At 43.4% G+C, this 41,909-nt stretch carries 31 protein-coding genes and 2 tRNA genes; 14 read left to right on the forward strand and 19 right to left on the reverse strand.

Going from position 1 to position 41,909, the window contains the following annotated elements; genetic code table 11:
- The coding region (locus tag WHS63_RS09625; RefSeq protein WP_445204927.1) for a T9SS type A sorting domain-containing protein at positions 1-205 on the forward strand (205 nt) is incomplete at its 5' end.
- Positions 206-405: 200 nt separating this feature from the next.
- Here the strand turns inward: WHS63_RS09625 and WHS63_RS09630 are convergent.
- On the reverse strand, positions 406-1,509 hold the full coding sequence (locus WHS63_RS09630; protein ID WP_445204928.1) for an Ldh family oxidoreductase: 1,104 nt from the start codon (positions 1,507-1,509) through the stop codon (positions 406-408).
- Positions 1,510-2,112: 603 nt separating this feature from the next.
- Here WHS63_RS09630 and WHS63_RS09635 point away from each other — a divergent pair.
- Positions 2,113-2,295 carry a hypothetical protein gene (locus WHS63_RS09635; RefSeq protein ID WP_445204929.1) on the forward strand — a complete coding sequence of 61 codons (183 nt, stop codon included), beginning with the start codon at positions 2,113-2,115 and terminating at the stop codon, positions 2,293-2,295.
- A gap of 248 nt (positions 2,296-2,543) precedes the next feature.
- Here the strand turns inward: WHS63_RS09635 and WHS63_RS09640 are convergent.
- Positions 2,544-2,630: transfer RNA gene (locus tag WHS63_RS09640), tRNA-Leu, on the reverse strand.
- A 66-nt stretch (positions 2,631-2,696) separates the two neighbouring features.
- A complete protein-coding gene (gene dxs / locus WHS63_RS09645; protein ID WP_445204930.1) occupies positions 2,697-4,616 on the reverse strand; it encodes a 1-deoxy-D-xylulose-5-phosphate synthase in 1,920 nt (639 codons plus the stop codon).
- Positions 4,617-4,780: 164 nt separating this feature from the next.
- Here dxs and WHS63_RS09650 point away from each other — a divergent pair, with 164 nt between their 5' ends.
- Both WHS63_RS09650 and ychF read left to right on the forward strand, forming a co-directional pair.
- A complete protein-coding gene (locus WHS63_RS09650) occupies positions 4,781-5,812 on the forward strand; it encodes an OmpA family protein (RefSeq protein WP_445204931.1) in 1,032 nt (343 codons plus the stop codon).
- A gap of 79 nt (positions 5,813-5,891) precedes the next feature.
- Complete coding sequence (ychF, locus tag WHS63_RS09655; RefSeq protein WP_445204932.1) at positions 5,892-6,983, forward strand: redox-regulated ATPase YchF; 1,092 nt, start codon at positions 5,892-5,894, stop codon at positions 6,981-6,983.
- A gap of 49 nt (positions 6,984-7,032) precedes the next feature.
- Here the strand turns inward: ychF and WHS63_RS09660 are convergent, their stop codons facing one another.
- Both WHS63_RS09660 and WHS63_RS09665 read right to left on the reverse strand, forming a co-directional pair.
- A complete protein-coding gene (locus WHS63_RS09660; protein WP_445204933.1) occupies positions 7,033-9,498 on the reverse strand; it encodes an ATP-binding response regulator in 2,466 nt (821 codons plus the stop codon).
- A 458-nt stretch (positions 9,499-9,956) separates the two neighbouring features.
- Positions 9,957-12,248, reverse strand: coding sequence for a tetratricopeptide repeat protein (locus WHS63_RS09665; protein WP_445204934.1), 2,292 nt, complete (start codon positions 12,246-12,248; stop codon positions 9,957-9,959).
- A gap of 185 nt (positions 12,249-12,433) precedes the next feature.
- Between WHS63_RS09665 and WHS63_RS09670 the strand changes: the two genes are divergently transcribed.
- The 3 genes from WHS63_RS09670 to WHS63_RS09680 all read left to right on the forward strand — a co-directional run bounded on the left by WHS63_RS09670 (position 12,434) and on the right by WHS63_RS09680 (position 17,265).
- A complete protein-coding gene (locus WHS63_RS09670; protein ID WP_445204935.1) occupies positions 12,434-14,791 on the forward strand; it encodes a GAF domain-containing protein in 2,358 nt (785 codons plus the stop codon).
- Positions 14,792-15,522: 731 nt separating this feature from the next.
- Complete coding sequence (locus tag WHS63_RS09675; RefSeq protein WP_445204936.1) at positions 15,523-16,728, forward strand: hypothetical protein; 1,206 nt, start codon at positions 15,523-15,525, stop codon at positions 16,726-16,728.
- Between the two features lie 9 nt (positions 16,729-16,737).
- The gene (locus tag WHS63_RS09680) at positions 16,738-17,265 is read left to right on the forward strand and encodes an FMN-binding protein (RefSeq protein WP_445204937.1); all 528 of its coding nucleotides are present in this window, start codon (positions 16,738-16,740) and stop codon (positions 17,263-17,265) included.
- Positions 17,266-17,333: 68 nt separating this feature from the next.
- On the opposite strand, the gene WHS63_RS09685 is transcribed toward WHS63_RS09680, so the two are convergent.
- The 5 genes from WHS63_RS09685 to typA form a co-directional block, all read right to left on the reverse strand.
- Positions 17,334-18,344, reverse strand: coding sequence for a beta-ketoacyl-ACP synthase III (locus WHS63_RS09685; RefSeq protein WP_445204938.1), 1,011 nt, complete (start codon positions 18,342-18,344; stop codon positions 17,334-17,336).
- Positions 18,345-18,346: 2 nt separating this feature from the next.
- Complete coding sequence (locus WHS63_RS09690) at positions 18,347-19,291, reverse strand: phosphate acyltransferase (RefSeq protein WP_445204939.1); 945 nt, start codon at positions 19,289-19,291, stop codon at positions 18,347-18,349.
- Positions 19,292-19,318: 27 nt separating this feature from the next.
- Complete coding sequence (gene rpmF / locus WHS63_RS09695; protein WP_369489376.1) at positions 19,319-19,504, reverse strand: 50S ribosomal protein L32; 186 nt, start codon at positions 19,502-19,504, stop codon at positions 19,319-19,321.
- Between the two features lie 25 nt (positions 19,505-19,529).
- Entirely contained in the window at positions 19,530-20,060 is a 531-nt protein-coding gene (locus WHS63_RS09700; RefSeq protein WP_445204940.1) for a YceD family protein, read from the reverse strand.
- An 87-nt stretch (positions 20,061-20,147) separates the two neighbouring features.
- Entirely contained in the window at positions 20,148-21,947 is a 1,800-nt protein-coding gene (gene typA / locus WHS63_RS09705; protein ID WP_445204941.1) for a translational GTPase TypA, read from the reverse strand.
- A 97-nt stretch (positions 21,948-22,044) separates the two neighbouring features.
- On the opposite strand from typA, the gene WHS63_RS09710 reads away from it, so the two are divergent.
- The 3 genes from WHS63_RS09710 to WHS63_RS09720 all read left to right on the forward strand — a co-directional run bounded on the left by WHS63_RS09710 (position 22,045) and on the right by WHS63_RS09720 (position 25,325).
- The gene (locus tag WHS63_RS09710) at positions 22,045-22,989 is read left to right on the forward strand and encodes a DUF3078 domain-containing protein (protein WP_445204942.1); all 945 of its coding nucleotides are present in this window, start codon (positions 22,045-22,047) and stop codon (positions 22,987-22,989) included.
- Between the two features lie 54 nt (positions 22,990-23,043).
- Complete coding sequence (locus tag WHS63_RS09715) at positions 23,044-24,570, forward strand: GH3 auxin-responsive promoter family protein (protein WP_445204943.1); 1,527 nt, start codon at positions 23,044-23,046, stop codon at positions 24,568-24,570.
- A 140-nt stretch (positions 24,571-24,710) separates the two neighbouring features.
- On the forward strand, positions 24,711-25,325 hold the full coding sequence (locus WHS63_RS09720) for a deoxynucleoside kinase (RefSeq protein WP_445204944.1): 615 nt from the start codon (positions 24,711-24,713) through the stop codon (positions 25,323-25,325).
- Positions 25,326-25,421: 96 nt separating this feature from the next.
- Here the strand turns inward: WHS63_RS09720 and kbl are convergent, their stop codons facing one another.
- The 5 genes from kbl to WHS63_RS09745 all read right to left on the reverse strand — a co-directional run bounded on the left by kbl (position 25,422) and on the right by WHS63_RS09745 (position 30,472).
- Positions 25,422-26,618, reverse strand: a complete 1,197-nt coding sequence (kbl, locus tag WHS63_RS09725; RefSeq protein ID WP_445204945.1) for a glycine C-acetyltransferase — start codon at positions 26,616-26,618, stop codon at positions 25,422-25,424.
- A gap of 164 nt (positions 26,619-26,782) precedes the next feature.
- Positions 26,783-27,337: a DUF3267 domain-containing protein gene (locus WHS63_RS09730; protein ID WP_445204946.1), complete on the reverse strand. Its 555-nt coding sequence runs from the start codon at positions 27,335-27,337 to the stop codon at positions 26,783-26,785.
- 227 nt (positions 27,338-27,564) lie between these two features.
- A complete protein-coding gene (locus tag WHS63_RS09735; protein WP_445204947.1) occupies positions 27,565-29,211 on the reverse strand; it encodes a S41 family peptidase in 1,647 nt (548 codons plus the stop codon).
- Entirely contained in the window at positions 29,211-29,669 is a 459-nt protein-coding gene (locus WHS63_RS09740) for a deoxycytidylate deaminase (RefSeq protein ID WP_445204948.1), read from the reverse strand. The genes WHS63_RS09735 and WHS63_RS09740 overlap by 1 nt, the downstream gene beginning before the upstream one ends.
- Positions 29,670-29,683: 14 nt before the next feature.
- Complete coding sequence (locus WHS63_RS09745; protein ID WP_445204949.1) at positions 29,684-30,472, reverse strand: alpha/beta fold hydrolase; 789 nt, start codon at positions 30,470-30,472, stop codon at positions 29,684-29,686.
- 91 nt (positions 30,473-30,563) lie between these two features.
- Here WHS63_RS09745 and WHS63_RS09750 point away from each other — a divergent pair, with 91 nt between their 5' ends.
- Both WHS63_RS09750 and WHS63_RS09755 read left to right on the forward strand, forming a co-directional pair.
- Positions 30,564-31,553 (forward strand): DNA adenine methylase, encoded by a 990-nt coding sequence (locus tag WHS63_RS09750; RefSeq protein WP_445204950.1) that lies wholly within the window; start codon positions 30,564-30,566, stop codon positions 31,551-31,553.
- Positions 31,550-32,041: a PD-(D/E)XK nuclease superfamily protein gene (locus WHS63_RS09755; protein WP_445204951.1), complete on the forward strand. Its 492-nt coding sequence runs from the start codon at positions 31,550-31,552 to the stop codon at positions 32,039-32,041. The genes WHS63_RS09750 and WHS63_RS09755 overlap by 4 nt, the downstream gene beginning before the upstream one ends.
- Before the next feature lie 3 nt (positions 32,042-32,044).
- Here the strand turns inward: WHS63_RS09755 and WHS63_RS09760 are convergent, their stop codons facing one another.
- A complete protein-coding gene (locus WHS63_RS09760) occupies positions 32,045-37,672 on the reverse strand; it encodes a lamin tail domain-containing protein (protein WP_445204952.1) in 5,628 nt (1,875 codons plus the stop codon).
- A 72-nt stretch (positions 37,673-37,744) separates the two neighbouring features.
- On the opposite strand from WHS63_RS09760, the gene WHS63_RS09765 reads away from it, so the two are divergent.
- The gene (locus WHS63_RS09765; protein ID WP_445204953.1) at positions 37,745-38,737 is read left to right on the forward strand and encodes an aspartate-semialdehyde dehydrogenase; all 993 of its coding nucleotides are present in this window, start codon (positions 37,745-37,747) and stop codon (positions 38,735-38,737) included.
- Here WHS63_RS09765 and hflX read toward each other — a convergent pair.
- The 3 genes from hflX to WHS63_RS09780 form a co-directional block, all read right to left on the reverse strand.
- Positions 38,718-39,935 (reverse strand): GTPase HflX, encoded by a 1,218-nt coding sequence (hflX, locus tag WHS63_RS09770; protein ID WP_445204954.1) that lies wholly within the window; start codon positions 39,933-39,935, stop codon positions 38,718-38,720. The two genes, WHS63_RS09765 and hflX, sit on opposite strands and share 20 nt — an antisense overlap.
- A gap of 67 nt (positions 39,936-40,002) precedes the next feature.
- Positions 40,003-40,683 carry an energy transducer TonB gene (locus WHS63_RS09775; protein ID WP_445204955.1) on the reverse strand — a complete coding sequence of 227 codons (681 nt, stop codon included), beginning with the start codon at positions 40,681-40,683 and terminating at the stop codon, positions 40,003-40,005.
- Positions 40,684-40,804: 121 nt separating this feature from the next.
- Positions 40,805-41,491: an energy transducer TonB gene (locus tag WHS63_RS09780; RefSeq protein ID WP_445204956.1), complete on the reverse strand. Its 687-nt coding sequence runs from the start codon at positions 41,489-41,491 to the stop codon at positions 40,805-40,807.
- Positions 41,492-41,672: 181 nt separating this feature from the next.
- Here WHS63_RS09780 and WHS63_RS09785 point away from each other — a divergent pair.
- A tRNA-Ala gene (locus WHS63_RS09785) sits at positions 41,673-41,746 on the forward strand.
- The last annotated feature ends 163 nt before the right edge of the window (positions 41,747-41,909 follow it).

The following is a 41,909-nucleotide window of genomic DNA, read 5'->3' on the forward strand; positions in this document are numbered from 1 at the left end:
CCCGTTCACTGATCGTATCTACTTTACCGGAGCTGAGGTTACCCGTGTAACCATTACCTCCGTAATTGGTCAGGTAGTAATGGATCGTCAGGTTGAGAATACTGAATCGGTTGATGTTAGTTCACTTGACCGCGGTATTTACCTGGTACGCTTCTACAACAGCAAGGGCGAATCGGTACTACGCAAGCTTGTAAAAGAGGAATAACATTCCCATTGCAATAAAACGAAAGAACCCCGCTAATGCGGGGTTTCTTTTTGGATGTTAGTTTATAGTTGATGGTTGATGGTTGACGGTTGATAGTTGATGGTTGACGGCTTAAGAAACCACCTTCTATCATGAATCTGAAATCTGAAATCTGAAATTTTAAATTTTTATCCTTTAACCTTTATCCTTTAACCTTTTCTTTACTCAAAGCTTGGCAAAAACTCGTTCAACCCATACTCCTTGCAAATTCCCTGAAACTCCTTAAGGAGTTCGTCGCCAAACGGAACCCCTTTATCCTTACGGGTTTTCCAAACCTCATACTCTTTTTCGCCAGCGGTATAAATACGGGGTTGTCCCGGCATCTTTTTCGATGCCCTTAGCTCACGTAGGATATTCCCGGTAGTCCGCTTAAAATCATCAACCTCAGTAAACGCACTAATATCAATAGCAATAAAGAAATGACCCAGGTTGTATGGAACCTTTTTGCCATCCTTAAAGCCGGTGAGCATTTTCAGGTAAGCTCCCTGCTGTAGAGCTGCAGAAAGAATTTCCACAACAGTGGCATAACCATATCCCTTGTAACCTGCGGTTTCCTCGCCTATACCTCCAAGTGGCGTTAATGCAGCTTTACCGCTAGTTAAATCGACGAGTACTTCCTTGGGATCGGTTTTGCTTTCGCCATTCTCGTCAATCACCCAACCCTTTGGCAATATTTTACCTTCCCTTTCGTAGAGTTCAATTTTTCCACGTTGGGTAATTGATGTGGCGCAATCCAGAAGGAATGGGAAAGGCTCATCGGTAGGCATTCCGAATGTTAAAGGGTTTGTACCTAACATATTTTCCACCCCAAAGGTAGGTGCAATTGATGGGCGAGCATTGGTTCCGGTAATACCAATCAGGTTCTCCTTTACTGCCATTAAAGCGTAATAGCCCGCAAAACCGTAGTGAGTTGAGTTACGTACGGCAACCATTCCCATTCCAAACTTTTTGGCTTTCTCAATTGCCATTTTCATGGCATTGTAGCCAATTACATGCCCCATGCCATTCTGGCCATCAATTACGGCAGTGGTTGGGCCCTCCTTTACAATTTGATAGTTGGTAATGGGGTTCAGAATACCGTCCTTTATTCGATCGAGGTAAATGGGTTTTAGCCTGTTTACCCCGTGTGAATCGAACCCAAGCTTATCGGCCTGAATTAAAACATCGGTTACAATTTTTGCATCGTTTTCAGGTATTCCGGCTTTAACCAGTACACTAACCATGAAGTTTTCAATAACTTCAAAGGGAATAAATTTTTGCGCCATAGGTTTTATTTTTTTGCTTTTCAGAACCCAAAATTACGGATTTTAAATTCCTGCCACAAAACAAAAATTTCCTTATGTCATCCTTAGCCTCGTGTATCAGGATAAACTACGTCAAGGAATCACTTTAAAAAAGAGATGAAGGTACAAAGAGATGCTTCGGCGAGCTCAGCATGACAAAGGGCGTAAGGATACTAGGAGTATTGTCATTCCGGGCTAGTCGAGGAATCTCATTAAAGGATAAAGGTTAAAAATTTCAGATTCATGATAGAAGGTGGTTTCTTAAACCATCAACCATCAACCATCAACCATCAACTAACATGTTATCACAGGGTTACACAGTGTAACATGGTGTTACACAGAATTGCATTCACGAACAACGATACACGAACAACGAACAAATTTTCAAGCCCCGTAGGGGCAAAACATTTGTAATCACGTGGCCACACTCACATATATTGCGATGCACGCAATACTTAAGCCAAAGAGCAATGGTGAAACTTTGCATCGCAAAGGAAAAATCATTACAAAGAGCGATTTACACGTTCTTTCTTGTCTTGATACAAGAAAGAACCAAAGAAAATCAAGGCTGAAAAGCCCGACCCGATGGGTACCCCGCGGGTGGAACTGCCACGCGATACTATTCGCCACGCCTACGGCGTGACTCATGTGGTATCGCTTACTATACCCACCGCCACGTTCCACCCCCGACCCATTGTCGGGTCTGGCTTTTATGCCAATGCCTGCTTTTTCCGTTCCTTACTCGCTCAGGTAAAAGGGCTGTGGTGAAGCCGTTACCAACATTCAACCTAGATGACCCCTCTAAATCTCCCCTGAGAGGGGAGACTTTAGCCCTGTAAAAAACTTTCTAATTGCTTCACCCCTCTCATATCAGGAGAGGGGCTGGGGGTGAGGTTGTTTTCCACGAAAAAAGAACAACTTCACATATCATCCTGAACCCTACGAAAAACCTTCCTAACTGTTCGGCATTGAACCCGATACTGGAAATGAAAAAAGCCTCGAATGATTCGAGGCTTTGGTACCCGGGGCCGGGGTCGAACCGGCATGGTATTGCTACCACTGGTGTTTGAGACCAGCGCGTCTACCAATTCCGCCACCCGGGCGTTGTAGAAAATCGGTGCGAAGATAATAAGTTTATTTAATTTGTCAAAACAGTTTTGGGCAATATCTTAGCCTGCCCTCAGCTTCACCTTTTTGGTAATATAACGTTTGGCAGTTTTGTAGATATTCTCAATATCGTAGCCACATTCGGCGTAGAGTTCTTGCTGGGTTCCCTGTTCAATAAATGTATCGGGAATACCCAGGCGTACTACCTTAATGCTGTAGCCATTATCGTTGAACCACTCCAGTACGGCACTACCAAAACCGCCGGGCAGGCAACCGTCCTCAACCGTAATAACTGTTTTAAACTCCTTGCCAACAGCTTCAAGTATTTCAACATCGAGTGGTTTAACAAAGCGCATGTCGGCATGAAAAACTGCGTGGCCATCGGCCTCGAGCATGTCGGCCGCCTTAGCCGCAAGGTTACCAATGTGTCCAATGGACAGAATTGCTATATCGGTTCCAGTTCTAAGAACTCTACCATTGCCCAATTCAACACGTTTGAAGGGTTTACGCCAATCCACCATAACGCCATTGCCTCTTGGGTAGCGGATTGAGATAGGCCCCTTGGGCTCAAGCTGTGCAGTATACATTAAGTTACGCAACTCCTCCTCGTTCATTGGTGCGGCAACGGTCATGTTAGGAACGCTGCGCATGTATGCCAGGTCGTAAGCGCCATGGTGTGTAGCGCCATCGTCGCCAACTAAACCGCCGCGGTCAAGGCAGAAAACTACCGGTAGGTTTTGTAGTGCAACATCGTGTATTACCTGGTCGTATGCCCGCTGCATGAAGGTAGAGTAGATGTTGCAGAACGGGATCAGCCCCTCAGCTGCCAGACCTGCCGAGAAGGTTACAGCATGCTGCTCAGCAATGCCCACATCAAAAGCTCTATCGGGCATCTTTTGCATCATGATATTGAGGGAGCATCCGCTTGCCATGGCCGGGGTAACCCCAACTATTTTCGGGTTTTGCTCAGCAAGCTCAACCAGGGTTTCGCCAAAAACATCCTGGTAGCGGGGTGGGGTAGGCTTATTGGCATCCACCTTAATCCTCTCGCCGGTCTCCTTATCAAACAATCCCGGTGCATGGAATGCTGTTTGATTATTCTCAGCGGGCGCATACCCTTTGCCCTTAACGGTAACAATGTGCAGCAACTTTGGCCCGGGTATATCCTTCAAATCCTGGAGTACGCGTGTAAGGTAAATCACGTCGTGGCCATCAATTGGTCCAAAATACCTGAAACCCATGGATTCAAACAGGTTGCTTTGCTTGAGTAAGGCTGCTTTAATGGCGTTCTCAACTTTCTGGATAAGGCTTCGTGTCTTGGGGCCAACCCTATCGAATCGTCCCAGAATATCCCACACCTCATCCTTTAGCTTGTTGTAGGTTTTTGATGTGGTGATATCGAGCAGGTACTCTTTCAGAGCCCCAACACTAGGATCTATTGAGATATTGTTGTCGTTAAGGATAACTAGCATGTTTGGGTTGATGCCACCCCCGTGGTTAAGGGCTTCAAAGGCCATTCCGCCGGTAAGCGCACCATCGCCAATTACAGCCACTACTTTTCGGTTTTCAAGCTTCAACTTCGATGCTACCGACATGCCAAGAGCTGCGGAAATGGATGTGGATGAATGGCCAACGCCAAAGGCATCGTACGGACTCTCGGAACGCTTTGGAAATCCGCTAATCCCCTTGTACTTACGGTTTGTGTGAAAAACATCGCGACGGCCGGTAAGTATTTTGTGGCCATAGGCCTGATGGCCAACATCCCAAATAATACGGTCAAAAGGAGTGTTATAAACGTAGTGGAGGGCAATGGTTAGCTCAACCACCCCTAAACTCGATGCAAAATGGCCCGGATTCTCCGAAACAATATCAATGATAAACTGCCTGAGCTCAGCGCTTAAATCAACCAGCTGCTCAGGTTTTAACCTTTTAATATCCTCGGACGAATCGATATTGCTTAGCAATGCGTACTTGTTCTCCATAAACACCATTCCCCTCACTATACCTTAACAGCTAAAATAGCACTTTGTTACATATTTTTCCAAATCTTTTCTGTCTAAATAGTAGTTTTATGTTGATATTTTAAGAATGTTTCAAAATGCGAGGGTGCAATTAAATTTTTATATTTGTTCAAAATAATTGCAACATGAAGCAATGTTCAAAATACTCTAAAGCCCTGATACTTGGGTTGGCAATTCTAACTGCATGCGTGCCTGCCAAGGAATTCCAAGCGCTACAGGACAAAAACGCAAAGTGCGAGGAGGAGCGTGAAAAGCTAACGGTGGAAAACGAGGCCCTTACAACTAAAAACTCGGAACTCGACAGTAAAACACGTATTCTTCAGGCAAAGGTTGATGCCCTCACAAGCGACAGCATAAACCGTGCAGTTACTTTCAACCGCATTAATGAGGAGCTAACAACGCTTAAGGAGCGTTACTCAGAGCTTCAAAGCCTACAGGATGGGGTAATTTCGGGTAGCAAGGATGAAACCAAAAAGCTTTTACTTCAAATACAGAAAACCCAGGAAGAGCTGCAGGAGAAGGAAGATGCCCTTAAAGAACTTGAGCGGAGGCTATACCAGCGTAAACTTGGGCTCGATAAGGTGCAGGCAAACCTCGATAGCATGAAACGTGAGCTTGATGCACGCAATGCCCGGTTGGTTGAGCTGGAGCGAATGCTAAATGCCAAGGATTCAGTTATGAGAGCCCTACGGAAAAAGGTTGCCGATGCGCTTTTTGGGTTCGAGGGCAAGGGCCTCACAGTCTCAATTCAGAATGGCAAGGTTTACGTATCGCTGGAGGAAAAGCTGATGTTCAAATCGGGTAGTTACGAGATTGACTCAAAGGGTGCCGCTGCAATAAAGCAGTTAATCCCAGTTCTTGAACAGAACCCCGATATTAACATAATGGTTGAGGGTCACACCGACGATGTCCCATACCGAGGAACAGGAGGGCTACAGGATAACTGGGATTTAAGCGTAAAACGTGCCACTACCATTGTACGCCTACTGATTTCAGGTTCAAGGATTGACCCTGTGCGTGTAACTGCAGCAGGGCGGAGCCAGTACCTTCCCATCGATAGGGCTAAAACACCCGAAGCCCGACAAAAAAATAGGCGCACTGAGATTATTCTTACCCCCAAAATGGACGAAATACTCCAGCTGCTGGAAAGCAACTAAACTCAAAAGCGGCATTAGCCGCTTTTTTTGTTATCTGACCTATTTGCTGTAATTTTGTGCTCAAATAATTTGAATAGCAATGGGTCTAAAATGTGGCATAATTGGTCTTGCCAACGTGGGCAAAACTACTATTTTCAACTGCATGTCGAGCACTAAAGCCTTAACTAGCAATGTGGCTACCGGCACAGGAAAATCGAACATCAGTACAATAAACGTCCCCGATAACCGGCTTTACGAACTTGAAAAGCTTCAACCCACTGAGCGTATTGTTCACACCACCGTTGAGATTGTTGATATTCCCGGTTTATCAAAAACAACTGGTAAGGGCGAGGGCAATAAGTTCCTGGCCGATGTTCGTAACTGCGATGCGTTAATCCACGTGCTACGCTGTTTCGACGATCCCTCGCTACCCCATATCGACGGTTCCATTGATCCCGTTCGCGATATTGAAACGGTTAACTTTGAGTTGCAGGTTCGCGACCTGGAATCGGTTGAGAAAAAGTTACAAAAGGTTGAAAAAGCTGCAAAGGTAGGCGATAAGGAGGCAAAAAAAGCTTTTGAGGTTCTATTGGTGTACAAGAACCACCTTGAGTCGTTCAAAAACGCTTCAACTGTTCCAGTTGATGAGCACGATAAAAAGTATGTTGACGATCTTTTCCTGCTTACCACAAAACCGGTTATTTACGTATGCAATGTCGACGAAAAATCGGCTGTAAACGGTAACCAGTATTCCAATAGGGTAAAGGAGTTCCTAAAGGATGAAAAAACGGAAATACTGATTATAGCCGGTAAGGTTGAGGCAGAAATATCGGAACTTGAGAGTGAGGATGACCGCAAAGCCTTTTTGGCCGATGTTGGGCTTACTGAGCCCGGCGTTAACAAGCTTATTAGAGCGGCATACTCCCTGCTAAACCTCGAAACCTTTTTTACCGTTGGGCCCAAGGAAATTAGGGCATGGACAATCAAAAAAGGGATGACAGCGCCACAGGCTGCTGGAGTTATCCATTCCGACCTAGAACGCGGCTTTATTAGGGCCGAGGTTATGAAGTATAACGATTTTATTACCCTTGGTTCAGAGCACGCTTGCCGCGAAAAGGGAAAACTATTTGTTGAAGGTAAAAACTATGTTGTTGAGGATGGCGATATTCTGCATATCCGTTTCAACGTATAAAGAACTGATAAATTAACCGTAAGCCCCAACTCAAGTTGGGGTTTTGTTTTTATAGGAAACGTTTAATGAGGTTTAGTAGTTCATCGGGGTCAATTGGTTTTGTAACAAATGCGTTACAACCAGCATCCCTGCAGGCGCTCACATATTCGGAATCGGTAGCAGTTTGGGCAATGATAGGGATTTGCTTATTTATCTTTCGTATCTCAATGGCAGCCTCTATTCCGCTCTTAAAAGGTAACTGAATGTCAAGTAGAATTAAATCGGCTGCCCTTTCAATGGTTGCTGCCTCAATGGCATCTTCGCCGTTTTTAACATGAATAACAGTAGCGCCCGTTTTGCTAAGCAAAGCGTGTAGGTACTGGTAGTTTATCAGATCATCCTCTACCACCAGAATTCTTTTACCAGTAAAGTTGAATGCCTCCTTATTTGCGTTGGAGTTGGGCACTGTTATAGGTAGCACAAGAGTAAAGGTTGATCCTTGGCCAGGTGAGGATTGAAGCTTTATGCTACCCCCTAATGCAATGGCATACCCCATGGCTATGGTTAATCCAATTCCCAGACCATCGTAAAAAATTGGGCTGGAATCATCTAGGTGCTTATAAAAACGCTCAAAAACTTTCTTCTGGATATCGTTAGGTATACCAACCCCTGTATCCTTTACGTATAGGTATAACAACGAGTTCTCGTTTATGGAGTAACCCATTTCAACCCCACCCTGGTGGGTAAACTTGAAGGCATTCTCTAAAAGATGAATAATAATGCTACGCAAACGGTAGTAATCGCATATTACTATTGCCCTATCGTCGGGCAACGATTTATTTACCCTAAAAAAGAGATTTTTATCATCTATTTCAGCAATGGCGTCAAACTCCTTGTAAACATCATCGAGCAGCTGATTAAGGTTGACCTCGGACAGCAGTAGGTTTACCTGGTTGGTTTCAATTTTGGAAAGTTCAAGGATATCGTCAACTATTCTTACAAGTTTATTGCCCAAACGCTTAACCTGTTCGCCTATCTGCGAACGCTCTTCAGCAGTGCATTCTGGTGCCGAAAGGTAGTAGGAGAGTCCTAGTATTCCGTTCAGTGGTGTCCGGATTTCATGGCTTATATTTGCCATGAAAGCGGATTTAATTCTTTCAAGCTCCCTTATTTTATCAATAGCATTATTCAACTCCCTGGTTCTATGTTTTACCAGGGAATCGAGTTCATTATTGAACTTGAAAAGCTGAGAATTTGTATGCTCTAAAAGCTTTTTCTTTTGGGAGAGCTGTATGGCAAAGTAAACAATTACGCTGAGGGTTAGGAGCAAAAGAATTGAAAAGATTGTGTACAAAGTAATTATCTTTTTATCCTTGTGTTCATTTAACGATTTCAGCTCCAGCTGCATTTGTAGCTGCTGGTTTTCCCTTTCCTGCTTCTCAATCTGCAACATTGAGTGTAGCTGTGCAACCTGAGTTATAAGCTTCTTGGTGAATGTTTTATCGGTATATTCCAAAAATTCCTTTAAACATTTTTGGGAATTCTTAAAATCGCCGGTTGCCTCGTAGCAGGTTGATAGCTGCCTGTTAGCTTGAGCTGAAATATCTTCCTCGCCATTGAGTTTGGCTAGGCGTTTAGCCTCAAGTAAATATTTAATTGCAAGCCCAAATTGCGCTAAACCAGTATAACACCGGCCAATTGCCAAATTGCTTAGAGCAATTCCGCGAGTGGAGCTGAGCGTTTTGCTTATGGTTAATGATTGATTATGGTAGTATAATGCGGAATCAACCTTGCCCAAGTTCTCATAAAAAAAACCAATGTTATCGTAAAACGAGGCAAGCATTAGCGAATCCATATACTTGCCATAGCTGTTAAGTGTGGAAAAAAAGATTTGTCTTGCACTTTCCCAGTTCCCAATTTTGGTTAAGCTTAAACCTACATTTCCCTTAACCCTTACATAGTTTTTGTAGCTGTGAGCTTTTTCGTAGTAGTTTGCTGCTTTCTCAAAGAAATCGATCGATGCCAGTAAGTTCTCAAGGGTGTAGTAAATAATTCCAAGTGAGTTATAGCAATTTGCTAGCAAGGCACTATCGTTAATCGATGTAGCAAGTTTTACACTTTCCTCAATTAACTGAATTGCCTTTACATAGTTCGATTTCCGAACATAGCAAGAACCCAGGGTATAGTAAGTTTTTGCCGTTCCTGCACTATCGCCAACAATATTGTAAAGAACCAATGCCCTTTGTAGGCTATCGATGGCGGCATCGTAACTGTTTAGCCTAAAAAGAGCGTTACCCATTTCGTGAGTAGCATCAGCAAGCAAGTGCTTGCTATTTGTAGCTTTTGCCTTATGGTATGCCTCGCGAGCAAACGCTATTCTTACCCGTGGCGATTTTGCATTAACCGCTGAATCGATTAAGGTCTTTACTGCAATACTATCGGATTTTGGCTGGGAAAATACTGATAATGGATATTGCAAAAGCAAAGCTGCAGAACAAAGTATTAAAACTCTATGTAAAAAATTTGAGCTTTGCATAGTTGGACTTTATCATGCAAACATAAAACACTTTACGATAAATTGAAAGAAAAGTTAAAAACGATTTACTACTAGTGCTATATGACGGATTCAGCAGTTATAGACACCCAAAAGTGCCATGAATTAGCAAATTCAACCAGACTAATTTTAGAGGAATGAGTCGGAATGAGTCGGAATAAGCAGAATATGATGGAGTTAGAGGAAGTTAGAGGAATTGTAAAAAGTGAACGGCTAAACCAAATGACCAGGAATTAACAAATTCAACCGGGCTAATTTTAAAGGAATGAGTCGGAATAAGCAGAATTTGATAAGTCGGGATTACCTCGATAAGTCAATAGAAACAAGATGTGTAAATATTTTATTTTGTTTCTATTGACTAAACTCGGTTTATAAGAAGAGGGTATCAGGAAACCCTTGTATTAGGTTGATAATTTTATGAAATGAGAGAAGTTTGGCTGTCAAACCCTAAATCCCATTATAAGTATATCATCAACCTGTTTCTCGTTACCCTTAAACTCATCGAATTTTTCCTGTAGAATACTTTGCTGGGTGTTTAATGGCAGGTGATGAATATCGAGCAGAAGCTTTTTAAGGTTCACCATCATAAATTTTGAGTTTTTGGGGCCTCCAAACTGGTCGGAGTATCCGTCGGAAAGCAGGTAGAACAGGTCGTTTTCAAAGATAGTAAAGGTGTGGTTAGTAAACATTCGTTCCTCAATAATGTGATGCCCAATTGGCCTTTTATCGCCTTTAATTTCGTAAAGAGTACTTCCGTCAGCTATAACAGGGTTTGAGTGCGTTGGAGGGGCCTGCACGGAGGAATCCCTTATGAGTAACAAAGGGAAATAAGCGCCTGCGTAATGGGCCTCCATCCTTTTTCGGTCAACTATGAGCATACCCATATCCATACCGTCGTGTGAATCGTTATCGGTTTCGGCCGGGTTGAGCGAGGCAATAACAAGGCGGCGGAGGCGGAAAAGGATATCGGCGGCATTCTCAAAACGTTGTGTTGCGGTTAGTTCCTTTAACAGGGTAATGCCAAGCATACTCATAAAAGCTCCGGGAACCCCGTGGCCAGTGCAATCGGCTGCTGCTATCGCAATTCTACCATCGGTTAGCTGTGTTACCCAAAAGAAATCGCCACTAACAATGTTTTTGGGTTGGTAGAGCACAAAGTGATCGCGCAGCAGTGTGGAGATTTGCTGGCTGCGCGGAAGAACAGCAGCCTGAATACGGCTCGCATACTTAATACTATCGGTTATTTGCTTTTGTTGTTCGGCTATTTGGTCACGTTGCCTTTCGGCCAAATCGCGCTGGGCCTCAATCTCCTGTTTCTGGTTTTCAATTTCGTTCTTTTGCCTTAATATCTCAGCGTTCTGCAGGATGAGAATTTGGTTGGTTCTCTTTTTTTCGCGGTAGAATCTGAATACTACAGCTGCCAGAGCAAGGCTCAAAACTAAAGCTATTGAAATAAGCAGGGTTGCCATTCGCTGCCGTTCAAGCCTGGCTTGCTGCATGGCATCGCGCTGGCGCGAGATTAACTCCTGTTCCTTTTCCCTTTTCTCAAAATCGTACTGCATCTCCAGCTTGGCTATTTGGCTGGCGTTAACGCTATCCTTAAGTGCCGAATAGCTGGTAAAGTACTCGTATGCCTTTTTGTAATTACCTTTCCTGCGTTCGGCGTCCGATAGGCTATAGTATATATCGCGTAAATCGGTAGTAATCTTTTGCTTTTGGGCATCGTTTAACGCTTTATTCAGAAGGGTAATCCCTTTGGCAAAGTTTCCCCTTTGCAGCTCAAGTTCACCCATGTATCGGTTAAGCTTTGCCATATCAATACTATCGTTTACCTGCTGTTTCAGCAATAGCGATAGGTTAAGGTAGTATTCGGACTGCTGGTACTGTTTTTTATCAAAGTAGATAATTCCCATCAGCAGGTAGTTAGCTGCCTGTGCGTGTATGTTTCGGGTGCGTGAATTCTCATCAATTACCTTACCCAGTAAATCGAGTGCCTTGTCGTGCATACCGGTATGGTAGTAAATATTGGCCAACTCGGTTTGTGCCAGGGTTATGCCGGTTTGATTGTTAAGCCTGCGGTAATGGTTCAAGGCATTTTCGGCATACTGCAAAGCCCTTTCGTTAATCTCCAATCGGCTAAAAAGACGCGAAATGCTTAACGATGTCCAGGCCATACCCTCGGTTTCGCCCGATTGCTCAAAAATTTCAAGGGCATCGAGCATGTACTGCAAGGCAATTGAGAAATTACCCGTAATTGCAAACACCGTTCCAATATTAACCAATGTGCGGGCAATTTCTACCTTGCTTCCTATCTTGTAGTTGTAGTCCAGCGCTTTTTTATACTCATCAATGGCTTGACTGTAGTAGCTTTTTAACTGATAAACGTTACCAATACGGTTGTGTAGTAACGCTTTAAGTTGAATATTATCCGATTGCTCTGCAAGCATCAACGATTTATTGAAATGTTCAAGAGCAAGCTCAAAGTCGTTGCGGTTGTAGTAGGCATAACCTAAACTAAAGTAAACCCGGGCCGCAATATCGGGTTGATTTACTGCATCGACCTTTGCCAAAGCTTGCCTAGCAACGCTAACGGCCGAATCGGGGTTAACTGTCCGGTAATGCTCTGATAGCCTTAAAAGGCTATCGATTTCCTGTGCATGTAAACCCGCAAAAATACTAACTGCTAAAAACACCAAAAAAGTGATGCACTTTTTAATATTCAGTATTCTCATAGTGCTGTCCTGTTCTACCAGGAGCAATTTACCAAAAAAAATTTGATGGGCTAATTTTTACTGATGAACTATTACGAAATTTTGAAAAAATTGTATAGTGCTAAAACATTTTCGTATTTTTAACCATTGCAAACGATTGTGCGGTTTTAGCATTAAAATTGTAATCGTAAAACATACTAGGCAACATGAGAATTGGAAAATTGAACATTAGTGCCGACAAAATAAAGATGCGAATAGGTGCCAAGCTTTTGCTTTGGGTTTTAACCACCTCGGCAGCAATAATGATTGTAATAGGCTCATTCATAAGCATAAGGGTGAACAGTATTGCTCGCGATAATGCCATTAAGATTGCACAGGCCGAAGCCCAAAAATCGGCTTTCCGATTAAAATCGGAACTCGATTTGGATATGGGTTTTTCAAGAGCCCTGGCTCATGCCCTTTACATCTACCCTAAATTCGATACTGTTACCCTCGATTCTATCTTTTTCAATATTCTGCGAAATCAGGTTTCAAACAATCCCCGATACCTTACGGTATGGTATTCAATTGAATACTCTGCGTTCCGTCCAGGTTATACAAAAGATTACGGCCGACGCTCAGTAACAGCGTACCTTAGCAACGGACAGGTAGGCATTGATATTGAGCATAAAAATATTACAGGTGATATTGTTACCAGCAACTACTACGCATCAAAAACCTGCAACTGTGAGATGTTGCTCGACCCATACACCTTTGTGTATGGTGGTAAAGAAGTGCTAGCAACCAGCCTTAGTGTACCGGTTAGGGTAAAAGGTAAATTTGCTGGCCTTGGCGGCGTTGATATCTCGCTGGAGAAGTTCCAAACCGATATTGAAAAAATTAAACCCTATCCAGGCACAAATGTTAGCCTGATTGCTGGAGATGGTCGTATTATTGCCGATTCAAACCCTGAAAACGCTAAGGAATACTTTGCTAATATTTACCCTGAGCTTGAGTCGAAGTTTGCGCTTACCCAAAAGGTAAAGGATAAGCAAAACCATTTCTTTTTCTCCTACAATTCCGGAATGGAATACCTCAACATACTTAGCATATTGCAGCCGGGTGAATCGCCCAACTCATGGGGGCTAATACTTTCCATTCCCATGTCGGAAATTGTTAAAGACGCTCGCCGGTCAGTGTTCTCCACTATTCTTGTTTTTATTCTCGGCATTATCCTACAAGCTTTTGCCATTTGGTATATCTCAGCTCGAATTTCAAAGCCTATAAAGCGCACCACTGAGTTACTTAACAGTATAGCCCAAGGCGATATTGATGTGAATAAAAAAATATACCTGCATACTGGCGATGAGCTTGAGGAGATGTCGCGTTCGGCTAACAAGCTAATTGACGGATTAAACTATACCGAGCAATTTGCCCGCGAAATTGGTGAGGGAAAACTCGATACCGAGTTTAAGTTGCTCAGTGAGAAGGACAAGCTAGGAAAAGCATTAACCGAGATGCAGCGGAGCTTAATTAAAGCCCGTGAGCAGGAGGAAAAACGCAAGGAAGAAGAGCAGCAACAGATATGGGCTACACAAGGAATGGCGCTTTTCGGTGAAGTACTCCGCCAGCATAACGATAATATCACGGAACTGTCCTACCTGATAATTAAGAATCTGGTAAGTTACACAGGTTCAATTCAGGGGGGTATGTTTATTGTTAACGAGAACGACCCCAACAATACAGTTCTTGAAATGACTGCATGCTACGCATATAACCGTCGTAAGCTGATGGAAAAAACAGTGCTGCCGAACGAGGGGCTCGTTGGACGATGCTACGTTGAGAAGAAAACCATTTTAATGGTTGATGTGCCGCGCGACTATATCAAAATAACTTCAGGGCTGGGCGAGGAAAATCCGCGTTGCGTGCTTATAGTACCCCTTATAGCAAACGATATTGTTCAGGGAGTAGTTGAGCTAGCCACTTTCACACCATACCAGAAATATCAGATTGATTTTATTGAGAAGCTAGCTGCTAGCATTGCCGCAACCCTTGCAAGCGTTAAAATAAATATGCGTACGGCTCAACTCTTAACCCAAACCCAACAGCAAGCTGAGGAAATGCGGGCGCAGGAAGAGGAGATGCGCCAGAACATGGAAGAGTTACATGCTACCCAGGAGGAGATGGAGCGCAAGCGTCACGAGCAGGAAACAATCCAAGCCCAACTTCGCGAGGATAAAACTATTCTTGAAAGCTTACTCCTGAATTCAAGCGACCTCATCTTCCAGAAGGATGCCGACGGTCGCTACCGCCGGATAAGCAATTCATTAGTTCCCCTACTTGGCCTATCATCCGTTGAGGAGGCAATTGGTTTAAGCGAGTTTGACCTCTTGCCTGAGGATACTGCCCGTAAACTTTGGGATTTAACCGAGGATGTTGCTCGCAAGAAAAGCCCGGTAGTTGACCGCAAGATTTCACTCACCTTTGCCAACGGTCAGGAGATGAAAGGCTCAGTAAGCTTATACCCATTAACCTCTGACGCTGGAAGTATTATTGGGGTACTCGGTATTTTTAGACAGAAATAGACTTTTTATTTCATCGTTCATTTAAGGGGTAATAGCCAAGGCTTTACCCCTTTAATTGTCAAATAAAGCATAATTCCCAAAACAAAAACTAGAATTAATGACTAATTGTTAGGAATATTTATTTTGTAATATACTCATTTTTCTTTTTAAAATCCGCCACAAAATATCTCTGTCATGCTGAGCTCGCCGAAGCATCTGAATACTCCTTCATTCCCTTTTTATTGATTCTAAGGGAACCGCTCTTTGGTATGCTCTTCTGTTGCGATGCAACGATTTACCCTTACTCTTTGGTATACCATTGCGTGCATCGCTATACGGGTGGGAGTAGTTATGGAGTTACAAATGTTTAGCCCCTACGGGGCTGGAGGCGTTGATTGTTGCTCGTTGCTCAATGTCGTGATTGCCATTCTGTATAACACCGTGTTACACTTTGTAACCCTGTGATACCAATTTTGTTGATAGTTGATGGTTGATAATTGATGGCATAAGAGAGATTACCTAACATCTTGAATCTGAAATCTGAAATTTTAAATTTTTACCCTTTATCCTTTAACCTTAAAATTCAAACACCACCCTCTGCACACCTAGAATATTATTTTTTAGCAAGTTCAGGATGTTGTTGGAGTCACTATTCTAAATAGTGTTGATTGATAAACATCAATACTATTTTTACATAAAATAGAATTAGTCTAAATAAATTTGCTGCGAAAACAATTAACAATAATGCCGTTATGAAAAGAGTTTTGTATGTATTTGGTTTACTTGTGATTTCGTTTGGTCTTAAGGCCCAAATCGATACCATTCCCAATCAGCAGCAAAATACTGCTCAAGCATTAATGAACAGTAAACCGGGTCTTCAAATTGGGGGATACGGTGAGGTTCACTACAATCAACCGTTAAAGAGCAACACCCACAACCTAGGTACGCTTGATGCCCACCGTATGGTGCTGTTCTTTGGTTACAATTTTTCCAGTAAAACGCAGTTTGTAACCGAAGTTGAAATTGAGTATGCCAGGGAGGTTTGGGTTGAGCAAATGTTTATTCAGTATAAGTTAAACAGGTATGCAAACTTTAGAGCTGGAGTACTGCTAGTGCCAATGGGTATTATTAATGAGTACCATGAACCAACCGCTTTCAATGGTGTTGAACGCCCGATTATCGACAACAAAATTGCGCCCACAACCTGGCGCGAGGTAGGGCTAGGCTTCCAAGGGAATGTTTATCAGGCTAAAACCCGGTATCAGCTCTATGTAGTAAACGGATTAAATGGTTACGATGGAACCAATGCTATGTTTTCCGGTAGTAAGGGGCTTAGGGAGGGCCGTCAAAAAGCATCAAAGGCTTACATGAACCAACCTGCATTTACTGGTAAATTGGAGTTTTATGGGGTTAGAAATCTTAATGTTGGATTATCGGGCTATTTTGGTAAATCGAATAGTAAACTTTACTCGAACCTCAGTAAGGATAGCCTCGCAAAAATCCAAAGGGCCGACTCATCGGTTGTTGGAATATCAATGGTTGGTTTAGATACTCGTTACAATTTCAAAGGCGTTAAGCTTACAGGCCAACTTTACTACATTTCACTTTCTAATACCAATGAGTATAATGTATTTACCAAGACTGGTACCAAACTTAACGATTTAGGAAGTGCTATGCTCGGTTACTACGTTGAGGTTGGTTATGATATATTTCACTTATTGGCTGACACTAAGCAAAGCCTAATGCCCTTTATTCGTTATGAGGCCTACAACACTCACCATTCAGTTGAGGAGCCAGTTGTAACAAATAAAAGCTATAGTAATACTATCATCACCACAGGCTTGACCTACGCCTTAGAAAAAGGAGTAGTACTTAAGGCTGATTTACAGTTCTATAAATCCAAAGCCGAAAACTCCTTTAGCAAGACATTTAATGCGGGCATAGGAGTGAATTTTTAATCTTTTGTTATGAAACTATTTATGGGTATTATTGGGGTCTTACTTAGCCTACAGGTTGGCTCTGAAATCAACTTTGAGCCCAAACAGCTTAATAGGGAGATCAAAAAAATTAGCGGGAGTCAAACGCCCATTGCCAAGGAGATAATGACCTATAAAACAGGTAAATTCTTCACTTATACCAATGCTAACCCGGTTTCATTTTCCTATGTAGGAAGGGTATTTACATGCAGAACCGAAGGTTGCAAGGCTTCCGATGATAATGTTAATGCCAATGGGTCGGAGTACTTTGATTACTTTATCCTTTTCGACAGGTCGGGTAAAATTCTTTCGCTTCAGATTTATAGTTTTGAGGCCACTCATGGCCAGGAAATCACCCTAAAGAGTTGGTTAAATCAATTTGTTGGCTACAACGGAAAAAATACGCTGACGGTAGGCAAAGAAATTGATGCAATATCAGGCGCTACCACTTCGGTTCATCGCTTAACAGATGATGTAATTGATAAAACCCGAAAACTTCAGGAAATACTGCATAAGTAATGTTAGACTCAAACACCAAATAATAAAAAAGCCGGGTTTAGCCCGGCTTTTTTGTTGAAAACAATATTTTACTTTGCTACTTTATCACCATCGTACGCCCACTTTACATAGGCTGCGCCCCAGGTAAACCCAGCACCAAAGGTTGCAATAATTATATTATCGCCCTTGCGAAGTTTCGATTCCCATTCCCAAAGGCATAGAGGGATTGTGGCACTGGTTGTATTGCCGTAGCGCTGTATGTTAATCATCACCTTATCCTTGTCAATTCCCATGCGATTTGCGGTTGCTTCAATTATTCGCATGTTTGCCTGGTGTGGAACAAGCCAAGCCAAATCCTCAGGCTTGATATTGTTGCGCTCCATCATCTCAACCGACACATCGGCCATGTTTGAAACAGCAGCTTTGAACACGGGTTGGCCCTCCTGGTAAATGAAGTGCTGGCGCTTGGCTACAGTTTCGAACGAAGCAGGGTAGCATGAACCACCGGCTACCTGGTGAAGGTGTTTGCGTCCTGAACCATCAACCTGCATCTTAGCGTCAATAACGCCAAAGCCATCATGGTTAGGTTCTAGGAGCACAGCTGCTGCTCCGTCGCCAAAAATGGGACAGGTGGTGCGGTCAGTGTAATCGGTTATGGACGACATCTTGTCGGCGCCAACCACTACAACCTTTTTATGTGAACCCGACTCCACAAACTTTGATGCTGTAACCAAAGCATATAGGAAACTTGAACAGCCTGCATTCATATCGTAACCAAAAGCATTCTTAATCCCGCACTTATCGCTTATAATGTTAGCGGTAGCTGGGAACTGCATGTCGGGGGTTACTATGCCGCAAATTAGCATGTCCACCTCATCGGGGTGGGTGTTGGTTTTACGGAGCAGCTCGTTAACGGCATGAACTGCCATATCGGAAGTTCCAAGCCCTTCGCCCTTTAGTATTCGGCGCTCCTTAATACCTATACGGGTCATTATCCACTCATCGGTGGTATCGACCATTCTACTTAACTCCTCGTTGGTGAGGATATACTCTGGCACATATCCTCCAACGCCAGTAATTGCGGCAGTAATTTTTCCCATAGCTACATAAATGCTTGTTTAATTTTTTCGCAAAGGTCCGATACTATAACCTCGCGGGTTTGTTTAATCATATTCATTATAGCCACGGGGCTCGATGCTCCATGGGCAATTATAACGGGTTTATTAACCCCAAGAACTGGCGTACCACCGTAGTTCTCGGAGTTAAAACGCTCAATGAACTTATTTTCAGGGCTAAATTTCTTAAGCAGGTGGTAGAACGCCTCAGCCTCCTTGAGTACTACGTTACCCACAAACCCATCGCAAACTACCACATCGGCCTTTTTATCGTGGAATAGGTGATGGCCCTCAACGTTTCCAACAAAGGTATAATCGGTTGAGTCCTTCATCATCTCAAAGGCGCTTTTGGTTACCAGGTTGCCTTTCTCCTCCTCCTCGCCAATATTCAGTAGGGCAACCCTTGGGTTTTCAATACCAAGCACTTGCTGGGCGTAAATTGAACCCAGTTTACCATACTGGTAAAGTACATCGGGACGGCAATCGGGGTTTAAACCCACATCGAGAATAACATTAAGCTTACTTTCGGAAACAGGGATAAAACCGGCAATTCCGGGACGTATAACACCGGGTATTTGCTTTATTACCATGAAAGCGCCAACCATCATGGCTCCAGTGCTGCCAGCACTTGCAAAACCATCAATTTTGCCAGCAGCCAAAGCCATAAAGCCTTTAACTATACTGGAATCGGTTTTCTTGGCAAACGCTTTCGATGGGTGATCGCCCATTTCAATCACCTCAGAGGTGTGAACTATATCAAAATCGGTAGGATTTGCATTTTCACGGGCAAGGATTTCAAGAATCCTTTGCTGGTCACCGAAAAGCACAATGCGCTCATCGGCATTAAGATGCTTGAGGGCTAAAACTGCACCCGATACAACAGCATCGGGTGCAAAATCGCCGCCCATTGCATCAACGCCAATTCTAATCATCAATGCAGGGGTTTATGAAATTCATTTTTAGGCGTTAACTGCCTTCTCGATTGCTAACTTACCACGGTAATAGCCGCACTCAGGGCAAACCCTGTGATATTCAACTGCTGCTCCGCAGTTTGAACATGTTGAAAGGGTTGGAGCTTCGGCTTTGTAGTGAGTTCTACGCTTGTTCCTTCTCTGTTTAGAGATTCGTGATTTCGGATGTGCCATTTTTCAACAAATTATATAGTCCAACTTAGTTATTATTGTTCAACAAATCCTTTAAAGCCTGCCAGCGAGGGTCAACCTCAGCCTGGTCATCGTCTTCAAACTTGATGTACTTTAGCATTTCCTGATCGCAATCCTCAATACTGGATCCTTTTAACCCATGGTACCGCTTTAGCGGTAGACTCAGGTGAATGCTCTCGTACAGGTACTGGGCAAGGTTTACCTCATGGTCATCCTCGGTTAGGAAGATTATATCGGCTTGATCCTCAATCTCCTCGTTTCCAATTTTTGCCACAAGAAAACCCTTGTACTCAATTGGCAGGAAGAATTGTTCCAAGCACCTATCGCAGGTAACCTTTACCTTTCCTTTTATCACTATGTCAAATTCAAGCAGGTTATTCTGCTTGTTCATCATAACTTTTGCTGTGAGCGTGCCTTCCTTAACCTCACCCTCAGGGAACTCAGCAAAAAAATCGTTGTTTATTTCAAAATCAAACGAGTGTTTGCCAAGCTTAAGTCCCTTGTAGCTAATTGAATATGCGCCTAAAATACTTGCCACTTTCTCACAAAATCAACGTGCAAAGTTATAAAAAATCAATTCAACCCAAAAAAAGTTAAAAATATTCATCAAAAAAGTACCGTTCCGCTATGCTTTAGCCCTACGTTTACGCTCGTTTTCGTCGAGGTAGATTTTTCGTAGGCGTATGGCTTTAGGGGTAATCTCAACGTATTCGTCCTCCTGGATGTACTCAAGTGCTTCCTCAAGGCTAAACTTGATGGGGGGAGCAAGGAAAATCTTTTCGTCGGAACCTGAGGCGCGCATGTTGGTAAGTTTTTTGGATTTTGTAACGTTAACAACAATATCGCCTGAGCGGTTATTCTCGCCAACCACTTGGCCTGCGTAAACCTCCTCATGCTCATCGATAAAGAACCTACCCCTATCCTGTAGCTTGCCCAGGGCGTAAGCATACGCAGTACCGCTCTCCATGGCAATTAGTGAACCATTGGTGCGGGTTTCAATCTCGCCCCGGTAGGGCTCAAATGCCTTAAAGCGGTGCGCCATGATGGCTTCGCCGGCAGTAGCCGTTAGAATGATGTTACGGAGCCCAATAATACCGCGCGAGGGTATCTCGAACTCAAGATGAACACGGTCGTGGCGGCGATCCATTGAGATTAGTGTACCCTTGCGGCGGGTAACCTGCTCAATAGCCTTTCCTGACACATCCTCAGGAACATCAATGGTTAGGTACTCAATGGGTTCGTGCTTTACTCCATCTATCTCCTTAATAATTACCTTGGGCTGACCAACCTGAAGCTCATACCCTTCGCGACGCATGGTTTCAATAAGCACGGAAAGGTGGAGTACTCCACGACCGTAAACGGTAAAGGCATCGGCAGAATCGGTTTCCTCAACCCGAAGGGCTAGGTTTTTTTCTAGCTCCTGCATTAGCCTATCCTTTAGGTGACGCGAGGTAACGTATTTCCCATCGCGACCAAAGAACGGTGAGTTATTAATGGTAAAGAGCATGCTCATGGTAGGCTCATCCACGGCAATGGTAGGAAGTGGCTCGGGGTTTTCGTAATCGGCTATGGTATCGCCAATGTCAAACCCTTCAATGCCAACAAGGGCACAGATATCGCCTGAACTTACCTCGTCAACCTTTTTGCGTTCAAGGCCTTCAAAAACGAGTAGCTCCTTGATCTTTGTTCGTACTACCTGACCGTTTCGCTTTGCCAACGATACGTTTTGGCCTGCCCTTAGGGTTCCCCTGTGCAGCTTGCCTATGGCAATCCGGCCAACATAGTTTGAGTAGTCGAGTGATGTAATAAGAAGTTGGGGCGTGCCTTTTAGCTGTTTTGGGGCTGGCACATAGTCAATAATACAATCAAGCAGAGGGGTTATATCGTTTGATGGCTTCCGCCAGTCGCTGCTCATCCATCCCTGTTTGGCACTTCCGTATATGGTAGGGAACTCGAGCTGTTCCTCTGAGGCATCGAGGCTGAACATTAGTTCGTAAACCTGCTCCTGAACCTCCTCAGGGCGACAGTTTGGCTTATCAACCTTGTTTATCACCAAAATGGGTTTTAAGCCTATGGCTAAGGCTTTTTGAAGAACAAAACGGGTTTGGGGCATAGTCCCCTCAAAGGCATCAACCAGAAGCAGCACACCGTCGGCCATGTTTAGAACGCGTTCAACCTCGCCTCCAAAATCGCTGTGGCCTGGGGTGTCAATTATGTTGATTTTGTAACCCTTGTAGTTTACCGATACGTTTTTAGCCAGAATGGTTATGCCACGCTCACGCTCCAGGTCGTTGCTATCCAAAATCAGCTCACCCGGGTTCTCGTGATCTTTAAAAAGTTTACCCTGAATGATCATTTTATCCACCAGCGTGGTTTTCCCATGATCCACATGCGCAATAATTGCAATGTTTCTGATGCCCTTCATCCCCAAAAAATTAGCCCGCAAAGTTACAGCTTTGAAATGAATATTTTTCCATAATAATTAGTATTTTAGCGTAAATTAATGAATAATTCAAACAGCCATGACTAAATTACTTACCACTATCCTGTCAGTAGTACTTACCATTACTGTAAACGCTCAGGTAACCGACGCTGAAAATCAGCTTAAAGAGATTAAAACCGATTCGCTTTCCGGATGGAAGCAAGGGCTGGCCCTGGGAATTAATGCCAACCAGACCTCGTTAACCAATTGGGCGGCTGGCGGACAAAGCTCATTTGCACTAAATACCGTTTTTACAGGGTTTGTTAGCTACAAAAGTCCCAAAACTGCATGGGATAACACTATTGACTTGGGTTACGGGTTTTTGAGCCAGGAGGGTGTTAAGTACACAAAAAAAACCGACGATAAAATTGACTTAATGTCAAAATTTGGACGTGAAGCCTTCAAAAACTTTTACTATGCTGTTTTACTGAACTTTAAAACCCAATTCACTACCGGCTATAAATACCCAACCGATAGTACCCGTCTGAAAATTTCGAACTTTTTTGCTCCGGCATACCTGGTTGGGGCATTGGGTATGGATTATAAACCTAACACCCACCTGAGTGTTTTTGCAGCGCCGTTAACCGGAAAGCTAACCTTTGTTACGGACACCATGCTATCGAATGCAGGAGCATTTGGCGTAAAAAAAGGGGAAACACTCAGAGAGGAAATTGGCGGTTACGTGAGAGTGGTTTACACCAAGAATGACTTTAAGGCCGAATGGCTAAAAAATCTCACCTTTACCACTAAGCTCGACCTATTCTCCAACTACCTTGATAACCCACAAAACGTTGTTGTTAACTGGGAAACGCTTGTAATTATGAAGGTTAACAAGTACATCAATGTTAACCTGGCAACCCAGCTAATCTACGATGACAAGGTGAAGATTAGTAAGGATACCAACAACGATGGCGTGATTGATAGCAGCGGGCCTCGTGTTCAGTTTAAGGAGATTTTTGGCGTGGGTATTACCTTCAAGCTTTAGCCCTTTTGATTTTTGGGCAAAATGACTTAGTTTTGAGTTGATAATTTTTTGATTATGCCTTTACTCAACTCTATCCTGAACTGGGTAAACACTAAGCGCTTATACAGCATCGACCTTTTCCGGAAATACCCTTTTGAGGTGCAACGCGATGTGCTTTTTGAGCTTTTAAAACAAGGCTCAAAAACGGAGTACGGAGCACGATATGGCTTTGATGGCATCAGGACCATTGATGAATTTCAGAAGCGAGTACCCCTTGTTGACTACGAAACCATTAAACCATACATTGAACGGTTGAGGCAGGGCGAGGAAAAGTTGCTTTGGCCAACCGATATTAAGTGGTTTGCCAAGTCATCGGGAACTACCCAAAGCAAGAGTAAGTTTATTCCAGTTAGCAACGAGGCGTTGGAAGATTGCCATTTCAGGGGGGCTCGCGATGTGCTTGCCATTTACATGAACCTTTATCCTGAAAACAATTTGTTAAGCGGAAAAGGACTTACCCTGGGCGGTAGCCACCAGGTTGATAACTTTAACATGAATTCCTTTTACGGCGATTTATCGGCTATTCTGATTGAAAATCAACCCTGGTGGGCTGAGTTTATCAGAACCCCAAGCCAAAAAGTGGCATTAATACCCGATTGGGAAGAGAAACTGGAGAAACTCACTCACGAGACCCTTAACGAGAATGTTACCAGCCTGGCAGGTGTCCCTTCATGGAATCTGGTAATGATTAAGCACCTGTTAAACTACACTGGCAAAAGAAACTTGCTTGAGATATGGCCAAACCTTGAGCTTTTCATGCATGGCGGAGTAAGTTTTGCCCCATACAGGGAACAATTTCAAAAAGTTATCCCATCGCCTAACATGCACTACATGGAAACTTATAATGCTAGCGAGGGTTTCTTTGCCATTCAGGACGACCCTGTGTCGGATAGCATGTTGCTTATGCTCGACTACGGTATTTTTTATGAGTTTGTTCCTCTCGATGAGCTTACCAAACCTAATCCAACAGCCCTTACCATTGCCGATGTTGAGGTTGGAAGGAATTATGCCATGGTCATTTCCACCAATTCAGGCCTTTGGCGTTACCTAATTGGCGATACGGTTACATTTACCTCAAAACATCCTCATAAAATCAGGATTACTGGCAGAACCCGTCACTTCATCAATGTTTTTGGCGAAGAGGTTATTGTTGAAAACGCTGAGCGTGCACTTGAAAAAGCCTGTAAGGCTACCGGAGCATTGGTTGCTGAGTACACGGCTGCTCCCGTTTACATGGGAACTGACCGTAAGGGATGCCATGAATGGTTCATTGAGTTTGTAAAACAGCCAAGCAGCATCGAGGAGTTTGCACAAGTTCTTGACTCAACGCTTTGTGAGGTCAATTCCGACTATGAGGCAAAACGCGCCAAAAATGTAACGCTCGATTTTCCAGTGGTTACGCAGGCCGCTCAGGGGACATTCTTTGAATGGATGCGCCAGCGCGGTAAATTGGGTGGGCAGAATAAAGTTCCTCGGCTTTCGAATACTCGCGAGTATATCGATGAGCTGCTTGCCATTCATAACCAGCTAAAAAGTAAGTAGTCATCAAAATAGATAGGATTTATTTACATTTTTGACACATTCATCAATCTACAAGCTGTTTTACCTTGCCGATTGAAATCCAATTTGTATCTTTAGAAACGAAAACGCGAATTACCAACCTTAAGTAATTATTTTAAGTTATGCATATAGCCATTGCGGGTAATATTGGTTCTGGCAAAACTACCCTTACGGGTTTACTGGCCAAGCACTACAAGTGGAAACCTCAGTACGAGGATGTTGATGAAAACCCATACCTTAACGACTTTTACGAGGATATGCAGCGCTGGAGCTTCAACCTCCAGATTTACTTCCTAAACAGCAGGTTTAGTCAAATAGTGGAGATTCACCGTAGCGGCCAAGATGTTATTCAGGATAGAACCATTTACGAGGATGCTCATATTTTTGCTCCAAACCTCCACGACATGGGATTGATGAGCACCCGCGATTTTAACAACTACCTTTCCCTGTTCAACCTTATGACCTCACTGGTTAAGCCGCCCGATTTGCTAATTTACCTTCGTGCCACTGTACCAACGCTGGTAAGGCAAATCCAGAAACGCGGACGCGATTACGAAAAAAATATCCGCCTCGATTATCTCCAGCGCCTTAATGAACGCTACGAGGCATGGATTGAAGGCTACAAGTTAGGTAAGCTGCTAATTATTGACGTTGACAATCTGAATTTTCCCGATAAACCCGAAGACCTCAGGTTTATCATCAATAAGATCGATGCGCAAATACATGGTTTGTTTTAGATAAGAAAAGGGAGTCAAAAAATGACTCCCTTCAATTTTTATCTATGAGATTGACAGGTTGATAAAGGTGCCAATCTTTCTGATAGGATGATTTCTTTAAATCACACCCAATTTCTTGCCCACCTTTGTGAACTTTTCAATGGCAAACTGGATATGTTCGCGGGTGTGAGCTGCACTTATTTGAACCCTTATGCGGGCTTTACCTTTAGGTACAACGGGATAGTAGAAACCTATCACATAAATACCCTCTTCAAGCAAGGCTGCAGCAAAGTCCTGCGATAGCTTAGCATCGTTGGGTAGGTGGCCAAACATTATTGGGGTAATGGGGTGAACACCCTCAACTATACGGAAACCGGCTTCGGTCATTCCTTTACGGAATAGCTGAGTGTTTTCCCAAAGCCTATCGCGTAGTTCGGTAGTTTCGGTAAGCATGTTAAGAACCTTAAGTGTTGCTCCGGCAATGGAAGGCATGAGCGAGTTTGAAAAAAGATAGGGGCGCGAACGCTGACGGAGCATGTCGATAATCTCCCTTCGACCCGAGATGCAACCACCCGATGCACCTCCAAGTGCTTTTCCAAACGTGGTTGAAATAACATCGACCCTGCCCAGTGCATTGCAGTACTCAGCAGTACCACGACCGGTTTTGCCCACAAAACCTGTAGCATGTGAATCGTCCACCATTACCATGGCGTCGTACTTATCTGCTAGGTCGCAAATCTTGTCAACCTGAGCAATAATCCCATCCATTGAGAATACACCATCGGTAACAATCATTTTGTAACGGCAGTTGGCGGCCTCTTGAAGTTTGGCCTCCAGGTCGGCCATATCGTTATTTTTGTAGCGGAATCGTTGAGCTTTGCAAAGCCTAACACCATCAATGATTGATGCATGGTTAAGTTCGTCGGAAATAATTGCGTCCTCCTCGCCTAGTATGGGCTCAAAAATACCACCGTTTGCATCGAATGCCGATGAGTAAAGAATTGTATCCTCGGTCCCAAGAAACTCGCTTAGCTTACGCTCAAGCTGCTTGTGTAGGTCCTGCGTTCCGCAAATAAAGCGCACCGACGACATGCCAAAGCCCCACTCGTCGGTAGCCTTTTTGCCTGCCTCAATAACTGCAGGATGCGACGAGAGGCCAAGGTAGTTATTGGCGCAGAAGTTCAGAACCTTTTTGCCGTTGGCAACTATTTCAACTCCTTGCGGGGTAGTGATAATGCGTTCAGTTTTATAAAGCCCTTCGGCCTTGATATTCTCAAGCTGTTGCTGTAAATCGTTTTTGATTTTTCCGTACATAGCTGTGATTTTTTTAATTATGCACAAAGTTAGCAGAAAAAGTTTACGGTGATTCTCACGTAATGAAATCAAAACCATTCCTGTTGCGGAGGGTGAATGTAGGCAATGGTTAAATACATTACCCCAAAACTAAAATGGGACGATGGTTAATTGTTTATTCCGTTTCAGCGTTTAAATACTATAAACCCAATCTCCTTAGGATGGTCCATAAATATGAGGTTTGATGGGTATTTTAGCACCCGTATCAGAACTAGGATATCGCCGCCGGCTGCTGCGGTAAGGAAAATACCTGAAATTAGTAACCAGCCGTTAGCTGTTACCAAGGCGATTATTATTGGGATTACGCCGGTAATAAGCCCTGGCATTATACCTCCTAGCATGTAGTGTTTGCGTTTCATTGGTTCGTTGCAATGGCAGTAGGGGGTAAGGTATGACCACTTAATCCCAAAATGTATCGACTTGAATCCGTTTTTTGCAAAAAAAGCCCACGTTACACCATGTAATCCCTCGTGTATGAATATAAGCAGAACGAATGCAACCAAAATTTGCAGCTGGTGATTTTTCAAAAAAATCATACCGTTGGCAAGTGGCTCATAACCATAAATAAGCACAAAGGGGATAATTGCAATTGCTGCAATTGGGAAGAGCATTAATAGGGCAAGCCGGTTAGCCTTGCCAACCTCTATAACCTCTTCTGTTTGATTGGTGTTGATTTCCATTTAAAATGTTTACACCTAATGAGGTGAAAAATTTTTATTCAGCTAACTTAAATCGATATAATAATTCCTGAATCTGGGAATTTATTATTATTCTCTTTAGAATCCTTTTTACTTGCTTCAACCAACAACTACATTGCAGTTACAGTTTTACACAAAGTTACACGGTGTTTCTCAGTTTAATTCAGTAAAATCTGCTTTATCTGTGTTCCGTTCCATTACACCATCAACTAATTCCTATTTAAGGGCAAAATGCAGTTGCCTTTCTCGCAAAGGTCTATGGCTTTAATCAGGGTTTCGTCAATATATCGAATGTAGGGGTAAAAGCCCTCGTTGTCGATGATATTTCGGGCTATGGTTGCCTTCAACTGGGTTTCAATAATCAGCTTTGATTTGGCTAAATCATTTGAGTCGGGATCAACCCCATTTTGTTTAGCAAAAGCAACAAAATCGGCCATAATATTAAACTTTTTGAGGTAACGGTCAACCTCGTCGAAACTCTTCATGCCACGGGTTTGCTTCCTGTGCTCATCGGCAAACTTAAAGGCGTAGCGGTAAATAAGGTTTCGACGCGAAACCTGTTGATAGTAGGGGGTGATTCCAGCCGTATCGAGCGGAACAAATAAATCGGGCATGATTCCGCCTCCGCCGTAAACCGTTCTGCCTCCAACGGTGTAATACTTGAGCGAATCGGCAAACTGAATGCTATCGGCATTCTGAAACTCTCCATGCAGGTAACGGTTGCCAATTTCGTAAAAGTATTCCTCGTCGCCAGGTTTGTATGGTTTTTGGATGCTACGCCCCGAAGGGGTGTAATAACGGGCAATGGTTAACCTAAGCGCAGAACCATCGGAAAAGTAAACCTGCTCCTGCACCAATCCTTTTCCAAAGGAACGGCGACCAATAATAGCACCACGATCGTTATCCTGAATGGCACCGGCAAGAATTTCGCTGGCCGATGCTGAAAACTCATCGATCAGAATTGCAAGGGGTAGATCTTGGAAGAAACCTTTCCCATTCGACTTAGCATCCTGTCGCGGACGGTTTTTCCCTTGGGTATAAACAATCAACCTATTGGCAGGTAAGAATTCATTGGCAATATTAATGGCTGCATCCATATAGCCACCGCTATTGCTCCGCAGGTCGAGGATTAGTTTGGTCATACCTTTTTCGGTAAGCTTAACCATGGCCTCCAGGAACTCCTTGTAAGTTGTTTTGGCAAAGGTGTTGATCTTGATGTAACCAATATCCTGTGTGGGCATGTAGGCAACATCTACGCTGTAAATTGGAATTTTATCACGAACTATATCAAAATCGATAAGATCGGGGACATCGGCACGTTTGATGCTAACCTTTACCCTTGTTCCAGTTGGTCCTTTCAGCAATTTGGGAACACTATCCATAGGGAATTTAACGCCAGCAATGTTCCTTCCGTTTACTTTTACAATTCTATCACCAGCCAAAATCCCTAATTTTTCCGAAGGGCCACCAGGTATAGTGTTAATCACAACAACCGTATCGTTGTTCATGTTAAACTGAATACCTATGCCATCGAAACCGCCCTCCAACGGTTCATTTACCGATTGTAAATCCTTGGCAGGAATATAAACCGAATGAGGATCGAGGTTTTTCAGCACGGCAGGTATGGTATTCTCTACAAGGGTTTCAACCGATATGGTATCGACATACTCATCGGCAATGTAACGAATAACATTACTAAGCTTATCGGTGCGGGGGTAAACAAGTAGGTTAGGTTTCTCTACCCTTCCGCCTAAAATCAGCCCAATAACAACACCAATAATAAGCACAATGGCAAAAACTATTGGGTAAATAATGTCTTTCTTAGAGTTTCGGTAATTCATACTATTCCTGGTCATTAAAAATCTTCAACATCCTCAATCTCAATTTTTACCACTTCAATTCCGGCGCGTTTTAACAGGTCGATACCATCGAGGTTGTGGTATTCATCGCAGTAAACCACTCTCCGGATTCCGGCCTGAATAATCAGCTTAGAGCATTCCATGCAAGGCGAAGAGGTAACGTAAAGGGTAGCACCCTCGGAGCTGTTGCTCGATTTGGCCACTTTGGTTATGGCATTAGCTTCGGCATGCAAAACGTAGGGTTTAGTTTTACCACTCTCATCCTCGCAGATATTTTCGAAACCCGAGGGTGTGCCGTTGTATCCATCGGAAATAATCATTCGTTCCTTAACAATAAGTGCACCAACCTGCCTGCGTTTGCAGTATGAGTTTTTTGCCCAAATTTTAGCCATTTGCAGGTAACGCCTGTCAAACTGAGGTTGCTTAACTCCGTAAGGATACTTGCTTTTTTCCATGGGGTAAAGATAACTTATTTTAATACCGATTTAATAGCCAAAGCCGTTCTTTCGGGTTCCTCCATAAAGCCCATGTGACCGGAATTTTCAAGGTAGATGGTTTTTGCTTTTTTATGTCGCTCCTGCAACGCTTGGGCTACCTCCATTGAAATTAAATTATCGTATTTCCCAAATATCATGGTAACCGGAAAAAGTGCCTGTTCAATTACGTGGTTGCGATCGGGGCGTTGAGCCATTCCGTTTAGCGCACCAATGATGCCGGCATCGCTTGTGTTTCGGGCAATTGATTTCATGTGCTCAATTTCGCCCGACAGTCTATGGTGATTTTGGTTGGCAAACAATCGCGGGATACTGGTTTGCACAATTTGTTCTTTTTTCCCGTCCCTAACCAGTTTAATGTCGGCCATGCGGGCTGCAAGTTTCTCATGGGAATCGGCATTGGGGGTGGAATGGAACAGGCATAGCCCCGTGAGCCAGTTAGGGTAACGTTCAGCAAAGGCCAAGCTTGCATATCCGCCCATTGAGTGTCCAATAAGATGTACCTTATTGATTGATACCGAACGCATAACCGCGCTTACGCAGTCGGCCATGAAATCCATGCCAATTACCTCCTCCTTGCAAATTGATTTGCCATGTCCGGGCAGGTCAACCGTGAGTATGGTATAATCGGTTTCGAGCTCCACGGTTAGCTCATCCCAAATGGTAAGATTTTCCAAATATCCATGCAGCAGCACCACTGCCGGACCGCTTCCAGTAATACGGTATCGTAATGTGCACTTGGGTAGTTCAATGTAGCCTTCCATATCAAATTGCTTTTGTCAAAAGTATAAAATATCAACATTATGCCTAAAAAAATCTAAAGAAAACTCTAAATTTGTATGAAGATTATATCCTATGACCAAGAAAAGGGATTATAAAACCGATATAGAAAATGATTCAAGGGTTGAAGATCTTTTCAACCCAAGACAATTTGAAGCAAAACCCTTTCTGAAATGGGCAGGGGGTAAAACACAGTTATTGCCTTTATTTAAAAATTTATATCCCAGCGATTTGAAACAAAAAAAGATAAAAAACTATTACGAACCGTTTCTGGGAAGTGGTGCTGTGTTCTTTGATATAGCACAAAACTATGATATTGAAAGTGCATTTCTATACGACATAAACGAAGAACTTGTTTTGACTTATAGAGTAATTCAAAAAGATGTATCTAAATTGCTAGACTTTCTCTATAGGTATCAAAAAACATATCGCAGTCTTGACAAAAAAAACAGAGAAGAATACTTTTATGAACAGAGAACCAATTATAATCTTCAAAAATTTAATGTTGACTATGATAAGTATTCTGATAATTGGGTTCCACGTGCCGCTCAGTTAATTTTTTTAAATCGAACCTGTTTTAACGGTTTATTTAGGGTTAACTCTAAGGGTGAATTTAATTCCCCCATGGGTGATTATGAAAATCCGACAATTTGCGATGAGCAAAATTTGCTGGCTGTTCATAAGGTGCTTCAAATAGCCGAAATTAGAAAAGCAGATTTTTATTCAGTTATTCAGGATCTTAAATCGAACGCATTCATATACTTTGATCCTCCTTATCGGCCTATAAGCAAAACCGCTAATTTCAAACATTATAGTAAAAATGATTTTTCCGATTCTGAACAAATCAGGCTTTCAAAACTATTTAACACATTGAATGAACGGGGCGTACTGCAGATGTTAAGCAATTCCGATCCTAAAAATGTAGATCCTAATGATGATTTTTTTGATACCATTTATCAGAAGTTTAACATTATTAGAGTTCCTGCCAAAAGAATGATTAATTCCAATGCTCAAAAGCGTGGTTTAATCAACGAAATAGTTGTAACCAATTACTCTATAGCATGATGGAAAAAGGAAGTAAAAGTAATGAAACAGGAAATCAACTAGAAAGAGCCGTAGTATCTGTTTTTAGGGGAAAGCGGTTTGAGATAGTAAAATATAGGGACTGGGAAAAAAACAAAGAAAAATACGGAAATGAGTTGTTACTTGTGAATGTTCCATTTACAACAATATACAAACATAGTGGTAATACCGAATTCTTATTGCTATCGGAAAGATATAATATTTGTGCACGAATAGAGTGTAAATGGCAACAAGTGTCAGGTTCTGTTGATGAGAAACTACCCTACTTGTATCTTAATGCAATTGAAGCAATGCCTGAAAATACAATTATCATTCTAATTGATGGACAGGGTTGGAAACAAGGTGCGATTCAATGGCTAAAAGATGCTGTTGCCTCAAAAAAATATTCTAACGAATCTAATAGTTCAAAGCAAATCTTTGTCTTCAACTTAACTGAATTTTTTACCTGGGCTAACAATACGTTTCAATAAATCCTACCTGTACCCAACCACACAGGTTTTCTTTTCCCGGTTAACCTTTCCCGAGAGGTTGAAGTATTCGATGTAAACAATGTAAATACCCGAATTAACCCGTCGGTTTTGGGTGTCGGTTCCATCCCACCTCAACTGCCCCGATGTTCCTAGGGTTAAGTTGTTGGCAAGTCGATAGATTTCAACGCCGTTAGCATTGAAAATCCTGATATTGGCCACATAACCGGGTTCGGGTAACGCGTAGTTTATAAGCAGGTAATCATCGCGGCCATCGCCATCGGGCGAGAAGGTCTCCGGGGCTAAGGTAAAACTGCTATTACTTGCAGTTAAATCGGTATATTGGGAGTTCCGGTATGTTGGGGTTGCAAACCCGGCTGCCTGTGCAGCCGATTGCCATGTGCTTGATTGGTTGGTTGGCATGTTGGGATTGATTCGTTCAAGCGACACCCCTTTAACATCGTTAAGCAGCCGGTTATGCATCTTTTCGGTATAGCGCAATTCATCAACTATGTCGTTGTTGGAGTTTAGTAATACCACATAGCCCTTGTCGATATTAAAAGCTGCCATTTTTGAAACCTTGACAAAAGCAGCGGCATTAAGGCAGGAATAGAACTGTTCAACCTGATTAGGGTTTAGAGTAATTACTGCAAACTCGTTGGGGAACAAAAGTTTTGGCAGTGGCGAAGTGGGATTAACATCTTTTAGGGTATGGTCGGTCTCGTTCCGATTTGCAAGTTTTAGTTGCGAAAGGTCGAAGCATTTGCCAGTTGGATTGAAAAGTTCCACAAAATCGGTTCCACCCACATAGGGGTTGAAAAGAACCTCGTTTATTACAATATCACCCTGATTGGCAATTTGGGGCAGGCCTACCCGGATAACCGTATCGGGCATGATGTTTCCTGCAAAATCGCATAAACCCGAAATGGCAATCTCATATATATTCTGGGGCTCAAGGGGTTCCGATAGCTGAATGGTAACCTGTGTAAAAAGTTGGCTAACACTTATCTCATCAATTTTTAGGCTGGTTTTATAGTTTTCGCGAAGGGTCACGGAAAGACTATCCATAGCTTCATTAAAAACTAGCCGAATGGTTAGGGCATTGGGAACCTCAATGTAGCTTAGTGTTGGTGATGTGATATCGGGATTTGATGCCGATACGGAATTGACTGCACAGGGTGTCCCACCCTCGGGCGCTATACATGCCCGCCAATTGTTTTTACCCTCGGCAAGATTGGTGTAATCGATACATTCCAACGAGTAACCACCTCCAGTTCGCGTAGAATCGTTATACCATTCGGTTGAGTAGTTAGCAAAGCTAATAAGATTTCCTTGCGGGTCGTAGAGTTTGAGCAACATGCCATCGTTTAGTAACGAGGGGAACGATGTTACCGCAATGGCCTTTCCGTAGGGTTTAAAATTGCTTATGGCAGTAGTGCCTCCAATAAGCGCAAACGACTTTGGCAAAATGGTATCGGCAGGAAGTGTAACGGTTTTATTGTTCAGCGTAAGCTGCCAGCCCGATGTAAACACTGTATCGGTACCCGGATTGAAAAGTTCAATGTACTCGTATTCAGGCAAACCATTCGATGGTATGGGGTTGGCCATTATTTCGTTAATAATCAGATGCCCAAAATTACCTTGGGTGCTCAATCCAAACTCAATACTATCGGGCAAACTGTAACCGTTACCATCGGCAATATTCTTAATGCTTAAAATCAATTTATCAAAGGGTAATTTTGGGGTAACAAGCGTAACAGCATTAGTTTCGCTAATTTTTATTTCATTAATATCGATAATTTGCCCGCTGCTCGATTTTAAACGGTAATTATCAATGTTTATAGCCGATTGTGCGGTCACTGGCTTTGAGAAAATGACCCTTATGGTATTCAGGTTTACTATTTTGGCACTGCTTATAACCGGTGGGTAATCGGTAGCGCAAAATTTAAGGTCATCAATCCAGAGTTGTCCTGCACGGCTCGATGTATATGCAAAAACAAACGCCAAATAACCTCCAATCGGATTTGCAACTATAGTTTCGCCACCATAGGTTTTCAAACCATTGGATTTCGGGGTAAACCATAGCTTAAGTATTCCTTTTGGCGAAAGGGTAACAGTGATTTTGACTTCGTCGTTCTCGTTCCAGTCGAAGCCCGATTGAATAATATTACTTCGTTTGCCTGCACCAAATCGCCAAACCGAGATATAATCGTTTCCGCTCGATGGATTTATGCCTACGGCAAAGCCTTGGGCCGCAGAATCCATTGGATTTTCCTGAGTAGATGAAAATGCCAGGTAAAAGTAGTTTTCCGACGATGGATCCCAATTGCCGTTTCTAATGGTTATGCTCCACTCCAAGGCTTTCCCGTTAAGAGTGTTTTCGATGGGTATGCTTATAACCGATTGCTTTGCTCCCGGGTCGCCAGCATGGGCAAGTGAAAGTTCTCCGCCAATTGGCTCTACCCTTGATGCTATCCAATTGTCTATCCCGTTCCAACCTGGTAGCTGGCCCTCAAAGTTCTCATTTATTTGGCAAACATGGTTATATCCGCAGTAAATATTATCCGATACGGCATCGGCTAACCAGCCAAAATAAGATTTAAGCCGATACGTTCCGGTTGATGAAAACTTTACACCACTCCATGTGGCAATGCCTTTGTCGAGCGGTTGAAGTATTGGGTCAACAGTGAGATTACCAGTGCCATTTTGTAATTCAAGCGCTGCATACGCTTGAAATTCGCGGTCAACATTTCCACGGGCATCGCATGCCATTACACTCACGCTGAATGGTTCATTGGGGTTTACTGCAAAGGGTTGGTTCAAAAATCTTAGCCTGTCGGCTTGGATTTCAACTCGGCAGGGTCGGCCAAATATGGTTGATGGAAATGCACTGCTAAAAGCAGTGCTGTTATCAAAGGTACTCCATCCATGGTTGCTTGCAGGTATGTAGAACTGAAACCGGAAAGCATCCACAAGGTTTCTGTCCTTTAAAAAGACTTTGAGAATAAAGTTGGCCGAATCGGCATCGTTTACCAAAAAGTCATCCTCGTTAAAACTGATTTGAAGGGCATTCCCACTAAACGAGAAACCTTTAGGTGTAACAACCGATGTCCCATTGTCCAATACAAAACCTTGAACCATTCGTGCCAGCAATGGTAAGTCGCTTGGATTAAAGGCAAGTAGTTTAATTTGGCTAACGTTCAGCGGTAAATCATCGGTACTGCCGGGGTCTTTCAGTTTAAACCGAATAATTTCGAGGGCTGCCGATGCGTAACTGTTGTTAGGTGTAAAAACAACCGTATCGGACGGCTGGATTAGCGGTGTTGCTATACCGTCGGCATCGCCGCATGTGATGTTACCCGACACGGCATCGTTAAGGTTCGGGTTGCGTGCTATAAGCGTGAACACGCCTGGCGCTGAATAGGTGGCATCAAACTGCGCCTCGCCATTTACAATTGGCGCAGGATTTTCCGATTGCAAAGCAAGCTCACCATTGCCTGTGGCAAGCAGGAGTGTCACATTGGCGTTGAAGTTGGCATCGGGATTACCGTTTGCATCGGTTGGCTTTACCTTTACATTGAATTCTTCGTTAACACCAACGCGGGCAGGAACACTTGTAAACATCAACCTTGAAGCAATCACCCTGATGGTGGCTGTTGCAGAGTTGATGTTGCTTGGGAAAATGGTTGCAAAACGGCTACCAATATCATAGGCCTCAAACATCGGATTTTTCTTATCGATATAGAACTGTATAGTTTGATTATCAACTATACCGCTACTTTTCAGGTATATCCATACACTCAACTCTTTACTTTGGCCATCGGCAATAGTTAATGCACCTTGTGGGAAGGTAATATCAATGGTTGAAGTTTTAATATCCACGCTTGAAGTTGGAATATAGCTTGTACCCTGTTTTACTAAAATGCCTTCAATTACCTTATTTAACGTTGCTGCATTTGCTGTATTTGCCCTGTTCAATCGAATTTTCATCAGGTAGGTAGGAGCGCCATCGCTGCCCGTGTCGGTAATGCGGAATCGCATTATCTCGTTGGCTTGCGCCGGACTGTTAGCCATTGAGCTGATATCGAACGACTGCACCTGTGTGCCAGGAGTTTCGGCAATCGAACTTGTATCGTATCCAATTACTATATAATCGCTTAGGGCCATGCTCAGGCTATCGCCGGTGGCCTTGATCTGAATGGTTCCATACCTATCGTATAGTAAGCTATCCCATTTTGCAACGCCTTGCAGGGCTATCCGGCTTAAACCGTTTGCTGAGCTTAGGTTTCCTAAACCCTCAGCAAGACTTATTGCAACATTACCCATGTAGTCAGTATCTACATTGCCATTGGTATCGGTGGCTGCCACTTCAAGCGTAAAAGGCTTACCAATAATGGCAATTGGCGAGATGTTGCGAAACATTGCCTGTGTTGCGTCAACCCGTATGGTGAATATTCCCGATTGCACCTTGGCCGGAAAGGTTTGCGCAAACCCTGAACCCCAAAGGCTCGATAGAAAGCCATGGTTCTGGTTGTCAATCTCAAACCTCAGGCTGATATTATCGGAAATATTGTTTTGTTTAAGGTAGATACCCAAAGTGAGCTCTACACTTTGACCATCGGGAACAGTGCCATACGTGCTATCTAACTCAATAGTTATCTGTTGGTCGCTAATGCTAACGCTTTGGGTTGGGACTATCAGCCCTTCCTTTTTAAGGGTGATGCCACCAAGCAGGTTACCCCACGATATGGTTTCGGGATCAGGATTTTTAATGGTTATTCGCTTGATGTAGGTTGGCAAACCATCGCCCGAACCCGCATCGGCAATACGAAACCTAAAAACATCAACACTATTTTCAACCGATGTTGATGTAGATGCAATATTGGCGGGTGTTACCTGCTGTGTGGGTTCCAAAACATTTGTGGTTCGGTCGTTTAGATTGATAGACTGATACGTGAACGATATTTCATCGGCCCAAAGCTTCATATCTTGCGCCGATGAGTAACGATATCCAATCCCAAAGAAAGTAAAGTCCTTGTAGCTGTTATCGGTTAATGTACCGTAAGTAATAAGTGAGTTAAAACTACCGTTCACCGATGCGCTTAGAGTAAAGGTGCCATCTGATGTTCTTGTAACCTCAATTGCTCCTGCTTTACCTGTGCCAATCTGTGTTTGCCAGTTTAAGGTTGATGCAAGCACAACCTGAGCGTTTCCATTATCAATGCGCCAAAACTTTAACAGGTCGTCACTACCAGTTAGGTTAACACCTATGGCATACCCCGATTGGCTTGCGCTAGCAATACTGCTATCGGTCATCAGGTAAAACCACCAGCTGTTCGATGCCGAAGGGTCGTAACCGTGACGAATTAGGAATCGCCATGTAACATCGCCCTTTTCAATATCCCAGTTGGGCAAAGCCCTATAAATTGTATCGGTGTAGGCAACGCTGTTGTCGAAGCTATGCCTGAGCGAAGCGCTCCCCGAAAGGGGGCTGCTTGTACTAATCGCCCATCGGTTTTCGGGTTTTTGAATCCAACCCGATAGGTCACCTGTTTCAAAATTGTAACCTACAACTTGCTGCCCAACAATAGGTTTTGCCAGCAGTGTTAAAATAAGTAAGACCGACGCTCGCATTTAAACTATTGTATAATTTTACAATCAAAATTTACGAAAAATTTTAATTAATCACCTGAAAAATATTTCTTTATGCGAGTGGCAGTAGTTGGGGCAACAGGCCTCGTAGGTAGTGTTATGCTTCGCGTTCTTGAAGAGCGCAACTTTCCCGTAGATGAATTAATTCCGGCCGCATCGGAAAAATCGGTTGGTAAAACAGTAAAGTTCAGGGGAACCGATGTCAGGGTATGCTCCGTAGCCGATGCCGTTAAACAGAAACCCGCAGTGGCTATTTTTTCAGCTGGTTCGGCTGCCTCAAAGGAATGGGCTCCAAGATTTGCCGAAGCTGGCACAACGGTTATCGATAACTCATCGTGCTGGCGAATGTACCCCGAAATCCCACTCATCGTTCCTGAGGTTAACGCCGATATTCTTACCCCCAACCATAAAATCATAGCCAACCCAAACTGCTCCACCATTCAGCTGGTGGTGGCAATCAATCCGTTGCATCAAAAGTATCGTATTAAGCGCATAGTCATCTCAACCTACCAATCGGTTACCGGAACAGGTGTTAAAGCGGTGAATCAGCTTTTTGGCGAGCGCCAAGGTCACAATGTCGATATGGCCTACCCACACCCTATTGACCTAAACTGCTTCCCACATGGCGGAACATTTCTTGATAATGGTTACACCACCGAAGAGCAAAAGCTTATTGACGAAACCCGCAAGATTATTGGCGACCAGAGCATCATGGTTTCACCCACGGTTGTTCGTATTCCAGTTATCGGTGGCCATTCCGAGTCGGTAAACCTTGAGTTTGAGCACGATTTCGATCTAAACGATGTATTCGAAATTTTACGCAATGCACCTGGAATTGTGGTACAGGACACCCCCGCCGCAAACCATTACCCCATGCCACGCTTTGCCGAGGGCAAGGATGATGTGTTTGTAGGACGTATCCGACGTGATATTTCCCAACCGCGAAGCCTTAACCTTTGGGTAGTAGCCGATAATCTTCGCAAGGGCGCAGCCACCAATGCCATCCAAATAGCCGAGTTTTTGAACGCTAAAGGTTGGCTTCGGTAATATCGGGGTAGAGGAAATTATCGTAGGGATAACGCGTTACATGTATCTCCCTTACCATCGTGTAAAGCAAAGCACGAAACTCATCAATGTTGATTTTCTGCTTGGCAGAAATGAAAATGGTATGGGTTCCCTTTTTGCTTATCCATGTCCGTTTTAGCTCATCAAGGCTGATGTTCTCGCGGGTGGATGGGGCAAGGTCGTCGTCGGGCTTACGGGTCCAGGTATAGGCATCAATCTTGTTAAAAACAAGAATGGTTGGTTTATCGCCTCCACCAATCTCGTGCAGCGTTTGGTTAACTATATTGATTTGCTCCTCAAAGTTGGGGTGGGCTATATCAACTACATGCAGCAGCAGGTCGGCCTCTCGTACTTCATCGAGGGTTGACTTGAACGACTCCACCAGCTGATGTGGTAGCTTTCGGATAAAACCAACGGTATCGGATAGCAGGAAAGGCAGATTGCCAATTACCACCTTACGCACTGTGGTATCGAGGGTGGCAAAAAGTTTATTCTCAGCAAATACATCCGATTTGCTGATGAGGTTCATAATGGTGGACTTACCCACGTTGGTGTAGCCAACCAGCGCAACACGAACCACGCTTCCTCGATTCTTACGTTGTGTGGCCATCTGGCGGTCAATCTTGTTGAGTTCCTCCTTTAGCTTGGCTATTCGGTCGCGAATAATACGGCGGTCGGTTTCAATTTCACGTTCGCCAGGGCCTCGTAGCCCAATACCTCCGCGCTGACGCTCAAGGTGAGTCCACATTCGTTTTAGGCGGGGAAGCAAGAATTGGTACTGTGCCAGCTCAACCTGGGTTTTGGCGTAAGCCGTTTTTGCCCGTTGGGCAAACACATCGAGTATTAGGTTGGTGCGATCCAGCACCTTGCGTTTAAATTCGTGCTCAAGGTTACGGAGTTGGGTAGGAGAGAGCTCATCGTCGAAAATTACCATGTCCACATCGTTATCATCAATATAAGCAGCAATCTCCTGAACCTTACCGCTACCAATGAATGTGCGTGGGTTGGGTTCATCAATCTTCTGAATAAACCTTTTTAGGGTTATGGCCCCTGCTGTTTCCGTTAGGAATTCCAGCTCATCGAGGTAATCGGTTATCTCCTGTTCTTTCTGAAAAGGGAGCAAAACACCAACCAGTACTGCTCTTTCCTGTTTTTTTGCTGTCGAAATTGGGTTTATCATTTGCCTGTATCAATAAAAAACCCTGAATAATCAGGGTTTTCTTTAACGATTATATCAAAGTTAAGGTTTAATTATTGAGCACAAATTTAATAGGAATTACGAATTTAACCCTAACCTTTACACCATTATTGAATCCTGGCTCCCAGCGGGGCGAACTCGAAACAACCCTTATGGCCTCCCGCTCAAGACTTTTATCTATTTTGTTTAATACCTTAACGTTTGTTACTCTGCCATCGCGCTCAACAACAAATTCAACAAAAGCAACTCCTGCTACCCCATTGTCAATTGCTTCTTGTGGGTAACGGATATTTGGAATAACATATGTGTTACGGAAATGGTTGGCATCGCCCTTGTCAAAGGTTGGCATCACCTCAACACGTTCAAAGGTTTCATCAACTTCTTTTTCCTCAATCCGAATAACTGGAGGAACATAAGCATCCTTGGGTTCCTCAAAAATATCGGTATTATAGTTAGGCTCTACATTGTTATCAACCACAATAATCTTTTCGGAGATTACCACTTTGGGCGGTTCTGGTTTTACCATCTCTTTAGGGTCAGTGGTGATAGGCGGTAACTCAATTGTTCCATTATTGTTACCAAGCTCAGTAATCAGGCTAGTATTGATACCAGCAGGGCTTTTCCATTCAAAGGCCAGGATAGCAAGTAGGATCGATACTGTTAATCCTACTTCAAAGAAGAGGATACGCTTGCTTTCCAGGTCGGCTTTTTTCGATTTTTTTGCTTCCATAACTTTTTATGTTAAAGGGTTTCTAGTAATAAAACGATAACCATACCCCTTTCATTGTGTATAATAAAAAAAATAACCCCGCAAAAAGCGGGGTTAAGTATTCTAATCTTATTTTAAAAAACTACTGAAGCACAAAGATAATTGGAATGGTAAACTGAACGCGAACAGATTTACCGCGCTGTGAACCAGGTTTCCAAATAGGTGACGATGAAACCACGCGTATAGCCTCTTTATCGATAGAGGGGTCAACGCCACGCACAACCTTAACGTTGGTAACCTTTCCGCTTGGTTCAACTACAAAGTTGATAATTACGCGACCCTGAATACCGTTTTCAGCAGCTACATCGGGATACTTTAGGTTTTGCTGTACCCAAACGCGGAAGTTATTGATATCGCCACCCTGGAACGAGGGCATATCCTCTACAATAACGAATGGAGTGTACTCTTCCTCTTCCTGTTCTTCATCCTTGAACGCCATAACTGTAACAGCCTTGTCCTCGGAGAATTCGCTATCAAAGATGTCGGTATTGTCGTTGATATTAACGTTATCGTCAACAACCTTGATAACGTCAGAAACGGTAATCTGCTTGGGTGGTTCAGGGGGTTTAACCTCATCGCGGTTGGTAATAGGAATAATTTCCTGCTCAACCTTTACTTCTGAGGTTTGGGCAAGGTCAACGTTTACGGTGTCAGTGGTTGTCCATTCAAAGGCCAGCAAAACAATACCCAGCGATAAAGCAAGTCCTATCTCAAAGAATAGGAGTTTCTTGTTTTGCAGGTCAACCTTGGGATTTTTCTTTAGTTCCATATTTTTGCGTATTTGGCTCTTGGTATAACGGTTAATTTCCTAATTTATTTTGAGCTACAAAGCAATAAAAATTTTATTTATCTTCCAATGATTATACGTAGTTTTTTAAATCATGTTAAAAAAAATTGTGCGAAATTGGCAGTATAATTAAAAAGTTTTTATTTTTGCAGCGTTATTTTATGGGGGTATAGCTCAGTTGGCTAGAGCGCTTGCATGGCATGCAAGAGGTCAGGGGTTCGACTCCCCTTACCTCCACGGTTAAAGGAATACGCAGGGAAGCGTGTTCCTTTTTTGTTTTCCACCCGTCTCAGTTGTCCAGAGCGTCCCGCAGGAAGCGGGAAGGTCAGGGGTTCGACTCCCCTTACCTCCACGGTTAAAGGAATACGCAGGGAAGCGTGTTCCTTTTTTGTTTTCCACC

This window comes from Tenuifilum sp. (assembly GCF_037481895.1).
In the GTDB taxonomy this organism is placed as follows: Bacteria; Bacteroidota; Bacteroidia; order Bacteroidales; family Tenuifilaceae; genus Tenuifilum; species Tenuifilum osseticum.

Bases quoted from the DNA above. Each gene is read 5' to 3' on its own strand.
- WHS63_RS09630 (WP_445204928.1), bottom strand. From the start codon at position 1,509: ATGGCGCAAAAATTTATTCCCTTTGAAGTTATTGAAAACTTCATGGTT.
- WHS63_RS09635 (WP_445204929.1), top strand. From the start codon at position 2,113: ATGGGTACCCCGCGGGTGGAACTGCCACGCGATACTATTCGCCACGCC.
- dxs (WP_445204930.1), bottom strand. From the start codon at position 4,616: ATGGAGAACAAGTACGCATTGCTAAGCAATATCGATTCGTCCGAGGAT.
- WHS63_RS09650 (WP_445204931.1), top strand. From the start codon at position 4,781: ATGAAGCAATGTTCAAAATACTCTAAAGCCCTGATACTTGGGTTGGCA.
- ychF (WP_445204932.1), top strand. From the start codon at position 5,892: ATGGGTCTAAAATGTGGCATAATTGGTCTTGCCAACGTGGGCAAAACT.
- WHS63_RS09660 (WP_445204933.1), bottom strand. From the start codon at position 9,498: ATGCAAAGCTCAAATTTTTTACATAGAGTTTTAATACTTTGTTCTGCA.
- WHS63_RS09665 (WP_445204934.1), bottom strand. From the start codon at position 12,248: ATGAGAATACTGAATATTAAAAAGTGCATCACTTTTTTGGTGTTTTTA.
- WHS63_RS09670 (WP_445204935.1), top strand. From the start codon at position 12,434: ATGAGAATTGGAAAATTGAACATTAGTGCCGACAAAATAAAGATGCGA.
- WHS63_RS09675 (WP_445204936.1), top strand. From the start codon at position 15,523: ATGAAAAGAGTTTTGTATGTATTTGGTTTACTTGTGATTTCGTTTGGT.
- WHS63_RS09680 (WP_445204937.1), top strand. From the start codon at position 16,738: ATGAAACTATTTATGGGTATTATTGGGGTCTTACTTAGCCTACAGGTT.
- WHS63_RS09685 (WP_445204938.1), bottom strand. From the start codon at position 18,344: ATGGGAAAAATTACTGCCGCAATTACTGGCGTTGGAGGATATGTGCCA.
- WHS63_RS09690 (WP_445204939.1), bottom strand. From the start codon at position 19,291: ATGATTAGAATTGGCGTTGATGCAATGGGCGGCGATTTTGCACCCGAT.
- rpmF (WP_369489376.1), bottom strand. From the start codon at position 19,504: ATGGCACATCCGAAATCACGAATCTCTAAACAGAGAAGGAACAAGCGT.
- typA (WP_445204941.1), bottom strand. From the start codon at position 21,947: ATGAAGGGCATCAGAAACATTGCAATTATTGCGCATGTGGATCATGGG.
- WHS63_RS09710 (WP_445204942.1), top strand. From the start codon at position 22,045: ATGACTAAATTACTTACCACTATCCTGTCAGTAGTACTTACCATTACT.
- WHS63_RS09715 (WP_445204943.1), top strand. From the start codon at position 23,044: ATGCCTTTACTCAACTCTATCCTGAACTGGGTAAACACTAAGCGCTTA.
- WHS63_RS09720 (WP_445204944.1), top strand. From the start codon at position 24,711: ATGCATATAGCCATTGCGGGTAATATTGGTTCTGGCAAAACTACCCTT.
- kbl (WP_445204945.1), bottom strand. From the start codon at position 26,618: ATGTACGGAAAAATCAAAAACGATTTACAGCAACAGCTTGAGAATATC.
- WHS63_RS09730 (WP_445204946.1), bottom strand. From the start codon at position 27,337: ATGGAAATCAACACCAATCAAACAGAAGAGGTTATAGAGGTTGGCAAG.
- WHS63_RS09735 (WP_445204947.1), bottom strand. From the start codon at position 29,211: ATGACCAGGAATAGTATGAATTACCGAAACTCTAAGAAAGACATTATT.
- WHS63_RS09740 (WP_445204948.1), bottom strand. From the start codon at position 29,669: ATGGAAAAAAGCAAGTATCCTTACGGAGTTAAGCAACCTCAGTTTGAC.
- WHS63_RS09745 (WP_445204949.1), bottom strand. From the start codon at position 30,472: ATGGAAGGCTACATTGAACTACCCAAGTGCACATTACGATACCGTATT.
- WHS63_RS09750 (WP_445204950.1), top strand. From the start codon at position 30,564: ATGACCAAGAAAAGGGATTATAAAACCGATATAGAAAATGATTCAAGG.
- WHS63_RS09755 (WP_445204951.1), top strand. From the start codon at position 31,550: ATGATGGAAAAAGGAAGTAAAAGTAATGAAACAGGAAATCAACTAGAA.
- WHS63_RS09760 (WP_445204952.1), bottom strand. From the start codon at position 37,672: ATGCGAGCGTCGGTCTTACTTATTTTAACACTGCTGGCAAAACCTATT.
- WHS63_RS09765 (WP_445204953.1), top strand. From the start codon at position 37,745: ATGCGAGTGGCAGTAGTTGGGGCAACAGGCCTCGTAGGTAGTGTTATG.
- hflX (WP_445204954.1), bottom strand. From the start codon at position 39,935: ATGATAAACCCAATTTCGACAGCAAAAAAACAGGAAAGAGCAGTACTG.
- WHS63_RS09775 (WP_445204955.1), bottom strand. From the start codon at position 40,683: ATGGAAGCAAAAAAATCGAAAAAAGCCGACCTGGAAAGCAAGCGTATC.
- WHS63_RS09780 (WP_445204956.1), bottom strand. From the start codon at position 41,491: ATGGAACTAAAGAAAAATCCCAAGGTTGACCTGCAAAACAAGAAACTC.